At 72.1% G+C, this 56,249-nt stretch carries 59 protein-coding genes (1 of these 59 running past the window's edge); 25 read left to right on the plus strand and 34 right to left on the minus strand.

The genetic code is table 11. The annotated features are described in order from the left end of the window. Positions 1-245: 245 nt before the first annotated feature. Positions 246-818, plus strand: coding sequence for a hypothetical protein (locus CLV40_RS33690; protein ID WP_146108370.1), 573 nt, complete (start codon positions 246-248; stop codon positions 816-818). A 296-nt stretch (positions 819-1,114) separates the two neighbouring features. Here CLV40_RS33690 and CLV40_RS33695 read toward each other — a convergent pair whose 3' ends face one another. Next, positions 1,115-1,441 (minus strand): hypothetical protein, encoded by a 327-nt coding sequence (locus CLV40_RS33695; RefSeq protein ID WP_104483073.1) that lies wholly within the window; start codon positions 1,439-1,441, stop codon positions 1,115-1,117. A 787-nt stretch (positions 1,442-2,228) separates the two neighbouring features. Here CLV40_RS33695 and CLV40_RS33705 point away from each other — a divergent pair. After that, a complete protein-coding gene (locus CLV40_RS33705; protein ID WP_104483075.1) occupies positions 2,229-3,143 on the plus strand; it encodes a sugar phosphate isomerase/epimerase family protein in 915 nt (304 codons plus the stop codon). Positions 3,144-3,146: 3 nt separating this feature from the next. Here CLV40_RS33705 and CLV40_RS33710 read toward each other — a convergent pair whose 3' ends face one another. Further along, entirely contained in the window at positions 3,147-5,510 is a 2,364-nt protein-coding gene (locus CLV40_RS33710; RefSeq protein WP_104483076.1) for a P-loop NTPase fold protein, read from the minus strand. Between the two features lie 137 nt (positions 5,511-5,647). On the opposite strand from CLV40_RS33710, the gene CLV40_RS33715 reads away from it, so the two are divergent. After that, entirely contained in the window at positions 5,648-7,795 is a 2,148-nt protein-coding gene (locus CLV40_RS33715; protein ID WP_181043910.1) for an ATP-binding protein, read from the plus strand. A gap of 47 nt (positions 7,796-7,842) precedes the next feature. Here CLV40_RS33715 and CLV40_RS33720 read toward each other — a convergent pair whose 3' ends face one another. Beyond that, a complete protein-coding gene (locus tag CLV40_RS33720) occupies positions 7,843-9,333 on the minus strand; it encodes a S8 family peptidase (RefSeq protein ID WP_245931737.1) in 1,491 nt (496 codons plus the stop codon). Positions 9,334-9,843: 510 nt separating this feature from the next. Between CLV40_RS33720 and CLV40_RS33725 the strand changes: the two genes are divergently transcribed. After that, positions 9,844-11,124, plus strand: a complete 1,281-nt coding sequence (locus tag CLV40_RS33725) for a GAF domain-containing protein (RefSeq protein ID WP_104483079.1) — start codon at positions 9,844-9,846, stop codon at positions 11,122-11,124. Between the two features lie 32 nt (positions 11,125-11,156). Here the strand turns inward: CLV40_RS33725 and CLV40_RS33730 are convergent, their stop codons facing one another. The 3 genes from CLV40_RS33730 to CLV40_RS33740 form a co-directional block, all read right to left on the minus strand. Then, complete coding sequence (locus tag CLV40_RS33730) at positions 11,157-11,618, minus strand: hypothetical protein (RefSeq protein ID WP_104483080.1); 462 nt, start codon at positions 11,616-11,618, stop codon at positions 11,157-11,159. A gap of 84 nt (positions 11,619-11,702) precedes the next feature. Further along, the gene (locus CLV40_RS33735; protein WP_104483081.1) at positions 11,703-12,359 is read right to left on the minus strand and encodes a L,D-transpeptidase family protein; all 657 of its coding nucleotides are present in this window, start codon (positions 12,357-12,359) and stop codon (positions 11,703-11,705) included. 100 nt (positions 12,360-12,459) lie between these two features. Further along, positions 12,460-13,080, minus strand: a complete 621-nt coding sequence (locus CLV40_RS33740) for a TetR/AcrR family transcriptional regulator (protein WP_104483082.1) — start codon at positions 13,078-13,080, stop codon at positions 12,460-12,462. Between the two features lie 69 nt (positions 13,081-13,149). Here CLV40_RS33740 and CLV40_RS33745 point away from each other — a divergent pair, with 69 nt between their 5' ends. Together CLV40_RS33745 and CLV40_RS40045 are read left to right on the plus strand one after the other, a co-directional pair. Continuing rightward, a complete protein-coding gene (locus CLV40_RS33745; protein ID WP_219824186.1) occupies positions 13,150-13,995 on the plus strand; it encodes an SMP-30/gluconolactonase/LRE family protein in 846 nt (281 codons plus the stop codon). A 102-nt stretch (positions 13,996-14,097) separates the two neighbouring features. Next, positions 14,098-14,283: an MmyB family transcriptional regulator gene (locus tag CLV40_RS40045; RefSeq protein ID WP_104483083.1), complete on the plus strand. Its 186-nt coding sequence runs from the start codon at positions 14,098-14,100 to the stop codon at positions 14,281-14,283. 401 nt (positions 14,284-14,684) lie between these two features. Here CLV40_RS40045 and CLV40_RS33755 read toward each other — a convergent pair whose 3' ends face one another. The 3 genes from CLV40_RS33755 to CLV40_RS33765 all read right to left on the minus strand — a co-directional run bounded on the left by CLV40_RS33755 (position 14,685) and on the right by CLV40_RS33765 (position 18,197). Beyond that, positions 14,685-15,029, minus strand: a complete 345-nt coding sequence (locus CLV40_RS33755; protein ID WP_104483084.1) for a hypothetical protein — start codon at positions 15,027-15,029, stop codon at positions 14,685-14,687. 410 nt (positions 15,030-15,439) lie between these two features. Next, positions 15,440-16,312 carry an aminoglycoside phosphotransferase family protein gene (locus tag CLV40_RS33760; protein WP_104483126.1) on the minus strand — a complete coding sequence of 291 codons (873 nt, stop codon included), beginning with the start codon at positions 16,310-16,312 and terminating at the stop codon, positions 15,440-15,442. A 100-nt stretch (positions 16,313-16,412) separates the two neighbouring features. Then, complete coding sequence (locus CLV40_RS33765; protein WP_104483085.1) at positions 16,413-18,197, minus strand: ABC transporter ATP-binding protein; 1,785 nt, start codon at positions 18,195-18,197, stop codon at positions 16,413-16,415. Positions 18,198-18,276: 79 nt separating this feature from the next. Here CLV40_RS33765 and CLV40_RS33770 point away from each other — a divergent pair, with 79 nt between their 5' ends. Then, entirely contained in the window at positions 18,277-18,834 is a 558-nt protein-coding gene (locus tag CLV40_RS33770; protein ID WP_245931739.1) for a TetR/AcrR family transcriptional regulator, read from the plus strand. Here the strand turns inward: CLV40_RS33770 and CLV40_RS33775 are convergent. Continuing rightward, positions 18,831-19,235, minus strand: a complete 405-nt coding sequence (locus CLV40_RS33775) for a MarR family winged helix-turn-helix transcriptional regulator (RefSeq protein WP_245931740.1) — start codon at positions 19,233-19,235, stop codon at positions 18,831-18,833. The genes CLV40_RS33770 and CLV40_RS33775 overlap by 4 nt on opposite strands. 120 nt (positions 19,236-19,355) lie before the next feature. Here CLV40_RS33775 and CLV40_RS33780 point away from each other — a divergent pair, with 120 nt between their 5' ends. Continuing rightward, on the plus strand, positions 19,356-19,904 hold the full coding sequence (locus CLV40_RS33780; protein WP_104483088.1) for a flavodoxin family protein: 549 nt from the start codon (positions 19,356-19,358) through the stop codon (positions 19,902-19,904). Between the two features lie 45 nt (positions 19,905-19,949). Here the strand turns inward: CLV40_RS33780 and CLV40_RS33785 are convergent, their stop codons facing one another. The 4 genes from CLV40_RS33785 to CLV40_RS33800 all read right to left on the minus strand — a co-directional run bounded on the left by CLV40_RS33785 (position 19,950) and on the right by CLV40_RS33800 (position 24,428). Continuing rightward, positions 19,950-22,058: an NACHT domain-containing protein gene (locus CLV40_RS33785; RefSeq protein WP_146108372.1), complete on the minus strand. Its 2,109-nt coding sequence runs from the start codon at positions 22,056-22,058 to the stop codon at positions 19,950-19,952. Between the two features lie 118 nt (positions 22,059-22,176). Next, positions 22,177-22,818: a maleylpyruvate isomerase family mycothiol-dependent enzyme gene (locus tag CLV40_RS33790; protein ID WP_342752329.1), complete on the minus strand. Its 642-nt coding sequence runs from the start codon at positions 22,816-22,818 to the stop codon at positions 22,177-22,179. Beyond that, positions 22,809-24,062 carry an RNA polymerase sigma factor gene (locus tag CLV40_RS33795; protein ID WP_374065051.1) on the minus strand — a complete coding sequence of 418 codons (1,254 nt, stop codon included), beginning with the start codon at positions 24,060-24,062 and terminating at the stop codon, positions 22,809-22,811. Before CLV40_RS33795 ends, CLV40_RS33790 begins: the two co-directional genes overlap by 10 nt. A 15-nt stretch (positions 24,063-24,077) precedes the next feature. After that, on the minus strand, positions 24,078-24,428 hold the full coding sequence (locus CLV40_RS33800; protein ID WP_104483091.1) for a YciI family protein: 351 nt from the start codon (positions 24,426-24,428) through the stop codon (positions 24,078-24,080). Between the two features lie 309 nt (positions 24,429-24,737). Here CLV40_RS33800 and CLV40_RS33805 point away from each other — a divergent pair, with 309 nt between their 5' ends. From CLV40_RS33805 to CLV40_RS38580, 4 genes are all read left to right on the plus strand, one after another. Beyond that, positions 24,738-26,066, plus strand: a complete 1,329-nt coding sequence (locus tag CLV40_RS33805) for an alpha/beta fold hydrolase (RefSeq protein WP_181043911.1) — start codon at positions 24,738-24,740, stop codon at positions 26,064-26,066. A 9-nt stretch (positions 26,067-26,075) separates the two neighbouring features. After that, positions 26,076-26,804, plus strand: coding sequence for a TetR/AcrR family transcriptional regulator (locus CLV40_RS33810; protein WP_104483093.1), 729 nt, complete (start codon positions 26,076-26,078; stop codon positions 26,802-26,804). A 176-nt stretch (positions 26,805-26,980) separates the two neighbouring features. Continuing rightward, a complete protein-coding gene (locus CLV40_RS33815) occupies positions 26,981-27,883 on the plus strand; it encodes an aminoglycoside phosphotransferase family protein (RefSeq protein WP_104483094.1) in 903 nt (300 codons plus the stop codon). 66 nt (positions 27,884-27,949) lie between these two features. Next, on the plus strand, positions 27,950-28,093 hold the full coding sequence (locus CLV40_RS38580; RefSeq protein WP_181043912.1) for a hypothetical protein: 144 nt from the start codon (positions 27,950-27,952) through the stop codon (positions 28,091-28,093). A 170-nt stretch (positions 28,094-28,263) separates the two neighbouring features. On the opposite strand, the gene CLV40_RS40455 is transcribed toward CLV40_RS38580, so the two are convergent. Further along, a complete protein-coding gene (locus CLV40_RS40455; protein ID WP_181043913.1) occupies positions 28,264-29,481 on the minus strand; it encodes a tyrosine-type recombinase/integrase in 1,218 nt (405 codons plus the stop codon). A gap of 513 nt (positions 29,482-29,994) precedes the next feature. Here CLV40_RS40455 and CLV40_RS38585 point away from each other — a divergent pair. Then, on the plus strand, positions 29,995-30,162 hold the full coding sequence (locus CLV40_RS38585; RefSeq protein ID WP_181043914.1) for a hypothetical protein: 168 nt from the start codon (positions 29,995-29,997) through the stop codon (positions 30,160-30,162). 61 nt (positions 30,163-30,223) lie between these two features. Here the strand turns inward: CLV40_RS38585 and CLV40_RS33825 are convergent, their stop codons facing one another. Beyond that, a complete protein-coding gene (locus tag CLV40_RS33825; RefSeq protein WP_146108373.1) occupies positions 30,224-31,702 on the minus strand; it encodes a serine/threonine-protein kinase in 1,479 nt (492 codons plus the stop codon). Positions 31,703-32,039: 337 nt separating this feature from the next. Between CLV40_RS33825 and CLV40_RS33830 the strand changes: the two genes are divergently transcribed. Continuing rightward, positions 32,040-32,615, plus strand: coding sequence for a YbhB/YbcL family Raf kinase inhibitor-like protein (locus CLV40_RS33830; RefSeq protein WP_245931741.1), 576 nt, complete (start codon positions 32,040-32,042; stop codon positions 32,613-32,615). A 57-nt stretch (positions 32,616-32,672) separates the two neighbouring features. Here the strand turns inward: CLV40_RS33830 and CLV40_RS33835 are convergent, their stop codons facing one another. The 9 genes from CLV40_RS33835 to CLV40_RS33875 all read right to left on the minus strand — a co-directional run bounded on the left by CLV40_RS33835 (position 32,673) and on the right by CLV40_RS33875 (position 39,576). Continuing rightward, positions 32,673-32,981 carry a co-chaperone GroES gene (locus CLV40_RS33835; RefSeq protein WP_104483096.1) on the minus strand — a complete coding sequence of 103 codons (309 nt, stop codon included), beginning with the start codon at positions 32,979-32,981 and terminating at the stop codon, positions 32,673-32,675. Between the two features lie 96 nt (positions 32,982-33,077). After that, positions 33,078-33,596: an RICIN domain-containing protein gene (locus tag CLV40_RS33840; RefSeq protein WP_146108374.1), complete on the minus strand. Its 519-nt coding sequence runs from the start codon at positions 33,594-33,596 to the stop codon at positions 33,078-33,080. Positions 33,597-33,710: 114 nt separating this feature from the next. Further along, positions 33,711-34,496 carry a putative protein N(5)-glutamine methyltransferase gene (locus tag CLV40_RS33845; RefSeq protein WP_104483098.1) on the minus strand — a complete coding sequence of 262 codons (786 nt, stop codon included), beginning with the start codon at positions 34,494-34,496 and terminating at the stop codon, positions 33,711-33,713. 27 nt (positions 34,497-34,523) lie between these two features. After that, complete coding sequence (locus CLV40_RS33850; RefSeq protein ID WP_245931742.1) at positions 34,524-34,973, minus strand: MarR family winged helix-turn-helix transcriptional regulator; 450 nt, start codon at positions 34,971-34,973, stop codon at positions 34,524-34,526. Beyond that, positions 34,970-35,611, minus strand: coding sequence for a DJ-1/PfpI family protein (locus CLV40_RS33855; protein WP_104483099.1), 642 nt, complete (start codon positions 35,609-35,611; stop codon positions 34,970-34,972). The genes CLV40_RS33850 and CLV40_RS33855 overlap by 4 nt, the downstream gene beginning before the upstream one ends. Before the next feature lie 45 nt (positions 35,612-35,656). Then, the gene (locus CLV40_RS33860; protein WP_245931743.1) at positions 35,657-36,877 is read right to left on the minus strand and encodes an RNA polymerase sigma factor; all 1,221 of its coding nucleotides are present in this window, start codon (positions 36,875-36,877) and stop codon (positions 35,657-35,659) included. After that, a complete protein-coding gene (locus CLV40_RS33865; protein WP_104483100.1) occupies positions 36,874-37,242 on the minus strand; it encodes a YciI family protein in 369 nt (122 codons plus the stop codon). The genes CLV40_RS33860 and CLV40_RS33865 overlap by 4 nt, the downstream gene beginning before the upstream one ends. Before the next feature lie 121 nt (positions 37,243-37,363). Continuing rightward, on the minus strand, positions 37,364-39,157 hold the full coding sequence (locus tag CLV40_RS33870; RefSeq protein ID WP_245931744.1) for a putative bifunctional diguanylate cyclase/phosphodiesterase: 1,794 nt from the start codon (positions 39,155-39,157) through the stop codon (positions 37,364-37,366). Between the two features lie 50 nt (positions 39,158-39,207). Further along, positions 39,208-39,576, minus strand: coding sequence for a hypothetical protein (locus tag CLV40_RS33875; protein WP_104483101.1), 369 nt, complete (start codon positions 39,574-39,576; stop codon positions 39,208-39,210). A gap of 67 nt (positions 39,577-39,643) precedes the next feature. Here CLV40_RS33875 and CLV40_RS33880 point away from each other — a divergent pair, with 67 nt between their 5' ends. The 3 genes from CLV40_RS33880 to CLV40_RS33890 all read left to right on the plus strand — a co-directional run bounded on the left by CLV40_RS33880 (position 39,644) and on the right by CLV40_RS33890 (position 42,791). Continuing rightward, a complete protein-coding gene (locus tag CLV40_RS33880) occupies positions 39,644-40,447 on the plus strand; it encodes a glycerophosphodiester phosphodiesterase family protein (RefSeq protein WP_245931745.1) in 804 nt (267 codons plus the stop codon). A gap of 98 nt (positions 40,448-40,545) precedes the next feature. Then, positions 40,546-41,271, plus strand: coding sequence for a class I SAM-dependent methyltransferase (locus CLV40_RS33885; RefSeq protein WP_146108375.1), 726 nt, complete (start codon positions 40,546-40,548; stop codon positions 41,269-41,271). A 110-nt stretch (positions 41,272-41,381) separates the two neighbouring features. Then, positions 41,382-42,791, plus strand: coding sequence for an MFS transporter (locus CLV40_RS33890; protein ID WP_104483104.1), 1,410 nt, complete (start codon positions 41,382-41,384; stop codon positions 42,789-42,791). A 159-nt stretch (positions 42,792-42,950) separates the two neighbouring features. Here CLV40_RS33890 and CLV40_RS33895 read toward each other — a convergent pair whose 3' ends face one another. Then, entirely contained in the window at positions 42,951-43,724 is a 774-nt protein-coding gene (locus CLV40_RS33895; RefSeq protein ID WP_219824187.1) for a thymidine kinase, read from the minus strand. Positions 43,725-44,291: 567 nt separating this feature from the next. On the opposite strand from CLV40_RS33895, the gene CLV40_RS33900 reads away from it, so the two are divergent. Beyond that, positions 44,292-44,636 (plus strand): RNA polymerase-binding protein RbpA, encoded by a 345-nt coding sequence (locus CLV40_RS33900; protein ID WP_104483106.1) that lies wholly within the window; start codon positions 44,292-44,294, stop codon positions 44,634-44,636. 64 nt (positions 44,637-44,700) lie between these two features. Beyond that, the gene (locus tag CLV40_RS40955; RefSeq protein WP_374066521.1) at positions 44,701-45,369 is read left to right on the plus strand and encodes a TMEM175 family protein; all 669 of its coding nucleotides are present in this window, start codon (positions 44,701-44,703) and stop codon (positions 45,367-45,369) included. On the opposite strand, the gene CLV40_RS33910 is transcribed toward CLV40_RS40955, so the two are convergent. Next, on the minus strand, positions 45,359-46,105 hold the full coding sequence (locus CLV40_RS33910) for a polyprenol monophosphomannose synthase (protein ID WP_104483107.1): 747 nt from the start codon (positions 46,103-46,105) through the stop codon (positions 45,359-45,361). The genes CLV40_RS40955 and CLV40_RS33910 overlap by 11 nt on opposite strands. A 77-nt stretch (positions 46,106-46,182) precedes the next feature. Continuing rightward, positions 46,183-47,826 (minus strand): apolipoprotein N-acyltransferase, encoded by a 1,644-nt coding sequence (gene lnt, locus CLV40_RS33915; RefSeq protein ID WP_104483108.1) that lies wholly within the window; start codon positions 47,824-47,826, stop codon positions 46,183-46,185. Positions 47,827-48,002: 176 nt separating this feature from the next. Here lnt and CLV40_RS33920 point away from each other — a divergent pair, with 176 nt between their 5' ends. The 3 genes from CLV40_RS33920 to CLV40_RS33930 all read left to right on the plus strand — a co-directional run bounded on the left by CLV40_RS33920 (position 48,003) and on the right by CLV40_RS33930 (position 50,700). Beyond that, on the plus strand, positions 48,003-48,902 hold the full coding sequence (locus CLV40_RS33920) for a cyclase family protein (RefSeq protein ID WP_104483109.1): 900 nt from the start codon (positions 48,003-48,005) through the stop codon (positions 48,900-48,902). Between the two features lie 214 nt (positions 48,903-49,116). Beyond that, positions 49,117-50,088, plus strand: coding sequence for an RNA polymerase subunit sigma-70 (locus CLV40_RS33925; RefSeq protein ID WP_245931747.1), 972 nt, complete (start codon positions 49,117-49,119; stop codon positions 50,086-50,088). 54 nt (positions 50,089-50,142) lie between these two features. Further along, the gene (locus CLV40_RS33930; protein ID WP_104483110.1) at positions 50,143-50,700 is read left to right on the plus strand and encodes a dihydrofolate reductase family protein; all 558 of its coding nucleotides are present in this window, start codon (positions 50,143-50,145) and stop codon (positions 50,698-50,700) included. 67 nt (positions 50,701-50,767) lie between these two features. On the opposite strand, the gene CLV40_RS33935 is transcribed toward CLV40_RS33930, so the two are convergent. After that, positions 50,768-50,950, minus strand: coding sequence for an RICIN domain-containing protein (locus CLV40_RS33935; protein WP_104483111.1), 183 nt, complete (start codon positions 50,948-50,950; stop codon positions 50,768-50,770). Positions 50,951-51,157: 207 nt separating this feature from the next. Next, on the minus strand, positions 51,158-51,304 hold the full coding sequence (locus CLV40_RS38590; protein ID WP_181043915.1) for a hypothetical protein: 147 nt from the start codon (positions 51,302-51,304) through the stop codon (positions 51,158-51,160). 43 nt (positions 51,305-51,347) lie between these two features. On the opposite strand from CLV40_RS38590, the gene CLV40_RS33940 reads away from it, so the two are divergent. The 3 genes from CLV40_RS33940 to CLV40_RS38595 are packed head-to-tail and all read left to right on the plus strand — an operon-like array spanning position 51,348 to position 52,389. Further along, positions 51,348-51,674, plus strand: a complete 327-nt coding sequence (locus CLV40_RS33940; RefSeq protein ID WP_104483112.1) for a PadR family transcriptional regulator — start codon at positions 51,348-51,350, stop codon at positions 51,672-51,674. Continuing rightward, a complete protein-coding gene (locus CLV40_RS33945) occupies positions 51,665-52,018 on the plus strand; it encodes a hypothetical protein (RefSeq protein WP_104483113.1) in 354 nt (117 codons plus the stop codon). The genes CLV40_RS33940 and CLV40_RS33945 overlap by 10 nt, the downstream gene beginning before the upstream one ends. Continuing rightward, positions 52,015-52,389, plus strand: coding sequence for a hypothetical protein (locus CLV40_RS38595; protein ID WP_181043916.1), 375 nt, complete (start codon positions 52,015-52,017; stop codon positions 52,387-52,389). The genes CLV40_RS33945 and CLV40_RS38595 overlap by 4 nt, the downstream gene beginning before the upstream one ends. On the opposite strand, the gene CLV40_RS33955 is transcribed toward CLV40_RS38595, so the two are convergent. From CLV40_RS33955 to kamD, 4 genes are all read right to left on the minus strand, one after another. Then, positions 52,358-54,418 (minus strand): AMP-binding protein, encoded by a 2,061-nt coding sequence (locus CLV40_RS33955; RefSeq protein WP_104483115.1) that lies wholly within the window; start codon positions 54,416-54,418, stop codon positions 52,358-52,360. The two genes, CLV40_RS38595 and CLV40_RS33955, sit on opposite strands and share 32 nt — an antisense overlap. Positions 54,419-54,629: 211 nt before the next feature. Then, entirely contained in the window at positions 54,630-55,019 is a 390-nt protein-coding gene (gene kal, locus CLV40_RS33960; protein ID WP_104483116.1) for a 3-aminobutyryl-CoA ammonia lyase, read from the minus strand. After that, positions 55,016-55,774, minus strand: a complete 759-nt coding sequence (gene kamE / locus CLV40_RS33965; RefSeq protein WP_104483117.1) for a lysine 5,6-aminomutase subunit beta — start codon at positions 55,772-55,774, stop codon at positions 55,016-55,018. Before kamE ends, kal begins: the two co-directional genes overlap by 4 nt. Then, positions 55,771-56,249, minus strand: partial view of a lysine 5,6-aminomutase subunit alpha gene (kamD, locus tag CLV40_RS33970; protein ID WP_104483118.1) — the end only. It continues 1,096 nt past the right edge of the window; only the last 479 of its 1,575 coding nucleotides appear in the window; its start codon lies beyond the right edge, outside the window; the stop codon is at positions 55,771-55,773. The genes kamE and kamD overlap by 4 nt, the downstream gene beginning before the upstream one ends.

The raw sequence follows: 56,249 nt of genomic DNA on the forward strand, positions 1-56,249 counted from the left end.
CACCGGAGCTACCCGCGGGTGATCAAACGGAAAATGAGCAACTTCCCGGTCAAACGCGCACGACACCGACAACAACTCCGAAACAGCCGACCACCTCACTCGAACATCACCCTCACCCCGCCCAGCAAGACCCGACACCGCCGCCGACCAGCCGAAACCACCTAACCGACCGGCATTGGGCCTAGTCGATGAACCCCACGCACCCTGCAATACCCCACACCGAAGCGAAGGATGCACTTGCGCGCGTGGTCCGCAGACCGGCCGCGATGCTCGAGCCCCGACAGGCCCTACACCAGCGAGTGCAGCTGGCATGCCAACGCGCGGGCGAGAAGAAGATGGCCTTGGCCTGCATCGACTCCGCGTCCCACAACGGCGAGACCACCGTCACGCTCACCGCAGGCCTGATCGCCGCGGCCTCCGACATGACGTCCGAGCGGGTGCTGGCGTGGAGCGTCTACGAGACCATCCTCCGGACCGCCGAGGCCACGAGCTCCGAGATACACCAATGCAGACGTCTGCACGAGCGGGCACATGAACAGCGACTGCTCGAGGCGATCCTCCCGGAACCTCACGAGCGAGCCCAGATAGCCCGAAAGGCGATGCTGCGTCTGGAAAGTCTCCACACCATCACCACCGAAGCGGACTTCATCCGATCACTACGCGACAAGGCACGAAAGCAAGGGCTCAGTCTCCGCGACTGCGAAAAGCGCATGCGGGAACTCGACCCTGGCCGCGCGGTCAGCAAGAGCACCGTAGGCGTCTGGCTCAAGGGCGACCGCATCCCCAGGGACACCGCCGGACTCACCCTGCTGCTATAAGCGCTGCTCCCCGGACCGCCCGGTGCCACCAACACCCTGGTCGAGCACTATCTACGCCTCGCCGATCACCTCGTCAACGCCGCCCACGTCGACACCCCCGTCCCCCGGGAGTTGCCCCCTGAGAGCACCTCCCCGTCGCAACCGGCACACGACGGCGGCGCCGTCAATGACACGTTCTCGCTCACCCCCCAAGCCACTCGGCTGTCATTTTCCCCGGGCGGACTCCTCGCATTGCTGACAGTAGTTTTGATCATCGGAACCGCCATCGGCGTACTCATCCCCTTCCCATGACCTACTCACCGCACCCCCTGAGGACGTTCGCTCTCGACGCCGCGACGTTCCTGGCCGCGGCGTTGGTGCTGCGTCGCCAGGGTGGTCGGTGTGGGCGCGGCTTCCCTCGGACCGTGCGCGGGGTCGGCGGGTGTTGCCCAGTGGCCGCGCACCAGTGCCCCGTCGCTCCACAGCGACCACGCCTGTTCGACGTGGATGGCTTCGACGTCGGGGGTGTGAGTGAGCGCGCCGTCCCACCAAAAGGCCGGGTGCCGGGTGATCCAGCGCGGGTTGGGCGTCAGCAGCACACGCCCGGGGCGCTGAGGGATCTGCTGTGGGCTGGCGGCCAGCATCTGCTCGACGGTGCCGAACCCGGCGTCGTGCAGCCGGATGGGCGTTCGGGCAGGTTGTCCCTAACCTGGTTGTTGGCTCCGGGCTCTGCCGGTGATCCGGTGGAGGTGGCTTGCCCCCGGGGCCACTGTGTGCGGTGGCTGCCCCGGCACCCTCAGCGGGGTCGGGGCAGCCCGCTCCCCCGCCCGTCCGGTGTGCGGGTCGGCGGCGGCCTCCGCGGCGGAGTGCAGCGCGGTCTGTGCCGCGCGCACCAGATCGCGGTGTTCCGCGGCGAGCGGGAGACTTCCACCCACACCGTGGCCCCGACCAGCAACGCCACGACGACCCACACCGCCGAAGGCCACCACCACCAGGTGACCGCCACGGTGTTGGTGGCCAGATTCCCGAGCAACGCCAAGGCCGGGGCCAACAACACGACCGACACAGCGGACAACCTGCCGCGACCAGCGCTCACCAGAACCGGCTCCCCGCCGTCGACCGACCACTGTGATCGAGTGGCACAGGGCGACCGGCTCGTGACGGATCGGTGCGCGTGCTTCTGCGTCCCGCTTGCACGCTCATGAAACCCAACAAGCGGGCGGAGATCATCCGAGCTGTCGACTGGTACGAGACGCCCCACGCGAACGCCGACGGGCGGTCGACAGGCAACCTGACGCCGCTTCTCCCGAGCAACACGAGAAGTGCGTACAGCGACAGCGGGACGCCGGGCAGTGGTGGAGGTCGTCGGCTTGGCACTGCTGTGTCGGGAGTTCGACTACGCTGTACGGGTCGACACGATCGGGGAGACGTATGCGACTCGGCCTGTTCACCGCTTGTCTTCCGGGGCTCACGCTCGCCGAGGTCGTCGCGTGGGCGAGTGGGGCTGGGTATGACGCTCTGGAGGTAGCGGCGTGGCCCGCCGGTGGCGATCACCCGCACCAGGCCGCGCATCTTGACGTGGATGGGGCGGGCCTTGAGGCGGGGCGTGTGTTGGAGTTGTTCGCCGCGCACGGCATGACCGTTTCGGCTGTGAGCTGCTACGAGAACAACCTCATCGGGGACCTCGTCGAGCGGGCGCGGGTGCATGAGCACCTTCGGGCTTGCGTCCGCGCGGCCGCGGCCTTGGGTGTGCCGCACGTCGGCACGTTCATCGGCCGCGACGCCGGGGCGAGTGTGGCGGGCAATCTGCGGGAGGCCGAGCGGGTGTTGCCCGGGCTGGTCCGCTACGCCGACGACCACGGTGTCCGGCTCGTCATCGAGAACTGCCCGATGGAGGGCTGGCACCCCGATGGCTACCCCGGCAACCTGGCCTACTCCCCCGAGTTGTGGGACTGGATGTTCGACCTCGGGCTGTACCTCAACTTCGACCCCTCGCACCTGCTGTGGTTGGGCATCGACCCGGTCGAGGCGCTGCGGTCGGTTCTGGTTTCGGGGCGGGTGTCGCACTTCCAGGCCAAGGACATCGAGGTCGACGAGCGGGCGCGGAACCGGTTCGGCGTCTTCGGCAAGGCGGTGACCCGGGCCCGTCCCGAGGACACCGGGTGGTGGCGCTACCGGGTTCCGGGGCGGGGGCAGCTCGACTGGAACCGGATCATCGACACGCTCTACTGCGGTGGTTTCGACGGCACGGTCGCCGTCGAGCATGAGGATCCGGTGTGGGCTGGTGCGTGGACGCGGCAGGGGTTGGAGATCGCGGTGGAGACGTTGCGGCCGTTGATCCGGTGACCCTCAGGTGCGGCCCAGGCAGCGGGCGAGCGAGGTGAGGTCGTGCTCGCCGAGCACGTCCCGCACGCCGGAGAGGTCCCAGCAGGGGTCTTTGTCGTCGAGTGGGTCGTGGCGCAGGCGGGCGGCGAGCAGGGGGAACCGCACGAGCAGGATCGCGGCCCGTGCCAGGGCGTCGTCGTCCTCGGCGTGACGAACGTGGATCTGGACCGCCAGCAGCATTCCCAGCGCGTTGGCGATGCGTTTGATCATGCGGGGATTGGGCGGGACCAGGTCCGCGTAGGTGTGCAGTAGGTGGTCTCCGCGCGCTTGGAGCACTTCGGCGGTGGCCTCGCGGCGCGCGTGGACGAGCTGTTCCTGTTCTTGCGCGGGCGGGGGTGCGGGTTGTTGCCGCGGTTGTGGTTTGACGCCGGTGGTGGGGGCCGTTCGGGCCGCGAGGACGTCGTCGAGGTAGGTGGAGAGCTGCGCGCGGGACAGGTCCGGTACGTGCACGACGTGGTCGAAGACCTTCTGGGCGAAGTCCGAGCCGAGGTCGCGGGTCTGGTTGCCCGGGTCGCCGAACTCGGCGTAGCGGGAGGTGAAGGCCTTGGTGATCCACCGGCCGTCGGCGAGCACGAGGACGAACAGCCGCGCGAGCTCTCGCCGCCCGCGGCGCACGGGTTGGCGCAGGATGGTGTGCACCGTCTCCAGGATCCGCACCACCCGGTCGGCCGGACACCGGTCCAGGTCGTCGATGACCAGCAGCACGGGGCGCCTGCCCGCGCCCGCGCGCGGGGTCCAGCGGCGCAGCCAGGCGACCATGTCGGCGACCTGGCCCAGCGGGTTGTCCTCGGTATGCAGGTGCAGCCTGCCGAACGGGGCGGAGTGCCAGAACAACGTCCGACCGACGACCAGCCCGGCACCCAGCAGGCCGCCCGCCGCCGCGAGGACGGTGACCGCGATCCGCATCCACGACTCCGGCAGCAAGGTGTTCAGCAGCGTGCCGCCCGCCGCCACCGCGAGGGCGACCAGGGTGGCGGGCGAGCGCAGCGTCCGCGCCACCACCGACCAGACCTGCATGGCCACGCGGGTGACCCACGGCCGTGACCGGCGCACCTCCCGCTCGACCGCGGCGGCCAGCGACCACCACTCCGGCGCGATCGCGCCTTCCCGCCACGCCTCGTAGTTCACCACAACCGGCGGCGTCCACGACGGGCCGTGCGTGTGCTCGTCGCGCAGGAGCAGCTTGACCAGCGTGCTCTTGCCCCCGCCCCACGGCCCGTCGACGTGCACCACCGCGCTGGTGCTGTCGGAGTGCGCGGCCAGCTGACCCAGCAGCCCCTCCAGGTGCGCGGCGAGGACCCGTCGGCCGAGCCTGTCCTCGACCCGGGCGGAGTCGATCTGCGCGCGGACCGACACCGCGGGCCGGGCGTTCCAGGGCGTCGCCGCCACGGTCACCGTCCCGTCCGTGCCGCCGAACACCAGCCTGCCCAGGCCCGGCGCGGCGGCCAGGGAGAGCACGCCACCGGCGGCAGCAAGCACCGGGCGACCCATCCGCCTGCCGGTGTGAGCGTCCCAACAGGACAGTCTGCCGTCGACGCCACTGCAGATCAACGCGACGTCGCCGCCGGTCAGGGTGGCGGTGACGATGCCGGTCAAGGCACCGGAGCCGACCGGGATCGGCGCGCCCAGGAGGGCGCCGGTCTCGTCCCACCGGCACAGGGTGCCGACGTTGCCGCAGCTCACCGTCATGGCGAGGGTGCTCACGGCCAAGCCCCAGACCGCGCCGCTGCCGTGGTTGCGCACCGACCCGATCGCGTGCCCGGTCTCGGCGTCCCACTGGCGGACGGTGCCGTTGTCCGCGCCGGTCACCAGGGTGGATCTGCCGTCGACCAGCGGGCCGACCGCCATGGCCCGCACCGCGGCGGCGTGATCGCCGAACGGCGCACCGACCGGTTCACCGGTCCTGACGTCCCAGCGGTGGATCCGGCCGTCGTCCTCGCCGGAGAACAACACCGTGGATCCCCCGGGCAGCGTCACCGCCGCCATCGACCAAACCGGGCCGCTGCGCAGCGGAATCGTCCACTCGGCGTTGCCGGTGACGGCGTTCCAGGCGAGGATCGAGCCACGGCTCCCGCCCGCGGCGAACACGACCCGCCCGTCGGGCAACGAGATCGATGTCATCGACCGCACCACAGCGGGGTCGGGAGACTGGAGTTTGCCGAGCAACTCACCGGTCTCGACGTCCCACCACGCGAGCTGCCCGTGCGAGTCGCCCGCCGCCACGACCGTGCCATCGGGCAGCCCAACGGCCGCGACAGCCCACACGGCTCCCCGCAACACGCCCGCCAGGCGTAGCGGTCCCTCGCCCATCGGTGCTGTGTCGGCCATATGACCCCCTGTTGCCGGGAACGTCGGGCTATTACGACAGGGCGGGCGCGCGGCTCGTGGCGAATTGCTCGAACATGGGCCGTACGGGTGACAGGGCGGCGTTCGGGTACCGTCGGCCGCCTCATCCGGGGGTGGCGATGACGAATGCTGACGACGAGACCGCGAGCGGTGTGCGGAACACGGTCGACGCCTCGGCCATCTCGGGCGTCGTGGTTCAAGGCGGGACGATCGCGGTCGGCGGCAACCACTTCCACCTTCTCGCCGACAATCCGCGCCCTACACCGCGTCAACTACCGCTGCCACCGCCAGGCTTCGTCGGTCGCCAGGGCGAGCTCGCCGCGCTGACCGCCGCGGAACCCGGTGAAACGCCGACGATCTGGACCATCGGCGGCGCGGGCGGTATGGGGAAGACGAGCCTCGCCGTGCAATGGGCGGCCTCCCACGGCGACCGGTTCCCCGACGGCGCGCTGTTCGTCGACCTGCACGGCTTCTCCCCGAACTCACACCCGCTGAAGCCCGCCGCGGCCCTGCGGGGATTCCTCGACGCGCTCGGGGTGCACCACAGACGCGTCCCGGCGGCCCTGGCCGACCGGACCGCGCTCTTCCGGAGCCTGGTCGCGGGGAAACGCATGTTGATCCTGCTGGACAACGCGTGCGACGAAGCGCAGGTCGGTCCGCTGTTGCCCGGGACGTCGTCGTGCACGGTCCTGGTCACCAGTCGGAATCGACTCCCGGGACTGGCCGTCGCTCACGATGCCCAGTCGTTGCGGCTCGGCCCTCTCACGGGTTCGGAGGCCCGCGCGATGCTGTCCGCCCGGCTCGGCGCCGACCACGCGGCAGGCGCCCTGCTCGCAGCCGGTGCGGGACATCCCCTGGCACTGGCCATCATCGCCGGACTCGCGCGTACCCACTCCCCCGCCGAGATCGCCGACGAACTACGGGACGAGAGCAGCCGCCTCGACGTGCTCGACACCGGCGACCCTGCCACGAGCCTGCCCGCCGTGTTGTCCTTCTCCACCCGTGCGCTCACCCACGGGCAGCGCACGGCGTTCCTCCTGCTGGGCCTCGCGCCCGGCCCCGACACCGGGCTCCCGGCCGCGGCCAGTCTCGTCGCGCTGCCCGTCGACTGTGCCAAACTCCTGTTGCGCGCCCTCGAACACGCGTCACTGGTGGACCGCGACAACCAGGGTCGCTACCGGATGCACGACCTCGTCCGCGACCACGCGAGATCCCTGGCGAACGAGCTCCCCGCCCGGGAACGCCAGGACGCGATCAAGCGGGTGTTCGACTTCTACGTCCACACCGCAGCCGAGGCCGACCGACGCCTCGACCCACGACGCACGTCGATCCGCCTCGGCCGCCCGATGTCCGGCGTGTGCTCGCACCCACTGCGGGACGCGGACAGCGCTCTGCAGTGGTTCGCGGTCGAGCACCGGAACCTGCTCGCCACCCACACCGACGCGTCCGCCGCCGACGAGCACGAGACGGTCTGGCGGCTGGCGTGGGTGTTGAACACCTATCAGCAGCGCCGCGCGCACCGCCAGGAGAGGGCGGACATCTGGCGATGCGCCAGCGAGGCCGCGCCGCGGCTGACCGACCCGGTACTCGCCATCCGCGCGTACCGGCATCTCGGGCACGCCCACATCGAACTGGGCGATCTCGACGAAGCGCACCGCAGCCTGCGGCGAGCACTGGACCTGGCCCGACTCCACGGTGAAACCGCGCAAGAGGCGCACACCCACCGGACGCTGGCGTTGATGTCGGAGCAGGACGCGGACCGGGAGCGGGCTTTGGACCACGCCTCGCACGCATTGGAGCTCTACCGGCGCCTCGGAAACCCGGTGCGTGAAGCCACGGCGCTCAACCAGGTTGGTTGGCTGACCGCGTGGCTCGGCGACCGCGGCGCCGGGGAGGAGTTCTGCCGTGCCGCTCTTGCTCTGTTTGAGCAGCACGACGATCCCGACGGTGAGGCGCACACCCACGACAGCCTCGGGTGGATAGCGCATGTGGTCCATCGCCACCACGAAGCCATCGAGCACTACCGCCGCGCGCTCGACATCTACCAGTCACTCGGCAACACCTACGCCGCGGCCGACACCCTCGACCGCCTTGGGGCCCCGTACATGGCCATCGGCCACTACGAGCAGGCCGAGGAGACCCTGCTCGAAGCCCTCACGATCTACCAACACCAAGACCGTCCGCACAGTATCCGCCGTGTCGCCCGGCAACTGGGGGTGTTCGACGCGTTGGTGGCGAGAGGGCACCGGTGTCCTGAACAGGGCTGAGACGGGCGTGCGCGCGCCCTGGGTGGGGCGCGCGCACGTATCGCGTGTCAGGAGCTGGTGTAGCCGAGGAGGCCTTCGGAGTTCTGGTTCTCGCAGTTGCTCTGGTTGGACTCCATGTGGTCGCCGTTGGCGCGGACCACGCAGCGGTACAAGGGGATGGTGAATGTGCCGGTGGGGCTGGAGTGCACGTAGCCCAGCACACCGAGTCGACCGCGGCCCTCGCAGTTGGCATCCAGCGAGGTGAAGTAGTCGGTGTAGCCCCAGTTCACCTGGCAGCGGTACAGGGCGTGGGTGCCGGGCTGCTGGGTGGTGTACGCGCCGCCCAGGGGGGTGGTGGAGGTGGCGTGGTCGTTGCGGTTGTTCCAGTAGCGGCCCAGTGCCTTGACGCCGCCGGTGTTGGGGGCGGTGCCGGTGTAGAGCAGGCCGGAGACGGCACCGCCGTCGGTGATCTTGTCCGGGGTCGACGCCTGGAGCAGGGCCGCCTGCACCGCGGGCGGGGTGGCGCCGGGGTTCTGCGCGAGGTAGAGCGCCGCGGCGCCCGCGACGTGCGGGGCGGCCATGGACGTGCCATCCAGTGCCCGGGCGTCGGAGTCGGAGCCGTTCCAGGACGCGGTGATGCCCGCGCCGGGAGCGTAGATGTCCGTGCAGGTGCCGAAGTTGGAGAAGGACGCGCGCCGGTCGGCCGCGTCGGAGGCGTTGACGGTGATCGCCTCGGCGACGCGGGCCGGGCTGAAGCCGCAGGCGTCGGCGTTGGAGTTGCCGGAGGCGACGGCGTAGGTGATCCCGGAGCCGATGGAGGCGCGGATCGCGTTCTCCAGCGGGATGTTGGCCGCCGACGCGGTGCCACCCAGGCTCATGTTGGCCACGGCGGGCCGCACGGCGTTCGCGGTGACCCAGTCGACGCCGCTGATGATCCCGGCGAGGGAGCCCGAACCGGCGCAGTTGAGCACCTTCACCGCGACCAGCTGCACGCCCTTGGCCACGCCGTACTGGGCGCCGCCGATCGTGCCCGCCACGTGCGTGCCGTGCCCGTTGCAGTCGGTGTTGTTCCCGTCGACGGCGTTGAAGCCCCAGCTCGCGCGGCCGCCGAAGGTGCTGTGCGTGGTGCGGATCCCGGTGTCGAGCACGTAGGCGTGCACGGCGGGGGCGGTGGTGGCGTACTCGTAGGTGCCGCTCAACGGCAGGTTCCGCTGGTCGATCCGGTCCAGGCCCCACGACGGCGGGTTGGGCTGGACGTCGGTCGCGCGCACCACGCCGTTCTCGCTCACCGACGCCACCGCCGGGTCGGCGGCCAACTTCCGCGCGGCCGCCGGGCTCATCGTCGCGGCGAACCCGTGCAGCGCGTGGCTCCACGTCGTGGTGACGGTGCCGCCATAGCGGGCGGCGAGGCCAGACGCGGACCGCGCGACGGCGGCGGTGTCCTTGAGCACCACCACGTACTCGCCCGGCACCGACTCCGCGGCGCTCGCCACGAACCCCTCGGCCGCGTTGGCGCCCACCGGCGCGACGACCAACGCCGCCGCGGTGGCGAACGCCACGCCCGCCGCCCGGCATAAGAACCCGATCCTTCGTGACGAGACTTCTTCCTGTGACTGATTCGAAAACCGCCCGACTCGAGCCGTTCGGTTTCCGAGCCTGGCAGTCGCGCTCGCGTATTCCCAAGCGCCCATTGGACTCACACCGCAACCGCGCGCTCTCACTCCGACGGCCCACTACGGTCGCACACCGCGACGAACGGACTCGTTGGCAGCGCTGGGAACCAGGCGCGATCGGACTAGATGCCCATAGGACTAGACCAATGCGATGAATCTCGTCCGATTCGACGCCGCAGTCTCCAATCTCATACGTGGTCGATTCTGGATGACATTCGCGAACAGAGCTTTAGGCAACGTAGCGGCGGCCGAAATGACGTCTTGCGGCTTCCCCGTAATCATGCTGTCGAATTGGTCCGATCCCACGCGGCGGCAGACCGCACCCGACGACGATGTGCAGTGGCCGGGCGAAGCGGGTACTACGGTGGCACCCGCAGACGAGGAACGGACCACACCATGACGGCGGCACCAGGTCGGCACCCCTTATCGACGACGGCAGAGGAGGACGTGCGGGCACTGTTCGGCCGGTCCGATGCCGTGTTCGCCTCGCTGCTGGGGCCGACGCACCTGGTGGAAACGGCCAACCCGGCGTTCCTCGCCGCCCTGTGCGAGGACCGGGCACACGTCGGTGCCCCGCTCGCCGCGCTGTTGCCCGAACCGCTCGGTCGGAGCTTCGTCGCCCTGCTCGACGACGTCTACCGCACCGGTGAGCCGCGCATCGACCGCGACGTCCGAATCGTGCTCGACAGCGGTCCGCGGGCGCGGGAGGCGTTCTTCGACCTCACCTGCGAACCGCGCCACGACACCGACGGCGGGGTCATCGGAGTCCGGGTCGTCGGCATCGAGACCACCCAGGTCAGACACGCCCAGCACCTGATGGCCGAACAACGCGCGCTGCTCGAGCAGATCGCCCGGCAAGCACCCTTGGCCGACGTGCTCGACGGGATGGCGCGCTGCATCGAGAACCTCGCACCGCAGGAGGTTCTCGTCTCCGTCTTGCTCGCCGACTCCGACGGCGCGCACCTCAACCATGGGGCGGCGCCCAGCCTGCCCGACTTCTACAACCGGGCCATCGACGGCATCGCCACCGGTGAGGGCATCGGCTCCTGCGGCACCGCCGCCTACCGGCGGGCTCCGGTCATCGTCACCGACATCGCCTGCGATCCGTTCTGGGACGACTTCCGCGACCTGGCCGAGCGGGCTGATCTGGCGGCCTGCTGGTCCACGCCGATCCTGGCCCTCGACGGGAGCCTGCTGGGCACCTTCGCCATGTACCACCGCGTGCCGCGCGTGCCGCAGGGCACCGACCTCGCCCTCGCCCGGATCTTCGCCCACACCGCGGCACTGGCCATCGAACGCCACCACAACGAACGGGCCCGTCGGGACGCCGAGGCCGAGGCGAAAGCGGCCCGCGACGAGCTGGCCGAGGCCGTGCGCAGCGAACGGGCGCTACGCGCCGAAGCCGAGCAGCGCGCCGCCACCGCCGCAGAACTCGCCGCCCGGATCCGCACCGCCGCGGCCGCGCAGGTCGTCCTGCCGCACCCCGAGCACTGTCAGCTGGGCGGGGCCGACGGCTGCACCGAGCCCGCCGAGCTCAAGGTCGCCGACTCCTGGGGTGATGCGGCGTGGGGCTGCCCGGCGCACGTCGAAGAGGCCATCGTGCACGTGCGGTCGGCGTTCGTCGCCAGCGAGGAACTCGGCGGCCTGGCCGCCTACGTCAACCGCCGCCCCGCTTGAGCGCAGCGGGCCATCAAGAGGGCGCGCGTCGGCTACAGGCACGTCCAGCAGTACAGCCGCTGCCCCGCGCTCCTGGCTCGACCGGCCAACGCCACCAGCTCCCCCACCACCGGCTCCCAGTCCGACGGCGAGCCGCCCACCTCTTCCGCCCGCGCCCACTCGGTGACGACCGCCGTCACCTCGTTCACGTCCGCGATCACGTCCCGCACCCGGGTGTCCAGCTCGAACACCCACGGCCCGTCGGCCCACGGGTCCCCGTCGTCCGGGTAGCCCGTGGGCTCAGGCGTCGCGGGCCACACCGGTCGCGAGGCCAGGCCCTGGTACGGCTCCCCCGCCGCGACCGCCACCAATAGCCCCAGCACCACGTGCGGGTCGATCGACTTGGCCTCGACGCCGTCGAACTCGGCCACCGGCGACGCCGCTTCGGACGACGTCAGGAACGCCACCACCGCACCCGCGTCCGGCGCGCGGAAGTAGTCCGTCAACACACCCATGCGCGCAGTAAATCAGCCCACGACGACATCCCCGCCGACGTCAGCGCGCGGAGTGTTCCACTCGGACCGGTGCCGGGTGGACGTTCAGGGGACTCCGATGGCGATGACGGGGTGGGCGCCCGGGTCGAGCCAGGTGAGGAGTGAGTCGAGGGCGGGGGCGGGCACGCTGACGCAGCCCGCCGTCGGCGCGCCGGTGCCGATGTGCAGGAAGAAGGCCGACCCGGCGCCCGCGACGACGGGGTCGCGGTTGTAGTCGATGACGACCGCCCGGTCGTAGGCCGCGCCGACCCGGCCCAGGTCCTCACCCGCGCGCTCGTCGAAGGGGCAGGCGCCCGGGGCACAGCGGAATGGCTTGTTGTAGTGCGGCGAGTCGACGTCGGACACCCACCAGTCGGACGTGTCGACCTGGCGGTACGGCAGGCGGGTCCCGTACCCCGGCTTGTTGCCGAACGCCTCGGTCAGGGGCCACACCCCGGCGGGGGTCGTGCGTCGGCCCTCGGCGGTCTGCCCGATCCCGGACTCGCCGACGAAGGCGTCGACGGGGCCGACGTCGACGGTCCACCCGGAGGCCGCGCGGCGCCAGGCCGTCACGGTGGCCGTGGTCGCGGCGGGGTTCGCTGCCACGACCGTGACCACTTGGTCCGCCGGACCCGAGTACGGCAGCGGCAATCCCTCGGCCGCGGCCGTGCCGCTACCCGCGACCAGCGCGCACACGGCGAACGCGGCTACCCGACTGCGCATCCCGGCGGACCTCCCCACAGCGACGGCGCTCCACTTCGGGCCTACCCGTGATGGGGTGCCTGCCACACGCCGGGGTCGGGAAATGCGCTCGTACGTGTGGTCACGGTCGTGGGCCGTAGGCGCGCATGAACGTCGCCACCGCCCGGTTGGCCACAAGCGCGATGTCCTCGGCCGGGAAGGCCGTCCGCCCGAGCAGCATCGCCTCGTTGACCGGCGCGGCCATGACCAGCCAGTTGAAGTCCGACGCCGCGGTCGACGGGTCGTCGAGGTCCAACCGGCCGTCGTGGGCGAGTTCGGCGAACCTGGCCGTCAGTCCGGTCATCGTCCGGCCCGGGCCTTGGTCGAAGAACGCCTGCCCGAGCTCGGGGAAGCGGCACGCCTCGGCGGTCACGAGTCTGCGCAGGGCGAGTACGCGGGGTTGGAGCACGGCGGTGAGTTGCCGTGTGGCGAACGCGTGCAGGTCGGCGGTCAGGTCGTCCCCGGAGCCGAGTTGCCCGATCCCGGCGGAGACCGCGTCGGCCACGGCGTTGACGGCTCGGCGGACCATCTCGACGAAGAGCCGTTCCTTGTCGCCGAAGTGCTGGTAGACGGTCTGTTTGGAGACGTCGGCGACGCGTGCGACCGCGTCCATGCTCGTCCCGCGGAAGCCGTTGTCGAGGAAGGTCGTCGTGGCCGCTTCGAGGATGGCCGCCTGCTTGCGGGTCGGGTGTTGATCGAGCACGGACCCGACCGTACGCTAGGGCGCACCACTGGACTAGACCGTCCAGTCCAGTTTCCCCAGGAGGCACCCGTGGTCGTCCCACTCCCCGCCCCGCGGCTGCTCACCGACGGGCTGACCATGGTCGAGTCCGGGCGCTGGCACGAGGGCCGGTTGTGGTTCGCCCACTGGGGCAGCGGCGAGGTGCTGGCGGTCGACCTCGAGGGCAGGCGCGAGGTGGTCGGGCCGGGGCGCGGCGGGATGGGCTGGTCGATCGCCTGGTTGCCCGACGGCCGCCTGCTGGTCTCCGGCGAGGAGCTGACCCGGGTCGAGCCGGACGGCGCACCGGTGCGGCACAGCCCGCAGGGCGGCAACGAACTCGTCGTCACCCCCGCGGGCCACGTCTACGTCAACGGCGCCGACTTCGACTTCCTCGGCGGCGGCGCGCCCGAGCCCGGCTGGATCCGCCTGGTCGCCCCTGACGGCACCGCCCGCGACGTCGCGGGCGACATCGAGTTCCCCAACGGCATGGTGATCACCCCTGACGGCTCGACCCTGGTGGTCTCGGAGTCCTTCGCCGGACGCCTCTCGGCCTTCGACATCGCCGCCGACGGCACGTTGTCCGGCCGCCGCACGTGGGCGGAGGGACTGGGACCCGACGGCATCTGCGTCGACGCGGGCGGCGGCATCTGGTGCCAGACCGCCGACACCTTCGCGCACACCGGAAGCGGCCCCGCCGGCGCGGTGGTCCGCGTCCTCGACGGCGGCGAGATCACCCACCGGGTGGAGACCGACCTCCCTTGCTTCTCGTGCGCGCTGGGCGGCCCGGAGGGTCGGCACCTGTTCCTGCTGTGCAACGAGTTCGACGGCGTCGACCAACTCGAGTCGGTCCTCGCCCGCCGCAGCGCGCGCGTCTACGTCACCGAGGTGCCGCGGTAGAGCGGGTCGCGTCAGCGCGGTGGGGTTCCCGGCTCGGCGACGGGGGTGGAGGTGGTGCCGAGCCCGCTGAGGTCGAGCACGCGACCCGCCAGGCCCGCCGGCGTGGCGGCCACGACGATCGGCCGCCCGGTGGCGCGCAGCAGCGCCCAACTGGTCGCCGATCTGTCGCCGCTGCCCGCCGTGCTGGTGGTGAACTACCGTTACAACGTCCTGACCCGGAACAGCGGAATGGCGGGGATGTTCGTCGATTTCGACACCCTGCCGCCATCGCGGCGCAATGCGATGTGAATGTCGAACGTGTCGTGCGGGAAGAAGTCGCCCACCTGCGCGCTGCGTGATCCGCGCATCCGGATGGTCAGGTGCCGAGTATTTCGCGACGCTCGTGTCACGGTACAATCCGGACAGGCTGCGAGTTTGTGCTCAAATTGCCCGAGATCGCCGGCACCTTCTCCTCGGCCCGATGGTGCATGGTGGGTGCTCCCGCTTATCGACACTCCCCGACTCGACCGCCGACGTCGTGATACCGCCGCGCTGATCATCGTGGAACTCGCTGCCCCGCGATATCCCTCACCACCGTGTTTCCCCCGCCAGGAGCTGGACCGGTTCGCGACGCGTGCGTCCCGCACGGCCTTGACCAAGCCGTGCGGGACGCATCGGCGCCTCGTCCCGACCGGATCAACCGGGCTGGATCATCCCCATTCCACGCTGGAGTTCTGGACGCTGAAGTTGCATTCGAACCCGCCGCTGCCAGACCCGTAGCTCCACGGGCCGGTGTAGTCGGATTGGGCGGCACAGGCGACGTGCACGCGCCACTTCACGTTCTGCGCTCCCGACCCGCCGGAGCAGGTCGTGCCGCCGTAGGTGTTGTACCAGCGGTTCTCGCACGTGAGACCGTTGCGCTTCTGGGTGGTGTGCCCCGACATGAACGCCCCCGGTCCCGAAGGCTCCTGGTCGGCCCACGCGGCCGGGGCCAGCACGGTCGTGGTGATGAGCGCGCCGCCCAACACCGCCACCGCCTTCGACTTGATATTCATTCAACGCTCCCCTGATACGGAATCAGGCCGCTCGGAACGCAATTCGATGAGTCCTGCCATCGCCATCGCCCCGGGCGACCGGTGTCCCACAACATTTTCTTGGAATACCTGTTGAGATATCGGCAATGGAGCTCCGCGTTTCAGCCTAGCGACCGGCACCATGGTTGCCCAGTCCGCCGATGGTATGAACCCGCCGGTCGGTCGGTGTCCAGTCGAAATGCGCAGGCGTGCGGAGTTTTCGATGATGCCATCGAGGCTTTTTACCCTGGCGATGCCGGCCGCGTCCGTGGTGGCACCCATATATGCCGTCGGCGAGCGACATCCTGTAACACAGCGGTCACCGCGTCGACGGGCGAAGATCTTGATCGGACTTCCGCGGGCGGTCGGAGCCTGTCGATGATCCGCCACGGCTATCCCAGGAGGGCGTGGGCGATGGTGGCCTGGACGTCGTCGACGCGGGTGGCGCCGTCGGTGATGTCCCAGAGGGTGTTCTGCAGGACGCGGCCCAGGGTCCAGCCGGTGGCGTGGTCGTGGGGGAGGTCGATGGCTTCGCGGAGTTGGTCGAAGCGCCATCGGAGGGCGTGGGTGGGGTTGTTCGCGGTGGTGATGGCGTGCCAGCGGTTGCTGAGGGCGGGCATGAGGTCGAAGGCGGGGTCTCCGGCGAGGGGTTTGGGGTCGATGGCGAGCCAGGGTTCGCGGTCGGCGGCGAGGATGTTGTCGTAGTGCAGGTCCCACAGCAGCAGCCGGTCGCCGGGTTCGTCGACGAGTTCGCGCACGGTGTCGGCGCAGCGGTGGATGAGGGCCCGCTCATCGGGGTCGGTCAAGCGCGGGATGAGGCGCGGGGCGTCGGCGAGCATGTTCTCGGCGATGGTTTTGAGGGTGCGCATCCCGGGTGGGGCTTGGCGGGCGGTGAGGCGGGCCAGGAGCGCGGCGAGGACGGGCACGGAGACGGGGTCGTCGACGGCGCTGAGGGGGCGGCAGGCGTCGAGGCGTTCCAGCAGCATCGTGCCGGTGGCGGGGTCGTGTTCCAGGAGCCGGACGATGCCGTCGCCGTCCCATTCGCGCAGGCCGACGGGTTCGCCGTCGTTCTCCTCGTTGACCGGTTGCAGCTTCAGCGCCGCGGGGGTGCCGTCGGGGCGGCGCACGGGCAGCACGAGCGACACCATGCCGTGGCGGGCGGGGCCGTCGCGGCGCAGTTGCCAGCGGTCGAGCATGTCCGCGGCGAGGGCGGGCAGGGCGGCGATCCAGGCGCGGCCGGTGTCACCGCTGTGCTGGGCGTGCATGGCGGCGAGCGCGGGTGGGACGGTGATCACGGGTTTCCTCCTCGGTGGGCGGGTCTGGACTGTCCACAGAGGAGTGGTGGGGGTGCGCGGGGTCACTGGGTCATGTGCTCGACCCTACGGGCGCGGCGTCGGGGATGCGAAGGGATTCCACCAGGTCCCGGTACAGCGCGTCCGAGGCGAGCAGTTCGGTGTGGGTGCCGCGGGCGCGGATGCGGCCGTCCTGCAGGACGACGATGGTGTCGGCGTCGACGACGGTGGAGAGCCGGTGGGCGATGGTGACCACGGCGGCGCGGCGGGCGTGGTCGCGGATCACCTGGTGCAGCGCGGCCTCGGTGAGGCCGTCGACCTGGGCGGTGGCCTCGTCGAGCAGCAGCACGGCGGGGTCGCCGAGCACGGCGCGGGCCATGGCGATGCGCTGGCGTTGGCCGCCGGACACCGAGGTCGCCGACAGCGGCGTGTCCAGGCCCGCGTCGAGCCCGTCGGCGAGGGTGTCGAGGCGGACCGCGGCGAGCACACGGGCGAGGTCGGCGTCGGTGGCGTGGGGGTGGGTGAACAGCAGGTTGTCGCGGATCGTGCCGGGCACGACGGGGGTTTCCTGTTCGACGTAGGCCAGGTGGGCGCGGATGTCGGCGTGGGTGAGGTCGCGGTAGGCGACGCCGTCGACGGTGAGGGCGCCCTGTTGGGGTTCGAGGAACCGCAGGATCAGGGAGAACAGGGTGGTCTTGCCCGCGCCGGAGGGTCCGACGACGGCGGTGTGGCCGACGCGGGGGATGTCGAGGTCGATGTCGCGGACGGCGGGTTCGGCGTCGGGCCCGTAGGCGGCGGTGACCCCGCGCAGCCGCAGGATCGGGCCGGTGGTGTCGGCGGGGGTGGTGTTCGGGGTGCTGGGGCCGGTTTCCAGGGGCAGGGCTTGCACCTCGCGGATGCGGGCGGCGGCGGCGATGCCGTTCTGCAGTGCGGTGACGTTCTGGCTCAGGGTGGTGACCGGGTCCATCAGCCCGAACGCGTAGAGCAGGAACGCGATGAGCGCGGAGACCTCGAGTTCGCCTTGGGCGACGCGCCAGGCGCCGAGGCCGAGGATGGCGATGATCGCGATCTCGACGCCGGTCCAGGCGATGGCCCACGCGCCCGCCTCGCGGCGCACGACGCGGATGCCCAGGTCGGCGGCGGCGCGGGCGTCGGTGAGCACGGCGTCGGCCTGGCGGTCCTCGGCGCGGCTGGACTTGACCGTGCGCACGGCGCGCAGCGCGCCCTCCAGGACGCCGCCGAGGGCGCCGACGTGGTCCTGCGCCCTCTGCTTGGCCACGGCGATGGCGGGCATGAGCAGCCCGAACAGGACCGCGACGACCGCGATGGCGATGACGGTGGTGCCCAGCAGCAGCGGGTCGAGCACGCCCATGAGGACCAGGGTGCCGACGAGCATGACCGCGCCGTTGACCAGGCCGACGGCGCAGGAGGTGGCGGCCTCCCGCAGCAGGACGGTGTCGGAGGTGACGCGGGTGACCAGTTCGCCGGGTGCGCGGGCGGTGATCGCCGGGACGGTGGCGCGCAGGAACCGGCGCACCATGCCCTCGCGCGCGTCGAGGACGACCCGTTCGCCGAGTCGGCCGAGCAGCACCCACTGCCCGACCCACATGCAGGCGCCGACCAGCATCAGCCCGACCATCAGCAGCAGGGGGCCGGCGAGCGGGTCGGCGGCGGCGAGCGCGTCGAGGACCCACTTGGTGGCCATGGGCATCGCGAGGTTCAGCGCGGACGCCGCGAGCGCCATGAGCAGGGCGGCGAGGAGGGTGCGGCGGTGCGGGACGGCGAAGGACCACAGGACCCGTAACCGGGGGAAGCGGACCGTTCGTCCCGGTTCATCCGCATTTGTTGGAGCAGCCATGCCCGCTAGTGGAACATCGATGTTCCACTACGGTCAACCGGCATTCCGTTCCGGAGCGGTCCCCGTCTACGCTGGCCCGGTGGACACCGAACCGGTCGAGAGCGGCACCCGGGCCCGCACGCGCCGGGCGATCCTGGACGCGGCCATCACCGCGCTCACCGCCGACCCGGCCGCGTCGCTGGCCGACATCGCCGCCGCCGCGGGCGTGGGGCGCACCACCGTGCACCGCTACTTCCCCGAGCGCGCGGACCTGGTCGCGGCCATCGGCGTGCTGGCCGACGAGCTCGTCACCGAGGCCGCCGCCCGCGCGGACCTGGCCCGCGGCCCGGCGGCGGCGGCCGTCGACCGGCTCTGCCGCGAGTACTTCGAGCTGGGCCCGGTGCTGCTGCTGGTGTTCAACGACCCGCAGACCTACACCTGGGACGACTGCGGGCCCGCCGAGATCGCCCTGCACGAGGCGATCCTGCGCGGTCACGGCGACGGCACCGTCGACCCCCGCCTGGAGCCGCGGTGGCTGCACAGCGTGCTGTGGTCGACGATGTACTCCGGCTGGCACCACACGCGGACCGCCTGCCTCTCGCGGCACGAGGCCCTCGACGCCTGCCTCTACACGCTGCGCAAACTCCTCGCGCCCTAGTCCGGCCTCAGCGCGGCGACCAGGGCGGCGAGGTCGGGGTCGCGGGCGGCGCGGTCGAGGGCGTCGGCGAGGGCGGACTCGTAGTCGGGCTGCGCGGCGCGGTGGCGTTCGCGGCCGTAGTCGGTGATCGTGGTGTAGATGCCGCGCCGGTCCTCCTCGCACAGCGTGCGCTCGCTGAGGCCGGACTGCTCCAGGCGCGCGACCAGGCGGCTGACCGAGCTCTGGTTGAGGCCGATGGCCTCGGCGAGGTTCTGCATGCGCAGCTCACCGGTGGGCGAGTCGGCCAGTCGGGCCAGCGCGCGGTACTCCGAGAGGCCCAGGGTGTGCGGGCCGAGGGCGCGGCACAGCGCCTGTTCGACGCGGCTGTGCAGGGTGACCAGCCGGTCCCACGACGACGTCACGGCATCCAACTCCTCGGGCGGGCCTTGACACAAGATACCCGCCCGTACAACATCTGTGTGTACATGCATTAGATGCATATACATGGAGACCGTGTCGTTCACCCGGGAGGATCCCCACCGATGAGTCGGTTCCTGTTCGTGCTCGGCAGTTCCCGCCGCGACGGCAACACCGAGCAGCTCGCCCGGCACGCCGCCCGCGCGCTGCCCGCCGACGTCGAGCGGCAGTGGCTGTGGCTGGGCGACCACCCCCTGCCCACCTTCGCCGACACCCGCCACGACAACCCGCTGCCGCCACCGACCGGCAACGAGAAGCTGCTGCTGGACGCGACCCTGGCCGCCACCGACATCGTCATCGCCAGCCCCCTGTACTGGTACACCGTGTCCAACAGCACCAAGGCCTACCTGGACTACTGGTCCAACTGGCTGCGCGTGCGGGAGGCCGACTTCAAGGCCCGCATGGCACCGAAGACGCTGTGGGGCGTCACCGCGCTGGCCGAGGACACCTCCCAGGCGGAGGCGCTGGAGGGCATGCTGCGCCGCAGCGCCGAGTACCTGCGCATGCGGTGGGCCGGGGTGCTGCTGGGCAACGGCAGCAAACCCGGCGACATCCGCAACGACACCGAGGCGCTCACCCGCGCCGAGACCTTCTTCCTCCCCGCCCGCGTGTAACCACTGGGGGTCCCGAGGCGTGGGGCCGCTCCCCCACGCCTCGGGTCACCGGGGCCGGGCGAGGTATTCGCGCAGCCGCGCGTGGCGGAACTGGTAGACACCGCCCACCTGCCGCAGGACACCGCGGCGGTAGGCGTCGTGCAGGAACGCCATGGTGGCCCAGGGCAGCGCGCCGGTCAGCGCCAACCACACGCGGGCGATGAGCCAGGCCCCCCACACCGTGGCGAACATCATCCACATCGCCACCCCCGCCGTCGCGGTGATCGCGATGCCCGGCAGCCACAGGCCGTCGGCGAAGACGACCTCGAACGGCACGCCGAAGGCGGGTTCGACGCCGAGGTAGAGCGTCAGCCAGAACACCGCCGACCCGACGACACCCACGGCGACACCCTGGCGCAGGGCGGTGCGGCGGTCGATCCGCAGCAGGTCGAGGGGGCTGGTGGTGTCGGTCGGCTCGATCGGGGTGCCCAGGCCGCTGATGAACGACACCACCAGCCACGTCCCCGCCCCCGCGAACAGGCCGGCGGCGACACCGACGAGGATGGCGCCCTGGTCGCGGCCGATCGACGCCATGAGCCCGAACAGGGTCCCGCCGACGACCCACACCGCCAGGTACACCATGGTCCGCCAGCTCCGCAGGCCCCGGCGGAGCCGGGCGGTGATCTGGGCGAGCCTGCCGCGCAGCCGCAGCCGCATGCGGGCGGGCTCCGGGCGGATCCCGCGCCCCTGCCCCACCACCGCGCCCCCGACCGCGCCGCACACGGCACCGGCGAGCACCGTCGCCACCTGCCAGCCGCCCTGCCCGGAGCCCGCGGGCCAGTGCCCGACCCAGCCGGGGAAGCCCATCCCGAACCACACGGCCGACGCGATCACCAGGAACCCCACCACGCCCACCACCGCGCGGGGCACGGCCTGCACCAGCCGCCACCAGGCGATGTCCGGGGTGCCGAGGCGCACGGTGTGCTCGGCGAGGAACACGAGCCTGCGGTGCGCGGACCCGGCGTCGGAGTCGGCGTACACGGCGGGCACGAACCCGGCGAGCAGGCGGTCCTCGATGGCGGCGGCGGAGTCGCCCCGGGCGGCGAGCCGCTCGGGGTCGGCGTCGGTGTCGCTGAACACCGCACGGGCCAGCGCCACCATCAGCGGCGTCGACAGGACCTCGCGCAGCGCGCCGCCCGCGTCGGGTTCCCGGGTCCGCGCCAGCAGCGGCCGCCACTTCTCCCGGGAGCCGTTGACCGTGCGGATGGTCAGCGGCAGGTACCGGTCGAGGTCGTCGGCGGTCAACGGCGCCAACCGCACGACCGCCGCGGCGGTGAGCACACCGGTCGAGGTCACCGCCGACCGGTACTCCTCGGGCCTGCTGGTCAGCAGGAACCGGGTGTCGGGCCGCAGCCCCTGGTTGATCCGCGCCAGCACGGTGCCGCGCAGCCCGTCGGGGACCTCGTCGAACCCGTCGAGCACCGGCAGGACCAGCCGCGCGGCCAGCAGCCGCGCCGCGACGGTGTCGCCCGCGCCGTCGACCGCGCCCAGGCTCGGGTAGTTCGACGTCAACTCCGCCACCAGCCAGTCCGACAGCGACCCCACGCGGTCGGGGTCCCACGAGCTCAGGGAGAACACCACCGGGACCGCCGCGCCGGGCGCGCGCTCGCCCAGCAGGGTCAGCACGAACCGCGAGGCGAGCACGGTCTTGCCCGCGCCCGCCTCGCCGAGCACCACCAGCCGCCCGGACGGGATCGCGCGGAACAGGTCGACGACGTGGTCGCCCTGCCCGGCCAGCTCCGGCGGGGTGTCGTCGTCCGGGGCGGCGTTGACGGCCTGCCAGTGGTCGGTGATCGCCTCGTCGGCCGCGGTCCACCGGTAGGGCAGCGGGAACGGGTCGTGCACCCGCCGGATCTGCTCCTCGGACTCCCACTGGTCGCGGACCGCCCGCGCGACACCGTCGACGACCGCGCCGAGGTCGTCGGGCGTCCCGGCGGCGCGCCCCGGCTTGGGGAACAAGGTGACGAGCAGGGTCAGGACGGCGACGCCCAGGCCGAGGACGCTGGCGACCTTGTCGCTGCGGTCGAGGCCGCCGTCGGGAAGCAGCAGCACCGCGAACAGGACGAGCAGGGCGAGCACAACCGCGCCTGCGAGCACCTGGGGCCATCGCCGCATGCCCGGCACTCTAATTGATCACCCTGACCCGACGGAGCCGATCCGTCACGGTCGGTGCCCACGATCGGGTGAGATCAGGGGTGGGGACGCGGCCCGGCGGCCACTCCCCCACGGCCCGTCACAACGCGAGCCTGCCGACCCCGGGGCCGGTGACACCCGCCAACCCGGCCGGGCGGCCGGTGGCGATCAGCAGCAGGTCCACCAGCGGGCCCCGCACCTCGTCCGGGCCGTCGCCGCCGCGCCAGTCGTGGTCGGTGGCCACCAGCACCGCGCCCCCGAGCCGCTTGGCCACACCCCAGAACCGGGCCGCCACCAGGTGCCCCAGCGCCGCTGCCACCCGCTCCGGCGGCACCGGCCGCGGCCGCGGCCGGCCCAGCGGGCGGATGATGTCCTCCACGTGCACCAGCACGTCGGCCAACGGGTCCAGCGGCGCGGCCAGCGGGTTGCGGCGCGCCGACCCGGCCGTGTCCCGCAGCTGGCCCACCAGCTCGGTCGGGCCGTACCGGGCCGCGCGGGCCCGGGCCTGCTCGTCGACCATCCGGTCGAAGTCGCCCCGGTAGCGCAGCATCCCGCCGAACATCCCCCACACCGACGTGCGCGTCGACAGCGCCAGGTGCGCGGCCACGTCCCACACCGTCCACCCCGCGCACAGCGACCCCGCCCGCCACTCGGCGTCGTCGAGGTCCGCAAGCAGCTCCACCACCCCGAGCCGCTCCGCCTCCGTCCACGCCGACACCTCGTCCCGCCCGATCACGTCCACGTCCCCGCCTCCCCCGACTCCGATTCCAGCTCCAGCTCGGCCAACCGGCCGCGCACCAACGCCCGCTCGGGCTCCGACCCCGCCGCGGCCAACGCCGCCCGGTAGGCCACCGCCGCCTCCGGGAACCGCCCCACCCGCGCCAACAGGTCCGCCCGCGCGGCCAGGTACGGGTGGTAGCCGCGCAGCCGCGGCTCCTTCGACAACCGGTCGAACAGCACCAGCCCCGCCGTCGGGCCGTCGCGCATCGCCACCGCCACCGCCCGGTTGACCGCCACCACCGGCGACGGGTCGATCGCGGCCAGCACGTCGTAGAGCGCCACGATCTGCGTCCAGTCGGTGTCGGCGAACGTCGGCGCCTCGGCGTGCAGCGCGGCGATCGCGGCCTGCACCCCGTACGGGCCCACCGGCCCGGCCAACGCCTCGGGCACCAGCGCGGCGCCCTCGGCGATCATCGCCCGGTCCCACCGGGACCGGTCCTGCGCGTCGAGCAGCACCGGCGCCCCGTCGGCGCCCGTGCGGGCGGCGCGCCGGGCGTGGGTGAGCAGCATCAGCGCCAGCAGCCCGGTCACCTCCCGCTCCGGCAGCAGCCGGCGCAGGATCCCGGCCAGCCGCACCGCCTCGTCGGCCACGTCGTCGCGGCGCGCCCCGTAGCCCTCGGTGAAAATCGAGTACAACACCAGCAGCACCCCCGGGAGCCGCTGGGGCAACTCGTCCGCGCCGGGCACCCGGAACGGGATCCGCGCCGTCCGGATCCGCGCCTTGGCGCGGGTGATCCGCTTGGCCATCGTCGCCTCCGGCACCAGCAGCGCCCGCGCCACCTCGGCGGTGGTCAGGCCCGCGAGGCACCGCAGCGTCAACACCAGCCGGTCCTCCGCGGGCAGCGCGGGGTGCGCGCAGGTGAAGAACAGCCGCAGCCGCTCGTCGGGCACCCCGCCCCCGGCATCGGCCAGGTCCGCCGGGGGCGCGTGCTCGGCTCGCTCGGCCTCCACCCGCAGCACCGCCAGCCGCGTCGCCAGCGCCTGGTCACGGCGCAACCGGTCGACCGCCCGACGCCGCGCGGTGGTCATCAGCCACGCGCCCGGGTTCGGCGGCACACCGCGCACCGGCCAGTGCGCCACCGCGGCCGCCACCGCCTCGGCGGCGGCCTCCTCGGCCAAGTCGAGGTCACCGAAGCGGCGCACCAGGGCCGCCAGCAGCCTGCCGTGCTCCTCCCGGAACACCGCCGCCACCGCGTCCCGCGCCACGTCCACCACCGGCGCTCAGGCGCCGAAGTCGGCGATCGGGCGCACCACCACCGACCCGCCGCCGCGGGCACCCGGGCAGCGGGCCGCCCACTCCAGCGCCACGTCCAGGTCGGGCACGTCGATGACGTAGAACCCGCCCAGCACCTCCCGCGCCTCGGCGAACGGGCCGTCGGTGACCGTGCGGCGCCCGTCGTCGGCGACCCGCACCACCGCGGCGGTGACCAGGTCGGCCATCGACTCGCCCGACACGAACACCCCGGCGTCGTGGACCTGCTTGTCGTAGGCCATCCAGTCCTCGGGCGCGCACCCCACCGCGCCGCCCTCGACGTCGACGGCACCGGCGTTGATCAGCAGCATGTACTTCACGTCCGTGGCTCCTCTGTCCGATTCCCGCGCGGCGCGCTCGCCGCACGACATCACTACGAACGGGCACCCCGCCCAAGGACACCCCGGCCGGGGGATTTTCGCACCCGGCCTCTTCGCAGGCCGACACCTGCGGTTGCGCCACGTCGGCCACGGCCACGGCCACCAGCGGCGTCTCGCCGTCGCCTCACCGGGCAGAACCGCACCCTCGCCCGGCCGCCGCCGCGGAACGCGACTGTCGACCGGCTATACGATGTAGCGTAGGTATACGTCGTATAGCCAGGGGGGTTCGCGATGGTCGGATTGGACGGCGTGACACTGGTGTTGTCGCCACTGCTGTGGTTACTCGCCGGGATCCGGCCGCGCCCGTGGCTGTTGGTGGCGGCACTCGCCGTGGACGTCGTGTTCCTGATCGAGGCGCTGGGTGATCTCGGCTGGTTCCTCGACCAGGACAAACTGTGGCTGCACGTCGTCCTGACCGTGCTGCCCGCCGCCGTCGTCGGGGCGTGGACGCTGCCCCGGGTGATCCGCGGGTCACCGGTCGACCCGTGGCCCGCCGTGGTCGCGGCCGTCGCGGCGGTGGTGAACGCCTACTTCGCTGTCGTGCCGCACGAGCGGGTGACGTTTGGAGTGCTGGCATTCGCCCTGGTCCCCGCAGTCGTGGTACTCGCGGTGATCTTGCCGCTCCGAGGCCGTGGTCGGGTCGCGCGGATCGCCGTCGGGATCGGCGCGACCCTGGCGCTGGCGGCGTCCTCCGCTGTCGCGGCCATCAAAACCAGCACCGTCACCGGGTACGACGCCGAGGACTCGGCAGCCGCCCGCGCCAAGGCCGAACAGGTCCCGGTCCGGACCGGACACGTCACCTCCGAAGGGGACACCCTGTACTACGAGGTCCGCGGTTGCGGTCCGCCGCTGCTGATGATCTCCGGCGGTCAGGGGGACGCCGGCTTCTACACCTATCCGGCGGCGTTGCTGGCCGACGAGTTCCAGGTCATCACCTACGACCGGCGCGGCAACTCCCGCAGCACCCGGAACGTGACGGACTTCAGCATCGCTCAGCAGGCTCGTGACGCGGTCGCGGTGCTGCGTGCCGCCGGGCACGAATCGGCGGCGATCTTCGGCAACAGCGGTGGCGCCATCATCGCCCTGGAAATGGCCACGAGCACACCTGCGGCCGCGACCGCGGTCATCGCCCACGAACCGCCACTGCTCACCGTCGAACCGGACACCAAGTCGCTCGCCATGTTCGACACCATCCGCCGTCTCGGCGCCGGTACGGGAATGGCGCTGTTCTCCCTGTCGGTCGGCATCCCGGTGGCCGCGTACCGCGAGATCCCGGCGGACTTCACCGCGCGGACCGCGAACAACCAGCGGTTCTTCGCCGAGCACGAGATGGCGCACTTCGTGCGGTACGCGCCCAACGTCGAACGGTTGAAATCCAGTGGGATACCCGTGGTGATGGCGGTCGGCGCGACCACCCTCGCCACCAGGCGGTACTACGGACCGCCCGCCGGGATCCTCGCCGGGAAGATCGGCGCACCGCTCGTGGTGTTCCCCGGCCACCACCTGTCGTACTTCGACGTGCCGGTCGCCTGGACCGCGAAGCTACGCGACACGCTGCACGACGTGCGCCGACACTAAGCTCGCGGCATGGCGCGGAGGACCAGACCTGTCGACACCGACCCCGAAGGTCGACCGGTCCGCCGCGCGCTGACTCGCGACTACATCGTCGCCACCGCCCTCGCCGTCCTGGACCGGGACGGTGTCGACGGGCTCTCGATGCGGAAACTGGCCACGGAACTGGGCGTGAACCCGATGGCCGTGTACCACCACCTGCCCAACAAGGCCGCCTTGTTCGATGGTGTCGTCGAGGCCGTCTTCAGCGAGTTCCTGGCCGAAGACGACCTCGAACTCCGGACCGGGACGTGGCGCGATCACCTCACAGCACACCTGCGGCGGTTGCGTGATGTGCTGCGCCGCCATCCCAACGTGCTGCCCGTCCTCGCGACCCGGCCCGCCCACGCCCCGGCGATGATGGAGTTCGGCGATCGGGTGATCGGACTGCTCAGCGGTTCCGGGTTCACCGAGCACGACCTGCTCGTGATCATCAGCTCACTGCGCACCTACACGATCGGCCAAGTGCTCAACGAGGCCGCGCACCCGGTCGGCGGAGCGGCACCCCGCGCGGAGGACATCGCCGCGCTGATGCGGCGCTACCCCAACCTGAGCAAGGCGCTCGACGGTGGGCACGACCCGGATGCCCAGTACGCGCTCACGGTGCAGTGCATGCTCGACGGCTTCGAGAACAGGATGCGGAAGTCCGGAATGGACCAGGCCGACACCGGGGTGGCCGCAGGCACGCGGTCGGCCAGGTCGTGACCGCCGCCCGGCCGGTCCGCTCCTCGACGCCCCGAGCGGCAGGCGCCTGCCCCACAGCGGGCAGCGCCGCTGGTCCGAGACAACCACCGGCTTTCCGGCTGGTGCCGGCGAGGCCGACCGGCGTGACACCACCCCTGAGTAGGGTGGGTGTTTGCGCCGACGAAGGGTTCCGCGCCATGTTGCTTCCCGAGGTGCTGCTCGCGTCGTACCGGCGCGAGGGCGAGGCGGGCCGGGCCTGGATCGCGGCTCTCCCCACGCTGGTCGAGGAGTCACTGGCGCGGTGGGACCTCGTCCCCGACGGCGTCCCCGGCTCCGGCGAGGCGTCGCTCGTGCTACCGGTGCGCGCCACCGACGGGGGACGCGCGGTGCTGAAGTTCCAGCCGCCCCGGGACGAGTCGAGGGCCGCCGTCGTGGGGCTGCGGGCCTGGGACGGCGCCGGGATCGTGCGGCTCATCGACCACGACCCGGCGAGTACGACGATGCTGCTGGAGCGCTTGGACGGCTCCCGCAGCCTGGCCGACGTCGGTGACGACGACACCGCCATGGGCGTTCTCGCCGAGCTGATGCGCGGGTTGACGGCGGTGCCCGCGCCCGCCGGGCTGCGCGGGCTGGCCGACATCGCGACGGCCATGCTCGACGAGGTCCCCGCCGCGCTGCGGTCCCTGGCCGACCCGGACGAGCGGCGCCTGCTGCGCTCCTGCGCGGACGCGGTCACCGACCTCGTCGACGAACCGGGAGACCGACTGCTGCACTGGGACCTGCACTACGGCAACGTCCTGGCCGGGGAACGGGAACCGTGGCTGGCGATCGACCCCGAGCCGCTCGCGGGCGACCCGGGGTTCGACCTGATGCCCGCCCTGGACAGCGAATGGGACGCCGTCGTCGCCGCGGGCGCCCCGACCCGCACGGTGGACCGCCGGTTCGACCTGCTCACCGACGCGCTCGACCTGGACCGGTCCCGGGCCGCCGGGTGGACGTTGGGGCGGGTGCTGCAGAACTCGCTGTGGGACATCGAGGACGGGCGGACCGCGTTGGCCCCGGGCCAGATCATCGTGGCGCGGGCGATGCTGGCCCGCTGAGCCCCACTCGCGCCTCGGCGAGTCCGCCGCCGGGGCCTCCGCTGGTGTCGGGGCTCGGGCAGGCAGGTGGTTCTGGGAGATGTCGTCGGCTCGATCCGCGAGCGCGGGGAGTCCACCGACACCGCCGACCCGCGTCGCCCGGCGCCGCTGGTGGCCGCCGGGCTGCTGCTGGACCGGTGTCGGCAGCGTGCCGGTGTCGGGTCCTCGTGACCCGTCGCCCGTCGATGTGGCGCGGGTGACGACCGAGTGGTTCGCGAGTGATCTCCAACGGGGTGAGCCACGGCCGCTTCCCGCACGAAATCCTCGCGGGCGGGCGGCGTTGGCCACCGGCGGGGCGTTCGCCCGCCCGGTGCGGACTCCGGCGTGGTCCGGTGGGGCGGTCAGTCGGGGCCGAAGACGTGGCGGGCGACGCGGTGGGCGGAGGACCTGGCCGGGTCGGGGGCGGCGGAGTTGTAGACGTGGCGGGTGGTGTCGGTGTTGGTGTGGCCGACGTCGGTGGCCACGTCGGTGATGTCGGCGCCGTCGGCGATGGCGGTGGTGACGTAGTAGTGGCGCAGGGCGTGGGGGTGCAGGGTGCCTGCCAGGCCGGTGCCGTCGGGGTCGATGGCGGCGGCGATGCGGCGCAGCAGTTCCCAGATGGCCTGGCGAGTGCAGCGGCGGCCGTTGCGGTTGAGCAGCAACGGGGTGCCCAGGGTGGGGCGTTGGGCGCGGGTGGCCGGGGCGGTGCCGGTGTCGAGGGCGCGCAGGTAGTCGTCGATCGCGGCGGCCACGGGGTCGGCCAGGTAGACGATGCGGTCCTTGGCGCCTTTGCCGTGCACCCGCAGCGCCCGGACACCGCGGTTGTGGTGCAGGTCGGCGCGGTCGAGGTCGCAGAGTTCGCTCACCCGGATCCCGGCGGTGAACAGCGCCACGACGGCCCGCGCCCGGAGGCGGTCGAGTTCCCGTTGGCGCGGCAGCCGCCCGGCGAAGTGATAGAGGGCGGCGACCTCGGCGTGGGCGAGGGTGATGGTGCGGGTGGCGCCTTTGCGGTTCGCGGTGAGGCCCAGGCGCGCGCGGTTGATGGCGGCGGGGTTGGCCTCGGCGTGGTCGTCGGCGACCAGGTGGTCGTAGAGGGCGCGGACGGCGCCGAGCATCTTGTCGCGGGTGCTGGGGGCGGCGCCGGCGGTGTCGAGGTCGGCCAGCCAGGTTTTGACGTGGGAGGCGCGGGCCAGCCGGGGGTCGAGGTCGTGGGCGGCGCACCACCGCAGCCAGTGCAGGTGCCGCAACCGCCCGGGCGGGGCAGGCGGTGGTGTCGGCCCGGTGGTGGGGCGGGCGGGCAGGCGCATGACGCTGCCGTACCGGGTCACGGCGGCGGCCCACCCGGCGGGGGCGCGGTCGACGCAGGCCCACCGTTCGATGTCGACGGGGTTGGTCGGCAGACCCAGGGCCTGCCCGGCGTAGGTGTGGCGGGTGGCGGTGCTGCCGTACCCGGCCAGCCAGTCGGTGACGGCGGCCAGCAGCACGGGCGGGTCGGCCACACCCGGCCACACGGACAGCTCGGCCACGGCACCGGCGAACACAGCGGGCGTGGTGTCGCCGCCGGTGTTCTCGGCGGTCACCGCACACCTCCGGACACCCGTGCCGCGCGGCCCGGCACTCGATCGGCACCGACCGGGCCGGGGCCAGAGGCGGGGCGCGCGCGGTCCCGGTGTCGGGGCTCAGCGCCGACCGGGCCCGCGGCGGCGGGTTCGCGGAGCGGTTCGCCACCGAGGTCGCGAACCGGGTATGCGGCCGACGCGTGCCGGGCGAACACGGCCGAGTGGAAGGAGCACAGCACCGTGGCGGCGGCCGGGGCGATCGGCCGGGCCGGGGACTGGCGTGGGTCGAGCGCACTCGACGCGCCGACGCGGTGGTGACCGCCTCGGACGAGGCCGCGTCGGCCACGGCACCGGGGACCGGCGGTGTGTGGCCGATGGCTGTCGTGGGCGGGGTGATCGGTCGGGCGCGCCGTGTCGGCCGCGTTTCCGGCGGCAGAGGTAGGTCGTGCGCGGTCGCGGCACCGGGGATCGGCGCTGACAGGTCTGACTGAGCCCGCAACGGCGCCGGTCGCGGTGACCGGGCCGGGATCGGAAGTGGGGCGCGCGCGGTCCAGGCACTGGGAACGGGCGCTGCGCGGCCCGTGGCGGTCGCGGCTCGGTGGCGGCGTGGTCCCGTGCGGCGCGGGTGGCTTCGACGGCGAGGCGGCGGGTGTCGGGCGCGCCACCGTGTCGACTGTGGTTCCGGGGGTGAGCGACCTGTAGTGGGTGCCGTGGAGCCCTGCTCGGGGTCGCCGTGGTTGTCCGCCGAGCGCGGTGGGCGGGGTCATGGGGTGGTTCCGATGGTGGCGGTGAGGCCGAGGTGGGCGGCCAGGTCGGCGAGGTAGGTCAGGACCGGGGCGGTGGGGGTGTCGATCCGCAGCTCGGTGCCGTCGGGGGCGGTGGTGACGCGGTCCGGTGCGACGCGGGTGGCCTCGACGGCGAGGTGGCGGCGGGTGTCGGGGGTGCCGCCGTGGACGTGGATGGTCACGGTGTGGGCGGCGGGTGGGGTGTTGGGGTCGTGGTCGGTGAGGGGGACGGCCGGTAGGCGGCCGGTCGCGGCGAGGCCGGTCAGTGTCCGGCGGGCGCGGGTGTCGGCGCCGCCGGGTTCGGTCAGGGTTTGTTCGATGTCGGCGCGGGCGGTGTCGGGGGCGCGAAGGCGGGCCAGGACGGCGTCGACGGGCCGGGTACCGGCGGGCGCGGTGGCGATGGTGGTGGCCAGGTCGGCGAGCAGGTCGGTGCCGGTGTCGGTGAGGGTGGCCAGCAGGTGCCGCACGGCGGGGTGGTGTGGCGCGTCGACGGGCACGGCGTGGGCGAGGTGGCGCAGGACCCGGTTGTGGACGGTGGCGGCGGTGAGGTCCTCACGCGCCGCGGCGAGCGCGGTGTCGCGGTCGGTGACGGCGGCGGTGAGGGTGTCGAGGCGGGCCTGGCCCGCGGCGGACTCGGCGACCAGCCGCGCGTGGTCGGCTGTGGCGCGGTCGCGGTCGGCGGTGGCCTGTTCCAGGCGGTGGGCGAGTTCGGTGGCGATGCCGCGCGCGGCGCGTTCCTCGGCTTGGCAGGCGGCGAGGCGGGTGCGCAGGTTTTCCAGGGCGGTGCGGTCGCCGTCGCGGTCGGCGGTGAGGGCGGCGACGGTGTCGGTGAGCGCCGCGACGCGCGCCTGGGCGGCTTCGCGGGTTTTGACGGCGTCGCCCGCGGCGGTGACCGCGTCCTGGCGGGCCTGTTCGGCGGTGGCGGCCTGGGTGGTCGCGGCGGTGGCGGCCGCGCGGGCGCGGGTGGCGTCGTCGCGGGCCTGGTCGCGGTCGGCGACGGCGGCGGCGGCCGCGGCGCGGTCGGCCGCCGCGGCGGCCTGGGCCTGGTCGCGGGCCTGGGTGGCGGCGGCGGTGGCGCGGTGGGCGTGTTCGGCGTGGGCTTCGGCCTCGGCGACGCGGACGGTTTCGCGGCGCACCAACTCTTGTTGTCCGGCGACGGCGGCGGCGGTGTCGGTGAGCGCGGTCAACGCCGGGGTCAGTGTCGATCGCAGTCGGGTCAGTTCGCGGTCCAGGACGGCGAGGGGGTCGTGCGGGTCGTCGTCGCCGCGCGCGGACCGGTAGGCGACGACGGCGGCGCCGTGGCGTTTGCAGGAGAACGCGTCGCCGTCCCAGCGGCCTTGTCCTTCGGGGCAGTACCGCAGTCGCGGTCCACCGCGGGCGGTGCCGCGTTCGGGTAGCGGTGTGCCGCAGCACAGGCAGCCCGGTTCCTCCCCCGGCGCCGCCGTTCGGCGTTCCACGACGTCCCCACCGGCCACATCCACCACAACCAACCCACCATTCATACAAGTAACTATGGATTCATCATAGTTACTGACAACCAACCTCTTCAACCAGGGGCGGATCAGAGTCCTTGCCTACAGAAGTGTGCTTCTGTAGGCAAGGAGGGGCGAGGGTGGGAAACCGGTGGGGAGACGACGCGCCGGGGGCGTCGCGACGGGGATCGTTCGGTGACAAAAGTGGTGAAAAGGACGGGCCGCCGCCGGATGGGTGAGCGCCTACGCTGGGTCCGGCGCCAGATCACAGTCGCGTCACGGAAAGGACCACAGGACCACAGGAATCCTCGGGAGACCCCCAGTGAGAAGCACCACAACCGTGTTGGCCGCCGTGCTCGTCGTCGGGGCGGTGGCGGTCTCGCCCGCGGTGTCGTCGGCGGGACAGGGGAGCGCTTTCAGCGTCTCCAGCGCCGCGTTCACCAACGGCGGTCTGATCCCCAAGGTGCACGAGTGCACCAGCGGCGGCGGCAACGACCCCGCCAAGCGCAACGAGTCCCCGCCGCTGTCGTGGGCGGGTGCCCCGGCGGGGGCGAAGAGCTACGCGATCGTCATGCGGGACCTGGACAACAACAACCTGATCCACTGGGTCATCTACGACATCCCGGTGGGGTCGACGTCGTTGCCGCAGAACGTGGCGCACTCCTACCAGCCGCCGACACCGGCGGGGTCGCGGCAGGTGTACTACCGGGGCAGCGCCAGCCTCTACGGCTACCAGGGGCCGTGTTCACCGTCGACGGTGAACACCTACGAGTTCGTGGTGCACGCCCTGAACAAGGCGACGTTGACGAACCTGTCGCAGAACTCCTCGACGCAGACGGCGGCGCGGGCCATCACGGCCGCGTCGATCGGCTCGGCCCGCATCACCGGCGAGTCCTAGCCGGACCGGGTCCGGGCGCCGCCCCCGGCCGGGCGGCGCCGACGGACCGGCCTTCGCTCAGGTGGGCCTGACCTCCAGCACGTCGGTCTCGTGCAGCATGATGACCTCGCCGCCGTTGATGTCGACCCCGGTGCCTGCGGCCACGTCGAACACGACGGTGTCGCCGACCTTCAGGTGGATCGGCCGGGTCTCCCCGGACGCGAGCCGCTTGCCCGGTCCGATCGCCGCGACCACTCCCGCCGACAGCGTGCCGGCGCGCTGCGTGGGCAGCGAGACCCCTCCCGGGGGTTCCGCCTTCACCACGGCGATGCCGTCCTCACTGGGCTTGAGCTTGGTCACCGCGCTCAGCCACGACGTCTGCACCATATGCCGACCTCCCGATCACCGCGTGGACTTTCCCAGCAGCGAAACAGCGCGTGCCCCCACCCACAAGCGGGACCCGCCTTTCGGGTGAAAAGGGTCCTAGTTGGACACCTTGGTGGCGAGATAGGTGACGGGCGCGAACGTCTCGGGGACGACGACGAGGTGGGGGTCGTAGTCGCCGCCGGGGACGACGGGCCAGCCGTTGACCGCGGAGTTGATGGTCACCGAGATGACGGCGGCGGCCGCGGAGCCGCTGAGGTGCACGGTCCAGCGCAGTGTCCGGGGATCGGTGGGCAGCAGGTTCAGCGGCCCGACCCGCACGGCCGCCCCGGGGCCGGCCTCGGGCAGGGTCCAGCCGCGCAGGGTCTCGTCGGTGCGGATGAGGTAGTCGCCGCGGGCACCGGTCTGCACGAACCGCCAGCGGGTGGCGGCGGCGGGGTCGCCGAGGCCGACGGAGCCGTCCCGGTCGAGCAGGCCGGGTCCGTTGGGGACGCGCAGGGTCCACACGCCGGTGAGTTTGCGTTCGGCGGGCGCGGCCGAGGCCGGTCCGACGATCCCGATGGCGGCCACGAGCGCGCACGCCACCGCTGTCCACTTCGCCACTGTCCACTTCCGCACCGCGACCTCCTCGGACGGGCGCCGTCCCCTTGCGGCGGCGCTCCGACCCGGGCTTACACCGCCGCGGCGCGCCCTAGGCCCGCACCGGCCGGTAGCCACCCGATCGAGACCGGGTCAGGGGGCGCGACCCAGGACGATGGTGGCGTCGCGGTCGGGGTCGTGTTCGGCGCGGGCGTCGAGCCCGGCGGCGGCGAGAACGGCGACGGCGGTGGGGGCCTGTTCGGCGCTGGTCTCGGTGAGCAGGTGCCCGCCGGGGGCCAGCCACGGCGCGCCCTCGGCGGCGAGGCGGCGGTGGAGGTCGAGGCCGTCGGCGCCGCCGTCGAGGGCGGTGTGCGGTTCGTGCGCGCGGGCCTCGGGCGGCATGAGGTCGATGGCGGCGGTGGGCACGTACGGCACGTTCGCGACCAGCACCGACACCCGCCCCCGCAGCTCGGCGGGCAGCGCGGCGAGCAGGTCGCCGCGGTGGACGGCCGCGCCGGGCAGGTTGCGGCGGGCGCAGTCGACCGCGCGCGGGTCGAGGTCGGCGGCGTGCAGGTCGACGCCGGGGACGCGGGCGCGCACGGCGGCGGCGACGGCGCCGCACCCGCAGCACAGGTCGACCACGACGGCGCCGGGCGCGGCGAGGGCGGCGGCGTGCTCGGCGAGGAACTCGGTGCGCCGCCGCGGCACGAACACCCCGGGGTCGACCTGGACGCGGAGTCCGGCGAACCCGGCCCAGCCGAGCAGGTGTTCCAGGGGCAGCCCGGCGACGCGGCGCGCCACCAGGTCCGCGAGGTGGGCGGGGTCGCGGGCGGCGTCGACGAGCAGGGCGGCCTCGTCCTCGGCGAAGACGCACCCGGCGGCGCGCAGGCGGGCGACGGTGTCGGCGGGGGGTGTGGTCCGGTGGGGCGGGGGCGGCACGGGTGGGACTCCTCGGCTGGGGAGGGCTCAGTCTGCCGGGGTGGTGGTGTCGAGGGTGTCGAGGGCCTCGGCGAGGCGCTCCACGGCGGCGGCGATCTCGGCGAACCGCTCGTCGCCGAGCCGGTCGGCGAGGTCGGCGGCCAGGGCCCGGTGGGCCGGGGTGACGCGCTGCACCGCGTCCACCCCGGCCTCGGTCGCGACCAGCAGCTTGGCCCGCCGGTGCGCCGGGTTCGGCCGGTAGGCGGCCAGTCCCTGCTCGACGAGCAGGTCGGCGATGCGCTGCACCCCTTGGCGGGTCATGCCCATGGCGCGGGCCACGCCGGAGACGGGCAGCGGGTCGCGCAGGACGGCGCCGAGGACCTGCCAGCGGGCGGCGGTGAGCCCGACGGGGCGGGCCATGTCCTCGGAGAGCTCCAGCAGCCTGCCGTGCGCCCGGAACACCGCCAGCGCGGTCCGCGACAGTAACGGGCCGCTCACGCGTCGGCGCCTTGTCCGGCGAGGACGGCGAACGCGGCGGCGTCGCTGTGGGCGTAGAGGCGGAACCAGGCGTCGAGGGCCTCGGGGCGGTAGACGTCGAGGCGGGCGAGGATCTCGCGGGCGAACGCGACGGGGTCGGTGGGGCCCGCGGTGATGAGGTCGCGGTCGGTGACGGCGTCGGCCTCGCGGTAGCGGCCGGTGCCCGCGTAGCCGGTGTAGGCGAGGTACTCGGCGGCGGCGCTGGTGTGGTCGCGGTCGTCGAGCAGTCCCTCGCGGGCCAGGCCTGCGGTGGCGCCGCAGATGGCGGCGACGGGCACGCCCGCGTCGAGGAAGGTGCGGGCGGCGCGGGCGAAGTGCGGGTGGCGGTCGTCGCCGGTGTCCCAGCCGGTGGAGCCGGGCAGGATCAGCATGGCGCTGTCGGCGGGGCTCAGCTCGGCCAGGGTCAGGTCGGGCACGATCCGCACGCCACCCATGGTGGTCACGGGCTCGGTGTCGAGCCCGACGGTGCGGACGGTGAAGCTGCCGGGGCGCCGCTGCCCCATGCCGTGGCGCAGGGTGGCGGTGGCGTGCCCGGTCTCCCAGTCGGACAGCATGTCGTAGACGGCCAGGTGGACGGTGTTCACGCTCTCGTTCGTCATGACAATATCCTGTCATTACGACAACATGCTGTCAATTCTGGTGGGTCACCCGATCCGGTCGGCCTTGGCCTCCAGGTACCGCCGCTCCGCCACGCTCAACGTCAACCGCGCCGCCCGCCGGTACTCCACCACCGCCTCCCCCAGGTCACCCGCCAGCTCCAGCAGGTGCGCCCGCACCGCCGCCACCCGGTGGTGCCCGGCCACCCGCCGGTCCCCCGCCAACGCCGCCACCTCCGCCAACCCCGCGCGCGGCCCCGCGACCTTCGCCACCGCCACCGCCCGGTTGAGCGACACCATCGGGTTCGGCGCGATCCGCGCCAGGATCCCGTACAACACCAGGATCTGCGCCCAGTCCGTATCCGCGTCCCCCGCCGCCTCCGCGTGGATCGCCGCGATCGCCGACTGCACCTGGTACGGGCCCAGCGGCGCCCGCGACACCGTCTCCTCCACCAGCGCCACCCCCTCCGCGATCGCCGCCCGGTCCCACCGCGACCGGTCCTGCTCCGCCAACGGCACCAACACCCCACCCGGGCCCGTGCGGGTGTCGCGGCGCGCGTCGGCCAGCAGCATCAACGCCAACAGACCCGCCACCTCACCGTCACCCGGCCGCCGCGCCCGCACCGCCCGCGCCAACCGGATCGCCTCCGCCGTCAGGTCCGGCCGGTTCAACTCCGGCCCCGCCGACACCGTGTGCCCCTCGGTGAAGATCAGGTACAGCACCCGCAGCACCGCCGACACCCGCCCCGGGTCCACGTCCCGGGGGAACGCCGCGCCCCGCAACCGCGCCTTCGCCCGGCTGATCCGCTGCGCCATCGTCGCCTCCGGCACCAGGAACGCCGCCGCGATCTCGCCGGTGGTCAACCCGCCCACCGCCCGCAACGTCAACGCGACCCGCGACGGCGCCGCCAAGTCCGGGTGGCAGCACAGGAACAGCAGGTCCAGCGTGTCGTCCACGTCACCGGGCCGGTCGCTGTCCGCGCCCGGCACCAGCAGCTGCGCCTGCGCGGCCACCACGTCCTCGCGGCGCCGCCGCGCGTTCTCCGACCGCCAGTGGTCGGTCAACCGCCTGCCCGCCGCGGTCACCAACCAGCCCGTCGGGTTGTCCGGCACCCCGTCCACCGGCCACCGCGTCGCCGCCGCCAACAACGCCTCCTGCACGGCGTCCTCGCACGCGTCGAAATGCCCGTGGTGGCGCACGAGCACACCGAGGACCCGCGGCGCGCACCCGCGCAGCAGGTCCCCGATGCCCACCGCGGGCGTGCTCACACGTCCGGGCCCGCCGAGAACATCACCGGCCGCACCTCCACCGCCAACCCGTCGATCCGCGAGTCCGGGATCATCCTGGCCAACTCCACCGCCCGCTCACCGCTCTCCACGTCCACCAGGTAGTAGCCGCCCAGGTACTCCTTCGCCTCCACGAACGGCCCATCGGTCACCACCTGCTCACCACCGCGCCCCGCCACGGTCACGGTCGCGGAGTGGTCGCCGAGCGCGTTGGTGGAGATCATCTCCCCGGACTCGGTGATGGCCCGGATGAACTCCTGGTGCCCGGACATCACCACCTCCCGCTCGGCCTCGGTCAGCGCGTCCAGCACAGCGTTGTTGATCTGCATCAGCAGCAGGTACTTCACGGCGGGTCTCCCCTTGCTCGGCCACCCCCGGTCGGGGTGTGCACGGCCCCATGACGGAGCCGGGGACACCACCTCGACATCCCCGCCCGGATTCTCCGCCCCCGAACCCGCCCGGGCCGGACTAGACCGACGTCGCCGCCCCGGAACCAGAGGCACCGGCGGCACCGCCGGGACCGTCGAACACCGTCGGACGCCGCATCCACACCCCGTGCGGCCTGCTCAACAACGCCTCCAACGGCTCCGGCTCACCCAGGTGGAACCCCTGCGCGACCCGCACCCCCAACCGCGACAACGCCTCCACCTGCGTCGCCCGCTCCACCCACTCCGCCACCACCGACAACCCCAGACCCCGCGCGATGTCCACGATGCCCTGCACCAACACCGTGTCCCGACTGCCGTAATCGATCCCGTGGATGAACTCCCCGTCGATCTTCAACCCCGTGATCGGCAACTGCTTGAGGTGCACGAACGACCCGAACCCCGACCCGAAGTCGTCCAACGTGATCCGGCAACCACTGGCCCGCAGCTGCTGCGCCAGACTCCGCGCCGCGTCCAGGTTCGTCACCGCCGCCGTCTCGGTGATCTCGAACCCCAACCGGCCCGGCGCCACCCCCGCCGCCGTCAACCGGTCCAGCACGAACCCGCCGAAGTCCTCGTCCTCCAACGTCCGACCCGACACGTTCACGTTGAACCGCAACCCCGGGTACGGGTGCTCCACCAACGTCTCGATCGCCTTGTCCGCCACCCACCGGTCGATCTCGAACACCAGGTCGCTGCGCTCCGCCGCCAACAGGAACTCCCCCGGCCCCAACCGCGGCTCCCGCCCGTCCTCCAACCGCAACAGCAACTCGTGCCCGATGACCCGACCACTGCCCAACTTCACCATCGGCATCGCGTGCAACGCGAACCCGCCGTCCTTCAACGCCGCCCGCACCCGCTCGATCACCGTCACCCGTAACTCGGTGTCCTTGTAATGCCCCTGCTCATACACCGTCACCCGGTTGCGGCCACCCGACTTCGACGCGTACAACGCCATGTCCGCGTTCGCCAGCACCTCCTGCCAGCTCACCCCCGAGTCGAACGTCGCGATCCCGACACTCACCGTGATCCGACTCGCCCCCGCCACCCCGCTCATCGGGATCGCCGCGATCGCCGTCCGCAACCGGTCCGCCGCCGCCACCGCCGCCCGCTCATCCGTGTCGGGCAACACCGCCGCGAACTCGTCCCCCGACAACCGCCCCAGGATCCGCCCATGACCGATCCGATCCCGCAACAACGACGCCAACGCGCACATCACCCGATCCCCCGTCGGATGACCGTGCAGGTCGTTGATGTCCTTGAAGTGGTCCAGGTCCAACAGCAGGAACGCCCCCCGCGCCCCCGACGCCAACTGCCGCTCCAACTCCCGCGTCAACGCCCGCCGGTTCGGCAACCCCGTCAACGGGTCCTCGTCCACCATCCGCAGCAACTCGTCCTGCCGCTCCCCCAACCCCGCCTCGGCCAGCTCCCGCTCCCGCCACCGCGACACGTCAACCACCCGGTACAGCAACTGCCCACGCGGCGCCGGCGTGCAACGGATCTCCACCCACCGGTGCCCCGACCCGTCCGCCAGCGGCAACGACACCACCACGTCCGCCTCGCCCGGCCCATCCGGCGCGCCCGCCAACAACGCCGTCAACGACCGACCCGCGCACCGCTGCGGCGCCAACCCCAACAACTCCGCCATCGCCGGGTTGCACCAGCGCACGTGCCCGCGGACATCGGTCAACGCGAACGCCGTGTCCGTCGCCGACAGCACCTCCACCAGCTCGGTCCGCTGCTCCGCCGCCTGCCGCATACCCGCCGCCGTCCCTGTCGACCCACGCCCGCCGGCACCGTCCTTCTCCGGCACCGCCCGCCGCAAGAACTGTCCCATCACCCGATCTTGTCGGAGAACGAGCACGTAGGGTAGTGGACCGCTCCCCGTCAGCGCAGGCGCTCGAGCCCTTTCGCCGACACCCGCACCTGCTCCGCGAGAACCCCCAGCTCAGCCAGGGTCGCACCGTCCTGTGTGGCGGTCACCACGTCCTCCGCCGCGCACCGCAACTGGAACAACCGGTCCAACAGGTCCGCCACCTCCGCGGTCGACAACACCACCGCGTCCTCCGGCAACCCACCCCGCTGCACCGCCGACCGCCGCTCATACGCCCGCTGCCTGCACGACTGCGCGCAATACCGACGCCGACGCCCCGCCCGGTCCTCCTCCGGCAACTGCGCCCCACACCACCCACACGGCCGCGCCTTCCGCGACAACAACGACACCGGGGACACGATCGGGGCAACGGGCTCGGCCATGGCGCCCGACGCTAGCCCGACACCCGCGGTGCACCACGACGCCACGCCGCTGAGGCACACTCAACCCGTGCCACCCCACCCCCACCGCCTCACCCACGGCTTCTTCGACGGACCCCACCCCCGCGCGTTCGTCCACCGCGGCTGGCACCACGACGACACCGGCCCCGCCAGCGCCGAGAACTCCCTCTCCGCGTTCCGCCGCGCCGCCGACGAGGGCTTCCACTACCTCGAAACCGACGTCCACGCCACCAGCGACGGCGTCGTCGTCGTCCACCACGACAACACCCTCGACCGCACCACCGACACCCGCGGCACCATCGCCCACCTCCCCTGGACCACCGTCTCCCGCGCCCGCCTCGACGGCCACGAACCCCTCTCCCGCCTCGAAGACCTCCTCGAAGAACTCCCCGACGCCCGCGTCAACATCGACGTCAAAGCCGCGAGCGCCATCGAACCCGTCCTCGACGTCCTACGCCGCACCGGCGCCCGCGACCGCGTCTGCCTCGCCTCCTTCTCCGAAGCCCGCCTCACCCGCATCCGCGCACTCGCCGGACCCGGCGTCCTCACCTCCATGGGCATGCGCGCCATGGTCGGCTTCTGGGCCACCCGCCACCTGCCCACCGCACTCGCCGGACCCGCCCCCCGACCCCTCGTCGCCCAGGTCCCCGTCCACCACGGCCCCCTCCGCGTCGTCGACGCCGCCCTCGTCCGCGCCGCCACCCGCCGCGGCGCCGAGATCCACGTCTGGACCATCGACGACCCCGACCAGATGCGCGACCTCCTCGACCTCGGCGTCGACGGCCTCATGACCGACCGCCCCCAGGTACTCAAAGACGTCCTCACCGCCCGCGGCGCCTGGCCCCGCACCTGACCGCGCGTCCACACAAGAACCCGCCCGCCAGGTAACAGACCTATGACCTGTGCGTCAGGTACTCCCGCCAGACCACCCCGACCAGGCATCCTTGCCCGGTGACCGACACCCGCGAGACGACCGGCACACGCCCACACCCCGACACCCCACCCGACGACACCGACGCGACCGTGGACCTCCCCGCCGCCATCGCCACCCACCTCACCGGCCTCACCGGCACCGTCATCGAGGTCGGCGGCGACCCCGACACCGTCCGCGCCCTCCGCGCCGCCCACCTCGACGTCCTCTCCCTCGCCGCCCCCGGCACCCGCGCCGGCGCCCACGCCGACCCCGAAGCGCTCCCCCTGCGCACCGGATCCGTCGCCGCCATCGTCGCCACCCACCGCCTCCCCGCCGTCGACGACGTCGACACCACCCTCGCCGGCTTCGCCCGCGTCCTGGCCCCCGGCGGACGCGTCGTCATCGCCGCCAACGCCCTCGGCGACCGCCGCGAACTCCGCGGCCTCTGGACCACCGCCGCCCGCGACTGCGGCGTCACCGACCCACCCCCCTTCCTCGACACCGACGCCCGCTTCCCCCTCGACCACGCCGAGGCCTGGCTCCAACGCCACTTCACCGACGTCACCGTCACCCCCCTGCGCGGCACCACCACCCTCGACGCCGACACCGTCCTGGCCCTGCTCCGCGCCCAACGCCCCACCGACGCCGGCGTCACCTGGGACCTGCTCGCCTCCGTCGTCGAAAGCCGCGTCCGCGACACCGCCACCACCGACGGCGGCTTCGCCCTCACCACCCTCACCGGCATCGCCACCGGCACCAAGTGAACGTTTGGACTCGACCGGCCCCGCACTGACCACCGCCCAGTAGTCTCCCGCGTGACCGGCGACCCGGTGACAGTCGCCACCAAGGCCGACCAGGCGGGCGGAGGCGGTACGTGAGCACGGTGGACACCGCACAACGAGTGCGCACCCAGCGCGGCTGGTGCTGGTACGACTGGGCCAACTCGGTGTTCCCCACCTCGGTCACCACCGTGTTCGGCTCCCTCTACCTCACCGAGATAGCCGCCAACGCCGCCACCGCCGACACCACCCGCAACGGCCCCAACCCCTGCCCCGCCAACCTCGCGGGCAACACCGACAAACTCCGCGACTGCGACATCAGCGCACTCGGCCTCGACTTCCCCGCCGGCTCCCTCTGGGGCTACCTGCTCTCCCTGGCCACCGTCATCCAGGTCCTCATCGTGCCCCTCATGGGCGCCATCGCCGACCGCTCCACCAACAAGAAACCCCTGCTCGCCGCCTTCGCCTTCGGCGGCTCACTGGCCACCATCGCCATGGCCGCCGTCTCCGGCACCAACTGGCAACTCGGCGTCATCCTCTTCACCCTCGGCAACATCGGCTACGGCACCTCGGTCGTCATCTACTACTCGTTCCTGCACGAGATCGCCACCGCCGACGAACGCGACGCCGTCTCCGCCCGCGGCTGGGCCTTCGGCTACCTCGGCTCCGGCCTCGCCCTGGCCATCCAGCTCGCCATCTACCTCGCCCGCGAACCCCTCGGCATCACCGCGGGCAACGCCGCCCAGATCGCCTTCGTCCTCTCCGGCATCTGGTGGGCCGCCTTCACCCTCATCCCCCTGCGCCGACTCCCCGCGGGCGGCGGCCCCAGCGCCCGCCCCACCGACCACAGCGGCTCCGTCCTCACCGACGGCTTCCGCGAACTGCGCGCCACCCTCCGCGACGCCAAGGCCTACCCCCTCACCCTCGCCTTCCTCGGCACCTACCTGCTCTACACCGACGGCATCTCCACCGTCGCCAACGTCTCCGCCCAGTACGGCAGCGAGGAACTGCACTTCGAGGCCGACGTCCTCATCACCACCATCCTCATCGTCCAATTCGTCGCCTTCTTCGGCGGAGTACTGCACGGCCTCCTCGCCCGCCGCGTCGGCGCCAAGAAAACCATCATGATCAGCCTCGGCGTCTGGGTCGTCGTCATCGGCTTCGCCTACTTCGTCCAGGCCGGACAGGCCATCCAGTTCTACACGCTCGCAGGCGGCATCGGCCTCGTCCTCGGCGGCACCAACGCCCTGTCCCGCTCCCTGTTCAGCCAGATGGTCCCCGCCGGGAAAGAAGCCCAGTACTTCTCCGTCTACGAAATGGGCGAACGCGCCACCTCCTGGCTCGGCCCCCTGCTCTTCGCGGGCATGGCCAGCGCCACCGGCTCCTACCGCTACGCCATCATCTCCCTGGTCGTGTTCTTCGCCGCGGGCCTCATCCTCATGTACTTCGTCCCCGTCCGACGCGCCATCGCCGCCGCGGGCAACACCGAACCCGCCGTGCTGTAAACCCCCGCCGCGCCCCGCGCCACCGGGTAAGAGGTGCCCTCGAGTTCACCGGCGACACCCGCTGCCTGAACGCGCCAGGTCAGTCCGGACAGGACACAGGGGACTTCTCCGGCCACTGCCGCAGCGCAGTCCGGAGGACGAACGATCACGACGGCAGCCTCACAACTCCCCACCAACCAGCACACCGGACGACCCCGCTTCCAGCGGACTTCCCAGATCCAAGCGGGTGAGGTTCTTGAACTCGCTGCGCGACACGGAGATGTAGCGGTCTTCGCCGCCGATTTCGATCTGCGGGCCACCGGTCACGGCGTTGCCGTCGTCGTCCGTGCGCACCACCATCGTGGCCTTTCGGCCCGTGTGGCAGATGGTCTTGATCTCTTCCAGGACGTCCGCCCAGGCCAGCAGGTATTGACTTCCCTCGAACAGTTCACCGCGGAAATCGGTTCGCAGCCCGTAGGTCAGCACGGGGGTGTCGAGCCGGTCGACGATGTCGGTCAGCTGCCACACCTGCGCCCTGGTGAGGAACTGGGCCTCGTCCACCAAGACGCAATGCGGCCGTTCGTCGGCCGCCTCGACCAGCGAGAACAGGTCGGTGTCCGGGTCGAAGAGGCGACCTTTCGCGGTCAGTCCGATCCTGGACGCCACCACACCCTCCCCATCACGGTTGTCCACCCGGGGAGTGAGGATGATCGTCGTCATCGACCGTTCGTGGTAGTTGTGCGCGCTCTGCAGCAATGTCGTGGTCTTCCCGGCGTTCATCGCCGAATAGTAGAAATACAACTTCGCCACCGGGTCTCCTCGCGCACAGGCGCGCGACCCGCCTCGGTCGCGCTGGCGAAGACAGTACTGCTCGCCCGAACGCGCGAGCGACCACCGGATGACCAAGCACGGCCCGGCCCCGCCGCGGACCCACCCGGGCAGCGCGGCAGCCAAGACCACAGCCCCGGCCCTCGGCTCCGCGCGCGGGCTCAGCGAGATGTGCGCGGTCACACAATGTCAACTTCGAGCGCCTCGGCAGGCAGACCCCACCCGCGCCCAGGACAACCACGTCACCCGGGAAGGTGACACAGTCCTCATCGCCGACACCGCCACCCCCACCGACACGCACACCGACCAACCAGGCACACACCGTGACGAAAACCCCGCCGACATGCCAACCGTACCGGCTACGGTCCGTTATCGGGCGCCCCGCCGACACCACTCCCGCCCCGACGACCACGCCGACACCACCCGCACCCCCGCCCCACTCGCATTCGCCTGATCCGCTGTTCTGTCGATAGCATCCCCCGAGTGGGTGAGATGTCGAAGTCGTTGCCGCGATGACGCGTCACAATCCCGATGACGTGGCATCTCTAAAGAGGATGCTGTTGTTGACGGGTGAAGCATGTCACCCTGAGCGACCGCGACGCGCGGCACGGGAATCCTTTTCCCGCTCCGTTCGTTGCTCTGGGTAAGCAACACCCTGGCCCGTCCCGGCGGGCCCAGTGAAAGGACACCGCTATGGCCGACCGTGTTCTCCGTGGTAGCAGGCTTGGTGCGGTCAGCTACGAGACTGACCGCAACCACGACCTCGCCCCCCGCCGTACGGTTTCCTACGCGTGCCCGAAGGGCCACGACTTCGAGGTGCCGTTCAGCGACGACGCCGAGGTCCCCCCCACCTGGGAGTGCAGGCTCCACGGCACCGAGTCCAAGATGATCGACGGCTCCGACCCCGAGCCCAAGAAGGTCAAGCCGCCGCGCACCCACTGGGACATGCTCCTGGAGCGGCGCACCATCTCCGAACTGGAAGACCTGCTCACCGAACGCCTCACCGAGCTGCGCGGGCGGCGCAGCCGCACGGCGTAGCGCGCACATCCCACGACGGCCGCCCGGCACCCCGCCGGGCGGCCGTCGCGCGTCCCGGGCCAGCATCCTTGCCCACCATGACCACCGACGACACCCGACACAGCCGCATCCCAGCCGAACGCACCGTCCTGCTCACCGACGCCGTCGTCGCCATCGCCATCACCCTCTCGCCCTCGAACTACCCCTCCCCCACGGCGACACCAACCACGACCTCCTCCACGCCCTCGCCGAACACCGCGACGAATACATCGCCTTCCCCGTCAGCTTCGCCGTCATCGCCGCCCACCGGACCAGCCACCACGCCCTCTTCCGCCAGGTCGACACCATCACCACCCACCTCGGCCGACTCAACCTCCTCTGGCTCTTCGCCCAGGTCCTCACCCCCTTCGCCACCCGCCTCCTCAGCGGCGACGGCGCCTTCGAAACCCGCTTCACCGCCTACGCCCTCGTCCAAGCCCTCTCCGGCCTCACCTGGCTCCTCATGCTCCGCCAACTCCACCGCCCCGACGCCCAACCCGACGTCACCGCCGACGCCACCGGCCACACCTGGGCCATGCTCGCCGGGTTCCTCACCTCCATCCCCCTCGCCTTCCTCACCCACTGGGCCTACGCCTGCTGGGCCGTCATCCCCATCGGCCACGGCCTACCTCACCCGCCTCCGCCACCGCCAAACGACAAAAAGCCCACCCGGAACCCGGGTGGGCCATGCCGAAACCCGAAAACTACCGCTTGAACAGCGACAACAACTGCGTACCCCGACGACGCAAACCCCACTTCGTCACCCGGATGTAGGCCTCACGCACGATCGACCCACTCATCTTCGACTCACCCCGCTCACGCTCCGCGAACGTGATCGGCACCTCCACCACCGTGAACCCCGCCTCGATCGTCCGCCACGCCAGATCGATCTGGAAGCAGTACCCGTGCGAGGCCACCGTCCCCAACTTCAACTTCTCCAACACCGCCCGCCGGAACGCCCGGTACCCCCCGGTGATGTCCTTCACCTTCGCACCCAACGCCAACCGCGCGTACAGGTTCCCGCCCTTCGACAGGAACTCCCGCCGCTTCGGCCAGTTCACCACCCGACCACCCGGCACATACCGCGACCCCAGAACCAGGTCCGCGTCCCCCAACGCCGCCAACATCCGCGGCAGGTCCTCCGGCGCGTGCGAACCATCCGCGTCCATCTCCACCACCACCGCGAAATCCCGCTCCAACGCCCACGAGAACCCCGCGATGTACGCCGCACCCAAACCGGCCTTCTCCGTCCGGTGCAGCACATTCACCCGAGAATCCGCCGCCGCCAGCCCATCCGCCAGGTCACCGGTACCGTCCGGGCTCCCGTCATCGACCACCAGCACGTGGGCCGAGGGCAGCGCCGCGTGCAACCGCGCGATGATCGGCTCCAGGTTCTCCCGCTCGTTGTACGTCGGGATCACCACAAGCACCGGTTCCAGCGCCTGGTCCATCCGAGAATCCTCCCCGTCGGTGTGCGGCACACCGCGTCGTCGAGCGCGGCGGTCCCGCGGCCCATCCGTGTCCTGCGTCAGTCCGTCAACCCAGAGGGCACACCCAGGTCACCCGCACCGGGCACGGACCCCACCCGGGCAGCACTACGACGACGCCGACCCGACACCAGCCCGAAGACCAGCACCACCAGCGCCCCCGCGACCATGACCCACTCGGGCCAGGCACCCAACCGGTCCGCAATAGTAGTGGCCGTCCGCAGCGGCACGCGCTCGACCAGCGCGTCCGCGGTGAACAAGTCCGTACTGGACACCAACGAACCATCCGGCCGCACGATCGCCGACACACCACTCGTCGCCGCCACCACCACCGCGCGACCGTGCTCCACCGCCCGCACCCGGTCCATCGCCAACTGCTGGTACGTCATCTCCGAACGCCCGAACGTCGCGTTGTTCGTCGGCACCGCCAACAGGTTCGACCCGTTCAGCACCGACTCCCGCACCACACCGTCGAACGCCACCTCGTAGCACGTCGCCAACGCCACCCGCGCCCGATCCATCGCGAACACACTCGGATCCGTCCCCGGCACGAACCGCCCCGCCCGGTCCACCGCCGAGGTGAACAACCGGAAGAACCCCCGCCACGGCATCGTCTCCCCGAACGGCTGCAACTGCCGCTTCGTGTACTGCTCCACCGGCCCCCGCACCGGATCCCACAGCAACACCACGTTCCGCGGCAGCCCGTCATCCCCCACCAACACCGACCCCACCGCGATCGGCACACCCACGTCCCGCGCCGCCTGATCGATCACCTCGTAGGCATCCCGGTTCCGCAGCGGATCGATGTCCGAGGCGTTCTCCGGCCACAACACCAGATCCGGACGCGGCACCTTCCCCGCGCGCACGTCCGCCGCCAACTGCTTCGTCCGCTTCACGTGGTTGTCCAGCACAGCCCGCCGCTGGGCGTTGAAATCCAACCCCGCCCGCGGCACATTGCCCTGCACCGCCGCGACCACCACCTCCCCCGCCTGCGCGTCCCTCCCCACCACCGCACGCGCCGAGAACCCCGCCACCAGCGGCAACACCGCGGCCAACGCCGCCACCACCGGCCACGCCCGATCCACCCCGGCCCGCCGCGCCACCGACCGGCGCGCCACCTCACCCAAACCGAACCCGCACAACGCCACCGCCAACGCGATCAGCGGCGTCCCCCCGAGCGCCGCCAAGAACAAGAACGGCCCCTCCGGCTGGCTGAACGCCACCCGCCCCCACGGGAACCCGCCGAACGGGAACACCGACCGCAGGTACTCACCCGCCACCCACAACAACGCCGCCCACAACACCCCACCGCGCAACCGCGACGTCACCGCCATCGCCGCACACGGCAACCCCACCAACAACGCCTCAAGCCCGCTCAACGGCAACCACGCCACCGGACCCACGAACACCCCGGTCCAGGCCAACAGCGGAACCATGAACCCCAGACCGAACACGAACCCGTACCAGAACGCCCCCCGCGCCCGCCTGCCGTGCAACACGAACCACAACACGGCGAACCCGACCGGCGCCAACCACCACAACACCCGCGGCGGCACGCTCAAGTACACCAACGCACCGGCGGCCGCCACGAGCAGTGAACGCAACGACACCGGCAGCCATCGGCGGCGGGCCGGGGCCTCGACGCGCTCGATCTCCGGCTCGGGGGAAACGGCGGGGGCAACCACGCGGTCAGCGTACGGGGACGGGCCTGAGACCCCCGTGTGGGGAACGTGATCACCAAACCCACAGGTCAACCCCAACCCTCAACCTCAACTACAGGGTCACAGTGCGCCAGGTCTCAGTCTTGAGTGGAGGGTCAGATCCGGCCACACCGACTGCCGCGCTGCTAGCGTCCCGACACGTGACGGAAACCCAGCAGTGGCGCGTCGAGTTCGACGCCGACGTGACCTTCCGCAACGGCGGCTCGCTGTCCGTACGCGGCTTCCGCCTGGACTCCCCCAGCCCCGAACTCGACGACAACACCGTCGCCGACGCACTCGTCCGACACCTCGGCCTGCTCATGGTCGGAACCGTCACGGTGACGAACCGCCGCATGCTCGCCGAAGCCCACAAGGGCTCCCGGGGCATCGAGACCACCGCACCCGACCGACGCCTGGTCGACCTCAGCCACCCCATCCGCCACGGCATGACCACCTACCCCGGCGTACCCGGCCCCGAGATCTCCGACCACCTCACCCGCGAGGCCTCCCGAGTCATCTACGCACCCGGCACCGAGTTCCACATCGGCAAGATCACCATCGTCGCCAACACCGGCACCTACGTCGACAGCCCCTTCCACCGCTACCCCGACGGCACCGACCTCGCGGGCCTGCCCCTCGACCGGCTCGCCGACCTCGATGCCGTCGTGGTCCGCGTCGCGGGCGACGGCAGGCGCTCGATCGACCGCAACGCCTTCCTCCCCTTCGACGTGGCCGGGCGCGCCGTCCTCATCCACACCGGCTGGGACGCCAACTGGGGCACGGAGGCCTACTTCGCGGGCCACCCGCACCTCACCGCCGACGCGGCCGAGTGGCTGGTCGAGCAGGGCGCCGCGCTCGTCGGCATCGACAGCCTCAACATCGACGGCACCCACACCCCCGACCGCCCCGTGCACACCGCGCTGCTCGCTGCGGACATCCCGGTCGTGGAACACCTGCGCGGCCTGGACCAGCTACCGCCCTCCGGCTTCCGCTTCCACGCCGTCCCCGCCCCGGTCATCGACTTCGGCACCTTCCCCGTCCGCGCGTACGCGATCCTCTAGGGCTCACGTCGGTCGGCCGGCACGTGGGGCGACCACCTACGAGCTGGTCGCCCTGCCCTCCTTGCGCTTTTGTTTCTGCGCTGGTAGCTGTCACCTTTTGCTGTTGGACCACTCTCGATTATCTTGATAGTGAATAGTCGATATTTAGATTTGGCTGTCGAGAGGGGAGCGGCAACCTGGGACGGGGCTGGTCAGGCGTCCGGGGAGCGCCGGGGTGCTGGTCCGCGGTGCGCTGCCGAGGCGCGTCGTGCGGCAGGATGTGCTCGTGGAGCTGGAGTCGCACCGGAACGAACTGGTGGCCTACTGCTACCGGATGGTCGGCTCGTGCCACGAGGCCGAGGACCTGGTGCAGGAGACGATGCTGCGGGCCTGGAAGGCGCGGGACCGCTACGACGCCACCCGGGCCTCGGTGCGGACCTGGCTGTACCGGATCGCCACCAACGTCTGCCTCACCGCGCTGGCAGGGCGGGCGCGGCGGCCGTTGCCGTCGGGGATGAGCGCGGTGAGCGACGACCCCGGGGCGCCGCTCACGCCCGCGATCGACGTGCCGTGGCTCCAGCCCTTCCCCGACGCCCGCTATGACGTCGGGCACCGCGCAGACCTGCGGTTGGCGCTGGTGGCGGCGATGCAGGCCCTGCCCGCGCGGCAGCGGGCCGTGCTGGTGCTCCGGGAGGTCCTGGAGTTCAGTGCGAGCGAGGTGGCCGCGCAGCTGGACACCACGGTCGCCGCGGTCAACAGCGCCCTACAGCGGGCCCGCGCCGTGCTGGTGGACGTCGAGGCGGTCACCGAGCCGGATGACCCCGAGGTCCGCGCGGTGATCGACCGGTACGCGCGGGCGTTCGAGACCGCGGACGTGCCCGCCCTGGTGGAGCTGCTGGCCAGAGACGCCGTGCTGGAGATGCCGCCGGTTCCGCTCTGGTACCGGGGTACCGACGACTACGGCCGCTTCCTGCGTCGCGTCTTCGACCTGCGCGGGACGGACTGGCGGGTCCGCGGCCTGACCGCCAACGGTCAACCGGCGCTGGCCGCGTACGCACCCGCCGCCGAAGGTCGGTACCGGTTGCACACGGTGCAGGTGTTCACGGTGGTCAGCGGCCAGGTCGCGCGCAACGTCGTGTTCGCCGACCCGGCGGTGCTCGACGGCTTCGACCTACCGCGCGAAATCTTCTCCGACTCGGCGCGATGAGTTCGGGCGGTGCCGCCGGTACGTACCGGTGAACACCTACCGGAGGGATCCACCGTGAGCGTCATCGTCATCGAGTTCACCACCCTGGACGGCATCGTCACCGACCCCGACGGCCGCGGCGGCACACCGGCGGGCGGCTGGGCGTTCCGGCACGGCCCGGACACCGCGGGCGGCGACAAGTTCCGCCTGGGCAGCACCCTCGACGACGGGGTCCTGCTGCTGGGCCGCAAGACCTGGGAGCTGTTCTCCGGCGTCTGGCCGACCCGCGACGACGAGTTCTCCCAGCGGATGAACGCCGTGCCGAAGCTCATCGCCACCCACTCCCCCACCGACACATCGGCGTGGGCGAACTCCGAGGTCATCACCGGCGACCTGGTCGACACCGTCAAGCAGGAGCGGCGCGACGTGGTCGTCGCGGGGAGCCTGAGCGTCGTCCGCGCGCTGATGGCGGCGGACCTGGTCGACGAGTACCGCCTGCTGGTCTTCCCCACCGCGCTCGGCGCGGGTGAGCGCCTGTTCCCCGCCACCCACTCCCCCACGTACCTGAACTGCGTCTCCGCCGAGCAGATCGGCGCCGCCATCCTCACCCGGTACCAGCGCCCGCCGCGGTGACCGCCCCGGGCGGTGCTTCTCCCGAACCTCGGCTCGGGAGAAGCACCTCAACACCTCTACACGCGCCTCAGCGGCTGGTGGGCGCTTCCCACACGGTGAGCCAGACGTCGTTGTCGACGCCGCCAGCCGAGCAGGTGTACTGGATGAGGGCGTTGCCCTGCCCGACTCCGTACTGCACGTTGAGGCACTTGCCGCTGTTGACCGACCGGAACCGGCGGTTGTTCCCACCGGTCAGCGACCAAGGGAGCACCGGCGCGGCGTTCTCCTGCGAGGACTGGGCGACATCGGCGACCAGCCGGACCGTCGCCTGCCCGGTGTCAGCGACGTCGACCTGCCCCGGGGCCGCCTGCGCCTGGGCCTGCCGCGCCCGATCGACGCGGCAAGGCCACTCGAGCCCTCCCCCTCCTAGCGCTTTTTGACCTCACCTCTTGCCGGGCCAATCCCCCTACCTCGCCAATCACCAAATATCTTGATAGTTAATAGTCAATAATAATTGATAGGAAAGTGCGGGCTGGGCCAGTTGCGCGCGGCGCGACGTGACCCGCGCGACCGGTTGCATCGCGACCAAGGGCACCTGGCGCTGATAAACGGCTTCAGCCGCCACGATCGGTTGATCATTGGTGTTACTACGTCATACGACATATCGCATGGCGAAGCAGAGACGGGACGAGGCCGGGTTGGCCCGATTCGGAGAGCCAGGAGTGCTGGTGCTGCTGGCGTTGAGCGACGGACCCAAGCACGGCTACGCGATCACCGCGGACGTGGCGGAGCGCACCGGGATCCAGCTCGGACCGGGCACCCTCTACGGCTCGCTGGCCAAGCTGGAGCAGCTCGGGCTCATCGCCCCGCTGCCCAGCGAGGACCGCCGCAGGCCCTACGAGATCACCGCGCCCGGGGTGGCGGCGCTCACCGACCAGCTGCGCCGGTGGTCCCGGATCGTCGAGACGGGAAGGACCCGGCTGTCATGGGCCTGATCCGCGCGCTGGTCGCGCTGCACCCCAAGGCCTGGCGGGACCGCTACGGCGAGGAGTTCGCCGCCCTGCTCGAGGACACCGGGCTCACCCCACGCGCCGTGGTCGACGTCGTCGCCCATGCCGGCGGGCTGCGCGTCCGCGCGCACCTGACCGGTGTGCTCGTGATCGCCGCGTTCCTGGTGTCCGGAGCCTGCCGGAAGGTCGGCCTGGCCAGCGGTCTGACGCACAACGTCCTGTGGGCGCCGACCGATCTCCCCAAGGCGCTGCTCCTGCTCGGCACGGTCGGCCCGTGGCTCGCGCTGATCGTCCGGCAGCGCGTGCGGAAGGCGCGGGCGACGCGATGACCGGCTTCTTGGCGGACCTGTCCCGCCCGCAGGTCACCCTTGCCGTGGTTGCCGCATGCGTCCTGGGTCTCGTGGTCCTGGTCGTGGCGATGATCGTGTCGCCCCGGTGGCGGGGACGCGCGCCGCGGGTCGCCGCCGGGCTCATCGGCGGTGTGGTCGCCCTGTACCTCGTCGGTCGCGCGGTCGCGGAGTTCTGGATCGTCGACTACGCGAACCCCGACAGCTACCGGGACGACTGGGGAGGCCCCAGCCTGCTCGGGGTGTTCGCCGTGCACAGCGGTCCCGGCTTGGCCGTCGGCGGCGGCGGGGCGGGGTGGTTGGTCCGCCGCCGGCGCGGGGCTAGTCGAGTTCGACGAGGCGGCGGCGCATGATTTTGCCGGTGGCGTTGCGGGGGACCTTGCGGACGAAGAAGACGTCGCGGGGTACCGAGAAGCGCTCCAGGTGTTCGTGGACGTAGTCCCGTACCGCGGTCGCGCCCAGGCGGGCGCCCGGTCGCAACGCCACGTACGCGGCGAAGCGCTGGCCGTATTCGGCGTCCGGGACGCCGACGACTGCGGCGTCGGCCACCTCGTCCAGGGTCAGGAGCAGGTCTTCCACCGGCTGCGGGAACACGTTCTCCCCGCCGGAGACGATCATGTCGTCGTCGCGGCCGGAGACGAACAGGCGGCTGTCCGCGTCCAGGTAGCCGCGGTCGCCGGTGACCATGAGGTCGTGGTGCATCTCGTTGCTGGTGCCGTTGGTGTAGCCCTCGAACAGCATCTCGTTGGCCACGCAGATGCGGCCGACCACCCCCGGCGCCACCGGCTCCCCCGCCGCGTCGAGTATGCCGACGCGGGTGCCGACCGGGCAGCGGCCCGCGGTGGTCGGCGCGGCGCGCAGGTCGGCGGGGTCGGCGATGCTGGCCCAGGACACCTCGGTCGAGCCGTACAGGTTGTAGAGGATGTCGCCGTAGGCGTCCATGAACGCGGTGACCAGCGGACCGGGCAGGGCCGCACCGCTCGAGGCGACGACCCGCAGGCTCGACGTGTCGTAGCGGGCGCGGACCCGCTCCGGCAGGGCCATGATCCGCTGGAGCATCACCGGGACCACGATCAGCGCCGTGCAGCGCAGCTCGGCGATCGCGGCGAGCGTGGCCTCCGCGTCGAAGCGCCGCTGGAGCACGAGCGTGGCGTGCAGCGGCATGCCGAGCTGGACCGCGGCCAGGCCCCAGGTGTGGAACAGCGGGGCGGCCACCATGATCCGCTCCCCCGCCCGCAGCGGGATCCGGGAGAGCACCGACGCGGCGGACCCCAGGCTCGGCGGGTTGCGGCGGCGGGCGCCCTTGGGGGTGCCGGTGGTGCCCGAGGTCAGCACGATGATCTTGCCCGCGGTGCCCGGCGGGCGGACCGGGGTGGCCCGCGAGCGCGAGATGATGCCGTCCACGGCGAGTTCGACCGGTTCGGTGGTCCAGGTGGAGATCCACGGCAGGGCGGCGGGCAGGTGGTGGAACAGCGGCGCGAACTCGTCGTCGGCGAGCAGGGCGATGGGCCGGTGCGCCTCGACGAGGTCGGCGACCTGGTCGGCGGAGAGCCCGGTGTTGAGCAGCAGGACGTCCGCGCCGAGCTTGCCGCAGGCGATGGTGGCCTCGACCAGGCCGCCGTGGTTGCGGCACATGATCGCGACCCGGCGGCCCGCGCGGACGCCGTGCTCGGCGAGCCCGTTGGCCAGCCGGGTGGTGCGCAGGTCGATCTCGCTGAAGGTCAGCTTGCCGCGCTCGTCGATCAGCGCGACGCCGTCCGGGACGCGCGCGGCGGCGGCGCGGTAGCCGCCGACCAGGGTGGCGCCCCACTTGGCCAGGGCGCTGAGCTGCCGGGCGATCCGGTCGGGTCGGCCCGGGGACAGGACACCCGCGCGGGCCAGTATCCGCGCGACGGTCAGCGTGGACTGGCCGCGCGCGGTCTGCTCCAGCCGTGTCGGTGAGACGGTGGTGACGCGTTCGGACAGGTGGTCGTCCACCCGGCCGAGGGCTTTGCGGATCCGCTTGCGCAGCCAGGTCGAGGACATCGCGGTGCCCGCGGTCAGCGTCTCGGGCAGGGACAGCACGACGTGCACGTGGGTGCCCGCGCCATCGGGGTCGAGCCGGATCGACAGGTGGCCGCCCTGCCAGGCCGGGCCGACCAGCACCAGGTGCTCCCCCGGCCGGTTGACCAGCACCTCGACGTGGTCGGCGACCGGGTCGCCCTGGCCGAGGCAGAAGCGGACGCGGTAGCGGGCGGCGCGGTCCGAGGGGGCGGCGACGGTCTCGGCGGAGGCGACCTCGCGGACGAACCGCGGGTAGAGCCCGGGATCGCCGAGGACGTCCCAGACGCGGTCCGGTGCGTGGTCGAGGTGCCGCTGCACCTCGACGAGCTCGGTCGGCATGGTCCTCCGTCATGCGGGTGGGCGGGTCCCGCACCGCGGACCGGGCGGTGGTGGGGCCCGCGCGGCGGCGGGAGTCGGCACTCTCCCAACGCACGTGGACACGCTTGGATATCGGTTGGTATCAGCGACCACCCATCCGGCGCAAGCTCTGCTACATCCGTTCGCCGCAACGCGCCTCAAGATCACTCACCCGGCGCATACTTCAGGCGTCTTACACCTTTTGGGGGACCACGACCGTGCCTTTGGCCCGCGTCACCACAAGGGGCGGGTCGAGCACGCCCGCGGCCGACGGTCCGCGCTCCGGGGCGGCCCGACAGACGACGCGGGCCTCGAACTCCACGCCGCGCGACCGGGTGCCGACGCGGACCAGGGTGGCGGTGGCTTCGATGACGTCGCCCGCGCGCACCGGGGCGAGGAACGAGACGGTGTCGTACCCGGCGAAGAGGCCCTCGTCGCCGTCGGTCCGCACGCACAGCTCGGTGGCGACGTCGCCGAACAGGCCCAGCGAGTAGGCGCCGTCGACCAGCGCGCCGCCGTAGTGCGCGTGGGCGTGGGGGACGTACCGGCGGTGGGTCACGGTGGTGCCGACCAGTTCACTCATACGGCCTCCTTGCGCTGGGAGATGGCGTGGGTGAGGTAGCTGGCGACCTCACCGGGGGTCGTGCCGCGGCTGAAGACCCGGTCGACGCCGAGTTCGGCGGCCATCCGGGGGTCGAACCGGGGTCCGCCCGCGACCAGCAGCGGCCGCCGCTGCCCCATGGCCTCGCGGAACGCGGCCGACATCTCCTGGGTGTTGAGGATGTGCGCGTCGCGCTGGGTGACGACCTGGGAGACCAGCACCGCGTCCGCCTTCTCCGCGCGGGCGCGCTTGACCAGGTCGGGCACCGTGACCTGGGCGCCGAGGTTGACCACGCGCAGCTCGCGGTAGTACTCGAGGCCCTTCTCCCCCGCGAAGCCCTTGATGTTGAGGATCGCGTCGATGCCGACGGTGTGCGCGTCGGTGCCGATGCAGGCGCCGACGACCACGAGCTTGCGGCGCAGCAGCTTCTTGACCGCGGAGTTGACCTCGCCGGGCGGCAGCAGCGGGTACTCGCGTTCGATGACCTCGACCTCGTCGAGGTCGACGACGTGCCGGACGGAGCCGTAGACGACGAAGAAGGTGAAGTCGGGTCCGATGGCGTGGGAGTGCACGACCATGGCCGGGTCGATGCCCATCTTCCCGGCGAGCAGCAGGGCGGCCCCCTCGGCGCGGGGGCCGTGCGGGACGGGCAGGGTGAAGGAGGTCTGCACCATGCCGTCGCCCTTGGTGTCGCCGTAAGGGCGCACGTGTCTGGCCGTCGTGGTGTCGCCGGTCATCGGGTCGCTCCTTCTTCGAGCAGGTCGACGGCCGGGTTGGTGTAGTCGTCGGCCTTGGCGATCACGCCGTCGGCGCCCTTGCCCTGGTCGGCGGGACGTTTCATCAGACCGAAGGTGCCCTCGGCGATGGCGTTGAGCAGGCCGTCGGCCTTGACGCGTTCGAGCAGGTCGACGGCTTCGCCCAGGACCTGGTGGGCGCGTTTGACGATGAGCCCGTCGGGGGCGGGCCGGAAGTCCTCGGCGAGGCCGCCCGCCGCGTCGAGGACGTAGCGGACGTTGGCCAAGGCGAGGTCGCGGTCGGACAGGAACGGGGTGGCGACGGCCTCGGTCATCATGCCGACGAGCAGGATCGACTGGCCGGTGAGCACCCCGGCGAGGTTGAAGAAGCCGTCGAGCAGGTAGCCGTTGAACACGTCGCCGGTCATGTGCTTGGTCGGCGGCATCCACTTCAGCGGCGCGTCGGGGAACAGCTCGC

This window comes from Actinokineospora auranticolor (assembly GCF_002934265.1).
Taxonomy (GTDB): domain Bacteria; phylum Actinomycetota; class Actinomycetes; order Mycobacteriales; family Pseudonocardiaceae; genus Actinokineospora; species Actinokineospora auranticolor.

What these genes read in the sequence shown, in the direction of transcription:
- CLV40_RS33710 (WP_104483076.1), bottom strand. Translation starts at nt 5,510, where the DNA reads ATGGCCGACACAGCACCGATGGGCGAGGGACCGCTACGCCTGGCGGGC.
- CLV40_RS33715 (WP_181043910.1), top strand. Translation starts at nt 5,648, where the DNA reads ATGACGAATGCTGACGACGAGACCGCGAGCGGTGTGCGGAACACGGTC.
- CLV40_RS33815 (WP_104483094.1), top strand. Translation starts at nt 26,981, where the DNA reads ATGTTGCTTCCCGAGGTGCTGCTCGCGTCGTACCGGCGCGAGGGCGAG.
- CLV40_RS33695 (WP_104483073.1), bottom strand. Translation starts at nt 1,441, where the DNA reads ATGCTGGCCGCCAGCCCACAGCAGATCCCTCAGCGCCCCGGGCGTGTG.
- CLV40_RS33835 (WP_104483096.1), bottom strand. Translation starts at nt 32,981, where the DNA reads ATGGTGCAGACGTCGTGGCTGAGCGCGGTGACCAAGCTCAAGCCCAGT.
- CLV40_RS33940 (WP_104483112.1), top strand. Translation starts at nt 51,348, where the DNA reads ATGGCGAAGCAGAGACGGGACGAGGCCGGGTTGGCCCGATTCGGAGAG.
- CLV40_RS38595 (WP_181043916.1), top strand. Translation starts at nt 52,015, where the DNA reads ATGACCGGCTTCTTGGCGGACCTGTCCCGCCCGCAGGTCACCCTTGCC.
- CLV40_RS33755 (WP_104483084.1), bottom strand. Translation starts at nt 15,029, where the DNA reads ATGAATATCAAGTCGAAGGCGGTGGCGGTGTTGGGCGGCGCGCTCATC.
- CLV40_RS33785 (WP_146108372.1), bottom strand. Translation starts at nt 22,058, where the DNA reads ATGCGGCGATGGCCCCAGGTGCTCGCAGGCGCGGTTGTGCTCGCCCTG.
- CLV40_RS33725 (WP_104483079.1), top strand. Translation starts at nt 9,844, where the DNA reads ATGACGGCGGCACCAGGTCGGCACCCCTTATCGACGACGGCAGAGGAG.
- CLV40_RS33730 (WP_104483080.1), bottom strand. Translation starts at nt 11,618, where the DNA reads ATGGGTGTGTTGACGGACTACTTCCGCGCGCCGGACGCGGGTGCGGTG.
- kamE (WP_104483117.1), bottom strand. Translation starts at nt 55,774, where the DNA reads ATGACCGGCGACACCACGACGGCCAGACACGTGCGCCCTTACGGCGAC.
- CLV40_RS33875 (WP_104483101.1), bottom strand. Translation starts at nt 39,576, where the DNA reads ATGGCCGAGCCCGTTGCCCCGATCGTGTCCCCGGTGTCGTTGTTGTCG.
- CLV40_RS33705 (WP_104483075.1), top strand. Translation starts at nt 2,229, where the DNA reads ATGCGACTCGGCCTGTTCACCGCTTGTCTTCCGGGGCTCACGCTCGCC.
- kal (WP_104483116.1), bottom strand. Translation starts at nt 55,019, where the DNA reads ATGAGTGAACTGGTCGGCACCACCGTGACCCACCGCCGGTACGTCCCC.
- CLV40_RS33855 (WP_104483099.1), bottom strand. Translation starts at nt 35,611, where the DNA reads ATGACGAACGAGAGCGTGAACACCGTCCACCTGGCCGTCTACGACATG.
- CLV40_RS33780 (WP_104483088.1), top strand. Translation starts at nt 19,356, where the DNA reads ATGAGTCGGTTCCTGTTCGTGCTCGGCAGTTCCCGCCGCGACGGCAAC.
- CLV40_RS33735 (WP_104483081.1), bottom strand. Translation starts at nt 12,359, where the DNA reads ATGCGCAGTCGGGTAGCCGCGTTCGCCGTGTGCGCGCTGGTCGCGGGT.
- CLV40_RS33945 (WP_104483113.1), top strand. Translation starts at nt 51,665, where the DNA reads ATGGGCCTGATCCGCGCGCTGGTCGCGCTGCACCCCAAGGCCTGGCGG.
- CLV40_RS33900 (WP_104483106.1), top strand. Translation starts at nt 44,292, where the DNA reads ATGGCCGACCGTGTTCTCCGTGGTAGCAGGCTTGGTGCGGTCAGCTAC.
- CLV40_RS33955 (WP_104483115.1), bottom strand. Translation starts at nt 54,418, where the DNA reads ATGCCGACCGAGCTCGTCGAGGTGCAGCGGCACCTCGACCACGCACCG.
- CLV40_RS33760 (WP_104483126.1), bottom strand. Translation starts at nt 16,312, where the DNA reads ATGCACGCCCAGCACAGCGGTGACACCGGCCGCGCCTGGATCGCCGCC.
- CLV40_RS33765 (WP_104483085.1), bottom strand. Translation starts at nt 18,197, where the DNA reads ATGGCTGCTCCAACAAATGCGGATGAACCGGGACGAACGGTCCGCTTC.
- CLV40_RS33910 (WP_104483107.1), bottom strand. Translation starts at nt 46,105, where the DNA reads ATGGACCAGGCGCTGGAACCGGTGCTTGTGGTGATCCCGACGTACAAC.
- CLV40_RS33810 (WP_104483093.1), top strand. Translation starts at nt 26,076, where the DNA reads ATGGCGCGGAGGACCAGACCTGTCGACACCGACCCCGAAGGTCGACCG.
- CLV40_RS33870 (WP_245931744.1), bottom strand. Translation starts at nt 39,157, where the DNA reads ATGGGACAGTTCTTGCGGCGGGCGGTGCCGGAGAAGGACGGTGCCGGC.